Origin of the sequence: Rhizobium sp. Root1212 (genome assembly GCF_001424985.1) — a bacterium.
In the GTDB taxonomy this organism is placed as follows: domain Bacteria; phylum Pseudomonadota; class Alphaproteobacteria; order Rhizobiales; family Rhizobiaceae; genus Pararhizobium.
The window spans coordinates 55131-112053 of sequence record NZ_LMDA01000004.1 but is presented as its reverse complement, the minus strand read 5'-3'; the positions used below and the strand labels follow the sequence as shown (position 1 = coordinate 112053).

At 61.5% G+C, this 56923-nt stretch carries 51 protein-coding genes and 2 pseudogenes (2 of these 53 only partly in view); 23 read left to right on the top strand and 30 right to left on the bottom strand.

The annotated features are described in order from the left end of the window. The 12 genes from ASC86_RS08885 to ASC86_RS08830 form a co-directional block, all read right to left on the bottom strand. A protein-coding gene (locus ASC86_RS08885; protein WP_056319355.1) for an aldo/keto reductase crosses the window boundary here: on the bottom strand, nucleotides 1-947 show its 5' portion. It extends 184 nt beyond the left edge of the window; only the first 947 of its 1131 coding nucleotides appear in the window; the start codon lies at nucleotides 945-947; its stop codon lies beyond the left edge, outside the window. Nucleotides 948-981: 34 nt separating this feature from the next. Continuing rightward, nucleotides 982-1716 (bottom strand): aspartate/glutamate racemase family protein, encoded by a 735-nt coding sequence (locus tag ASC86_RS08880; protein WP_056319352.1) that lies wholly within the window; start codon nucleotides 1714-1716, stop codon nucleotides 982-984. A 65-nt stretch (nucleotides 1717-1781) separates the two neighbouring features. Beyond that, nucleotides 1782-2621, bottom strand: coding sequence for a transporter substrate-binding domain-containing protein (locus tag ASC86_RS08875; protein ID WP_056319350.1), 840 nt, complete (start codon nucleotides 2619-2621; stop codon nucleotides 1782-1784). Nucleotides 2622-2643: 22 nt separating this feature from the next. Continuing rightward, nucleotides 2644-3306: an amino acid ABC transporter permease gene (locus ASC86_RS08870; RefSeq protein WP_056319347.1), complete on the bottom strand. Its 663-nt coding sequence runs from the start codon at nucleotides 3304-3306 to the stop codon at nucleotides 2644-2646. Beyond that, nucleotides 3306-3950 carry an amino acid ABC transporter permease gene (locus tag ASC86_RS08865; protein ID WP_056319345.1) on the bottom strand — a complete coding sequence of 215 codons (645 nt, stop codon included), beginning with the start codon at nucleotides 3948-3950 and terminating at the stop codon, nucleotides 3306-3308. Before ASC86_RS08865 ends, ASC86_RS08870 begins: the two co-directional genes overlap by 1 nt. After that, nucleotides 3947-4711 (bottom strand): amino acid ABC transporter ATP-binding protein, encoded by a 765-nt coding sequence (locus ASC86_RS08860; protein ID WP_056319391.1) that lies wholly within the window; start codon nucleotides 4709-4711, stop codon nucleotides 3947-3949. Before ASC86_RS08860 ends, ASC86_RS08865 begins: the two co-directional genes overlap by 4 nt. A gap of 1226 nt (nucleotides 4712-5937) precedes the next feature. Then, nucleotides 5938-7281, bottom strand: a complete 1344-nt coding sequence (locus ASC86_RS08855; RefSeq protein WP_056319343.1) for an FAD-binding oxidoreductase — start codon at nucleotides 7279-7281, stop codon at nucleotides 5938-5940. 476 nt (nucleotides 7282-7757) lie between these two features. Then, nucleotides 7758-8231: a carbon-nitrogen hydrolase family protein gene (locus ASC86_RS08850; protein WP_082509970.1), complete on the bottom strand. Its 474-nt coding sequence runs from the start codon at nucleotides 8229-8231 to the stop codon at nucleotides 7758-7760. An 84-nt stretch (nucleotides 8232-8315) separates the two neighbouring features. Continuing rightward, the gene (locus ASC86_RS08845; protein ID WP_056319390.1) at nucleotides 8316-9317 is read right to left on the bottom strand and encodes an extracellular solute-binding protein; all 1002 of its coding nucleotides are present in this window, start codon (nucleotides 9315-9317) and stop codon (nucleotides 8316-8318) included. 71 nt (nucleotides 9318-9388) lie between these two features. Next, nucleotides 9389-10225 (bottom strand): ABC transporter permease, encoded by an 837-nt coding sequence (locus ASC86_RS08840; RefSeq protein WP_056319335.1) that lies wholly within the window; start codon nucleotides 10223-10225, stop codon nucleotides 9389-9391. Next, complete coding sequence (locus ASC86_RS08835) at nucleotides 10218-11153, bottom strand: ABC transporter permease (RefSeq protein ID WP_056319333.1); 936 nt, start codon at nucleotides 11151-11153, stop codon at nucleotides 10218-10220. Before ASC86_RS08835 ends, ASC86_RS08840 begins: the two co-directional genes overlap by 8 nt. A gap of 2 nt (nucleotides 11154-11155) precedes the next feature. Further along, the gene (locus ASC86_RS08830) at nucleotides 11156-11785 is read right to left on the bottom strand and encodes an ABC transporter ATP-binding protein (protein WP_056319331.1); all 630 of its coding nucleotides are present in this window, start codon (nucleotides 11783-11785) and stop codon (nucleotides 11156-11158) included. A gap of 371 nt (nucleotides 11786-12156) precedes the next feature. On the opposite strand from ASC86_RS08830, the gene ASC86_RS25035 reads away from it, so the two are divergent. Then, nucleotides 12157-12291: an ATP-binding protein gene (locus ASC86_RS25035; protein ID WP_348270763.1), complete on the top strand. Its 135-nt coding sequence runs from the start codon at nucleotides 12157-12159 to the stop codon at nucleotides 12289-12291. A gap of 15 nt (nucleotides 12292-12306) precedes the next feature. On the opposite strand, the gene ASC86_RS08825 is transcribed toward ASC86_RS25035, so the two are convergent. The 7 genes from ASC86_RS08825 to ASC86_RS08795 all read right to left on the bottom strand — a co-directional run bounded on the left by ASC86_RS08825 (nucleotide 12307) and on the right by ASC86_RS08795 (nucleotide 20427). Continuing rightward, complete coding sequence (locus tag ASC86_RS08825) at nucleotides 12307-12927, bottom strand: dual specificity protein phosphatase (protein ID WP_056319329.1); 621 nt, start codon at nucleotides 12925-12927, stop codon at nucleotides 12307-12309. Nucleotides 12928-12977: 50 nt separating this feature from the next. Further along, nucleotides 12978-13895: an inositol monophosphatase family protein gene (locus ASC86_RS08820; protein WP_056319387.1), complete on the bottom strand. Its 918-nt coding sequence runs from the start codon at nucleotides 13893-13895 to the stop codon at nucleotides 12978-12980. Nucleotides 13896-13957: 62 nt separating this feature from the next. Further along, entirely contained in the window at nucleotides 13958-15073 is a 1116-nt protein-coding gene (locus tag ASC86_RS08815; protein ID WP_056319385.1) for an ABC transporter substrate-binding protein, read from the bottom strand. Between the two features lie 48 nt (nucleotides 15074-15121). After that, entirely contained in the window at nucleotides 15122-16255 is a 1134-nt protein-coding gene (locus tag ASC86_RS08810) for an ABC transporter substrate-binding protein (protein WP_056319326.1), read from the bottom strand. Nucleotides 16256-16277: 22 nt separating this feature from the next. After that, nucleotides 16278-17405 (bottom strand): ABC transporter substrate-binding protein, encoded by a 1128-nt coding sequence (locus ASC86_RS08805; protein WP_056319324.1) that lies wholly within the window; start codon nucleotides 17403-17405, stop codon nucleotides 16278-16280. A 35-nt stretch (nucleotides 17406-17440) separates the two neighbouring features. Beyond that, nucleotides 17441-18574: an ABC transporter ATP-binding protein gene (locus tag ASC86_RS08800; RefSeq protein ID WP_056319321.1), complete on the bottom strand. Its 1134-nt coding sequence runs from the start codon at nucleotides 18572-18574 to the stop codon at nucleotides 17441-17443. After that, on the bottom strand, nucleotides 18574-20427 hold the full coding sequence (locus ASC86_RS08795; RefSeq protein ID WP_056319319.1) for an iron ABC transporter permease: 1854 nt from the start codon (nucleotides 20425-20427) through the stop codon (nucleotides 18574-18576). The genes ASC86_RS08800 and ASC86_RS08795 overlap by 1 nt, the downstream gene beginning before the upstream one ends. A 470-nt stretch (nucleotides 20428-20897) precedes the next feature. Here ASC86_RS08795 and ASC86_RS08790 point away from each other — a divergent pair, with 470 nt between their 5' ends. Next, the gene (locus tag ASC86_RS08790; RefSeq protein WP_056319317.1) at nucleotides 20898-21884 is read left to right on the top strand and encodes a LacI family DNA-binding transcriptional regulator; all 987 of its coding nucleotides are present in this window, start codon (nucleotides 20898-20900) and stop codon (nucleotides 21882-21884) included. Here ASC86_RS08790 and ASC86_RS08785 read toward each other — a convergent pair whose 3' ends face one another. The 5 genes from ASC86_RS08785 to ASC86_RS08765 form a co-directional block, all read right to left on the bottom strand. Further along, the gene (locus ASC86_RS08785; RefSeq protein WP_056319314.1) at nucleotides 21885-23528 is read right to left on the bottom strand and encodes a Na/Pi cotransporter family protein; all 1644 of its coding nucleotides are present in this window, start codon (nucleotides 23526-23528) and stop codon (nucleotides 21885-21887) included. Nucleotides 23529-23645: 117 nt separating this feature from the next. Further along, complete coding sequence (locus ASC86_RS08780) at nucleotides 23646-25316, bottom strand: metallophosphoesterase (RefSeq protein ID WP_056319382.1); 1671 nt, start codon at nucleotides 25314-25316, stop codon at nucleotides 23646-23648. Beyond that, nucleotides 25316-25918, bottom strand: a complete 603-nt coding sequence (locus ASC86_RS08775; protein ID WP_056319312.1) for a dual specificity protein phosphatase — start codon at nucleotides 25916-25918, stop codon at nucleotides 25316-25318. Before ASC86_RS08775 ends, ASC86_RS08780 begins: the two co-directional genes overlap by 1 nt. A 50-nt stretch (nucleotides 25919-25968) precedes the next feature. Beyond that, the gene (locus ASC86_RS08770; RefSeq protein WP_056319310.1) at nucleotides 25969-26805 is read right to left on the bottom strand and encodes an inositol monophosphatase; all 837 of its coding nucleotides are present in this window, start codon (nucleotides 26803-26805) and stop codon (nucleotides 25969-25971) included. A gap of 231 nt (nucleotides 26806-27036) precedes the next feature. Beyond that, nucleotides 27037-27915, bottom strand: a complete 879-nt coding sequence (locus tag ASC86_RS08765) for a LysR substrate-binding domain-containing protein (protein WP_056319307.1) — start codon at nucleotides 27913-27915, stop codon at nucleotides 27037-27039. 108 nt (nucleotides 27916-28023) lie between these two features. On the opposite strand from ASC86_RS08765, the gene ASC86_RS08760 reads away from it, so the two are divergent. From ASC86_RS08760 to ASC86_RS08740, 5 genes are all read left to right on the top strand, one after another. Next, nucleotides 28024-29547: an ABC transporter substrate-binding protein gene (locus ASC86_RS08760; RefSeq protein ID WP_056319305.1), complete on the top strand. Its 1524-nt coding sequence runs from the start codon at nucleotides 28024-28026 to the stop codon at nucleotides 29545-29547. Between the two features lie 70 nt (nucleotides 29548-29617). Continuing rightward, the gene (locus tag ASC86_RS08755) at nucleotides 29618-30289 is read left to right on the top strand and encodes a dimethylsulfonioproprionate lyase family protein (protein ID WP_056319302.1); all 672 of its coding nucleotides are present in this window, start codon (nucleotides 29618-29620) and stop codon (nucleotides 30287-30289) included. After that, nucleotides 30286-31239, top strand: coding sequence for an ABC transporter permease (locus ASC86_RS08750; protein ID WP_056319300.1), 954 nt, complete (start codon nucleotides 30286-30288; stop codon nucleotides 31237-31239). Before ASC86_RS08755 ends, ASC86_RS08750 begins: the two co-directional genes overlap by 4 nt. Then, nucleotides 31236-32114 (top strand): ABC transporter permease, encoded by an 879-nt coding sequence (locus ASC86_RS08745; protein ID WP_056319297.1) that lies wholly within the window; start codon nucleotides 31236-31238, stop codon nucleotides 32112-32114. Before ASC86_RS08750 ends, ASC86_RS08745 begins: the two co-directional genes overlap by 4 nt. A 4-nt stretch (nucleotides 32115-32118) precedes the next feature. Then, nucleotides 32119-34155: an ABC transporter ATP-binding protein gene (locus ASC86_RS08740; RefSeq protein ID WP_056319295.1), complete on the top strand. Its 2037-nt coding sequence runs from the start codon at nucleotides 32119-32121 to the stop codon at nucleotides 34153-34155. 232 nt (nucleotides 34156-34387) lie between these two features. Here ASC86_RS08740 and ASC86_RS25030 read toward each other — a convergent pair whose 3' ends face one another. Both ASC86_RS25030 and ASC86_RS08735 read right to left on the bottom strand, forming a co-directional pair. Continuing rightward, nucleotides 34388-34573 carry a PfkB family carbohydrate kinase gene (locus tag ASC86_RS25030; RefSeq protein ID WP_244477567.1) on the bottom strand — a complete coding sequence of 62 codons (186 nt, stop codon included), beginning with the start codon at nucleotides 34571-34573 and terminating at the stop codon, nucleotides 34388-34390. A gap of 65 nt (nucleotides 34574-34638) precedes the next feature. Next, nucleotides 34639-35136: pseudogene (locus ASC86_RS08735) on the bottom strand (SIS domain-containing protein); the annotation flags it as partial. Nucleotides 35137-35171: 35 nt separating this feature from the next. Here ASC86_RS08735 and ASC86_RS08730 point away from each other — a divergent pair. The 4 genes from ASC86_RS08730 to ASC86_RS08715 all read left to right on the top strand — a co-directional run bounded on the left by ASC86_RS08730 (nucleotide 35172) and on the right by ASC86_RS08715 (nucleotide 39602). Further along, nucleotides 35172-35717 (top strand): Chromate resistance protein ChrB, encoded by a 546-nt coding sequence (locus ASC86_RS08730; protein ID WP_056319293.1) that lies wholly within the window; start codon nucleotides 35172-35174, stop codon nucleotides 35715-35717. 1 nt (nucleotide 35718) lies between these two features. Then, nucleotides 35719-36960: an MFS transporter gene (locus ASC86_RS08725; protein ID WP_056319290.1), complete on the top strand. Its 1242-nt coding sequence runs from the start codon at nucleotides 35719-35721 to the stop codon at nucleotides 36958-36960. Between the two features lie 68 nt (nucleotides 36961-37028). Continuing rightward, nucleotides 37029-37580: a phosphatase PAP2 family protein gene (locus ASC86_RS08720; protein WP_056319288.1), complete on the top strand. Its 552-nt coding sequence runs from the start codon at nucleotides 37029-37031 to the stop codon at nucleotides 37578-37580. 9 nt (nucleotides 37581-37589) lie between these two features. Continuing rightward, a complete protein-coding gene (locus ASC86_RS08715; protein WP_056319286.1) occupies nucleotides 37590-39602 on the top strand; it encodes a bifunctional DedA family/phosphatase PAP2 family protein in 2013 nt (670 codons plus the stop codon). Nucleotides 39603-39667: 65 nt separating this feature from the next. On the opposite strand, the gene ASC86_RS08710 is transcribed toward ASC86_RS08715, so the two are convergent. Both ASC86_RS08710 and ASC86_RS08705 read right to left on the bottom strand, forming a co-directional pair. Beyond that, the gene (locus ASC86_RS08710; protein WP_056319283.1) at nucleotides 39668-39865 is read right to left on the bottom strand and encodes a DUF1289 domain-containing protein; all 198 of its coding nucleotides are present in this window, start codon (nucleotides 39863-39865) and stop codon (nucleotides 39668-39670) included. A gap of 154 nt (nucleotides 39866-40019) precedes the next feature. Beyond that, on the bottom strand, nucleotides 40020-40913 hold the full coding sequence (locus ASC86_RS08705; protein ID WP_056319281.1) for a LysR family transcriptional regulator: 894 nt from the start codon (nucleotides 40911-40913) through the stop codon (nucleotides 40020-40022). A gap of 156 nt (nucleotides 40914-41069) precedes the next feature. On the opposite strand from ASC86_RS08705, the gene ASC86_RS08700 reads away from it, so the two are divergent. The 12 genes and pseudogenes from ASC86_RS08700 to ASC86_RS08645 all read left to right on the top strand — a co-directional run. Then, entirely contained in the window at nucleotides 41070-42260 is a 1191-nt protein-coding gene (locus ASC86_RS08700) for an MFS transporter (RefSeq protein ID WP_056319278.1), read from the top strand. Next, nucleotides 42257-42706 carry a cyclophilin-like fold protein gene (locus ASC86_RS08695; RefSeq protein WP_244477566.1) on the top strand — a complete coding sequence of 150 codons (450 nt, stop codon included), beginning with the start codon at nucleotides 42257-42259 and terminating at the stop codon, nucleotides 42704-42706. Before ASC86_RS08700 ends, ASC86_RS08695 begins: the two co-directional genes overlap by 4 nt. Nucleotides 42707-42822: 116 nt before the next feature. After that, nucleotides 42823-43173, top strand: coding sequence for a cupin domain-containing protein (locus ASC86_RS08690; protein ID WP_056319276.1), 351 nt, complete (start codon nucleotides 42823-42825; stop codon nucleotides 43171-43173). A gap of 305 nt (nucleotides 43174-43478) precedes the next feature. Continuing rightward, nucleotides 43479-44867: a DUF1254 domain-containing protein gene (locus tag ASC86_RS08685; RefSeq protein ID WP_056319379.1), complete on the top strand. Its 1389-nt coding sequence runs from the start codon at nucleotides 43479-43481 to the stop codon at nucleotides 44865-44867. A 319-nt stretch (nucleotides 44868-45186) separates the two neighbouring features. After that, a complete protein-coding gene (locus tag ASC86_RS08680) occupies nucleotides 45187-46800 on the top strand; it encodes an arylsulfatase (RefSeq protein ID WP_056319274.1) in 1614 nt (537 codons plus the stop codon). A gap of 66 nt (nucleotides 46801-46866) precedes the next feature. Then, nucleotides 46867-47841 carry a MoxR family ATPase gene (locus ASC86_RS08675; protein ID WP_056319271.1) on the top strand — a complete coding sequence of 325 codons (975 nt, stop codon included), beginning with the start codon at nucleotides 46867-46869 and terminating at the stop codon, nucleotides 47839-47841. Between the two features lie 9 nt (nucleotides 47842-47850). Beyond that, on the top strand, nucleotides 47851-48801 hold the full coding sequence (locus ASC86_RS08670; protein ID WP_056319269.1) for a DUF58 domain-containing protein: 951 nt from the start codon (nucleotides 47851-47853) through the stop codon (nucleotides 48799-48801). Further along, nucleotides 48801-49319, top strand: coding sequence for a DUF4381 domain-containing protein (locus tag ASC86_RS08665; RefSeq protein WP_056319267.1), 519 nt, complete (start codon nucleotides 48801-48803; stop codon nucleotides 49317-49319). The genes ASC86_RS08670 and ASC86_RS08665 overlap by 1 nt, the downstream gene beginning before the upstream one ends. Next, nucleotides 49306-50295, top strand: a complete 990-nt coding sequence (locus tag ASC86_RS08660; RefSeq protein ID WP_056319265.1) for a VWA domain-containing protein — start codon at nucleotides 49306-49308, stop codon at nucleotides 50293-50295. Before ASC86_RS08665 ends, ASC86_RS08660 begins: the two co-directional genes overlap by 14 nt. After that, the gene (locus ASC86_RS08655) at nucleotides 50292-51848 is read left to right on the top strand and encodes a VWA domain-containing protein (RefSeq protein WP_056319261.1); all 1557 of its coding nucleotides are present in this window, start codon (nucleotides 50292-50294) and stop codon (nucleotides 51846-51848) included. The genes ASC86_RS08660 and ASC86_RS08655 overlap by 4 nt, the downstream gene beginning before the upstream one ends. Further along, the gene (locus ASC86_RS08650) at nucleotides 51845-53170 is read left to right on the top strand and encodes a BatD family protein (protein ID WP_056319257.1); all 1326 of its coding nucleotides are present in this window, start codon (nucleotides 51845-51847) and stop codon (nucleotides 53168-53170) included. The genes ASC86_RS08655 and ASC86_RS08650 overlap by 4 nt, the downstream gene beginning before the upstream one ends. A gap of 138 nt (nucleotides 53171-53308) precedes the next feature. Continuing rightward, nucleotides 53309-54072: pseudogene (locus tag ASC86_RS08645) on the top strand (formylglycine-generating enzyme family protein); the annotation flags it as partial. Nucleotides 54073-54345: 273 nt separating this feature from the next. Here the strand turns inward: ASC86_RS08645 and ASC86_RS08640 are convergent. Together ASC86_RS08640 and ASC86_RS08635 are read right to left on the bottom strand one after the other, a co-directional pair. Continuing rightward, on the bottom strand, nucleotides 54346-55956 hold the full coding sequence (locus ASC86_RS08640) for an arylsulfatase (RefSeq protein WP_056319256.1): 1611 nt from the start codon (nucleotides 55954-55956) through the stop codon (nucleotides 54346-54348). A gap of 393 nt (nucleotides 55957-56349) precedes the next feature. Next, on the bottom strand, nucleotides 56350-56923 hold the 3' portion of the coding sequence (locus tag ASC86_RS08635; RefSeq protein WP_056319253.1) for a hypothetical protein. It continues 218 nt past the right edge of the window; only the last 574 of its 792 coding nucleotides appear in the window; its start codon lies beyond the right edge, outside the window — the gene reads right to left on this strand; it ends in the stop codon at nucleotides 56350-56352.

Sequence of the window (56923 nt, the reverse complement as noted above, 5' to 3'; positions counted from 1 at the left end):
TGGTCGGCGGCCAGCTCGAAATCGAGAGAAGCGAGATTGTCGTCCAGCTGTTCGAGCCGGCTCGCACCGATGATTGCGGCGGCAACGCCTGGTCGGTTGACGACCCAGTTGAGCGCCACCTGCGCCATGCTGCGCCCGACCTGCGCAGCTGCTTCCTCAAGAGCGGCGACGATGCGGGCGTTACGCTCGTTGAAAAGTCCCAGGCCCGTGCCGGAGGCATCGAACGCAAGGCGTCCCGCCTGCGCGCCGGAGCGGTACTTGCCGGACAGCAGCCCCATGGCAAGCGGGCTCCAGGCAGTGATGCCGAGCCCGAGCGTTTCGGCGAGTGGAACGAACTCGTGCTCGATGCTGCGTTCGACCAGCGAATAGGGAAGCTGCAGGCTGATCGGCAGCGACAGCGCATGGGCTTCCGCCCAGGTTTGCGCCCGTGCGGCATACCAGCCGGGCACGTCGGAAAGGCCCGCATGCCGGATCTTTCCCGCACGCACGAGATCATCGAGCGTGCGCATCACCTCCTCCACCGGGGTCATGCGATCCCAGGTGTGCAGGAGATAGAGATCGATATAATCCGTCTTCAGGCGCTTCAGCGAGGCATCGACCGCGCGCAGGATATTCTTGCGCCCGTTGCCGCCGGCATTCGGATTGCCCGGCGAGACATTGTTCGAGAACTTCGTGGCGATGACCAGATGGTCGCGAAGCCCGGCTTCGGCGACGAAGCTGCCGACGAGGCTCTCGCTCATGCCCCCGGCATAGGAATCCGCCGTGTCGATGAAATTGCCGCCGGCCTCGACATAGCGATGGAAGATCGCGCGGGCGGTCGCCTCGTCACTGCCCCAGGAGCCACCGATACCGCGGATGCCCGCATTGCCGAAGGTCATGGTGCCGAGCGCAAGCCGGCTCACCCGCAATCCGGAACGGCCGAGGAGATAGTAGTGATCAAGCGACATCGTCGGTCCTTGCATTCTGCCAGAAGCGCCCGGACTACATGCCACCCGTATAGGGGCGGCGCGCGGTAGTCTGCTGCACGTAATTGATCATGGTGATGAAGTCGAAGACCGGCCGGCCGGTCGCCGCCTGCACGGCATGGGCATAGGGCGGCAGGTCGCTGCACTCAAGCAGGATCGAGCGGACATCGGGATTATCCTCCACGAGACGCCGCGCCACCTCGGTCACTTCCCGCTCGATCGCGGCGGAATCCAGTGTTCCGCGCTCTTCGAGAATGGCCTCGCGAAACTCCGTCTGCCCCTCCATTCCGGCAATGGCCAACGGCACATGGTCCGCGACATTGCAGGCCGCGAAGTGACGCGGGGTCAACCGCGCGGCATTCGCGGTGATGACACCGACCCGCCCGCCGCACAGAGCATGCATGAAGGGTATCTGCATCAGACTGGAAAGGAAGACCGGAACCTCGACCGCTGCCGCAACTTCCTCCTGGAAATAAGCCATGAAGCCGCAGGCACCGGTGATTGCCTTGACGCCGCGGTTCTGGAGTTCGACAGCAGCCTCGATGAAGACTTCTTTCAAAGCAGGATCGCGCTGGTTGAGCAGGCGGTCGATCGACGCGCCCCGCACCTCCTGGAAGCGCACGGGATAATCATAGGTCGTCGCATTGCCGACATTGCCGGGTACGCAGGGATAGGCGGCATCGAGGATCAGGATGCCGATCTGTTCGCCATACCACGACTGCGTCTTTCGCGTGACCGTATAGACAGTCATCGTTATCGTCTCCGATTTCCATGTCTGGGGAATGCGGGAGAGTGCCCTCTCCCGCCTGTTGGTTGTTACTCGACGAGGCGCGGCGCACCCGTATCCGCCGCGGTGCCATCCAGGCCGTAAGACTTGAGGATAGTGACGACCGTGCCGTCCGCATGCATTTCGGCAATCGCGGCATCGAGCGCGACGCCAAGGTCCTTGGCGTTCAGCGAATAGGGGAAGGCCGCCTGCGCTGCTTCCTTGGTCGCCTTCACGCGTTCATCCGGAGCAGCGACGTTGACCTTCACGTCACCAAGTGCCCCTTTCTGGGCGGCCACGACACCGGTCGAGTAGCCATCGACGGCCACATCGATGCGGCCGGAGTTCAGATCCTGTTGCATGTTGACGGAGTTCGGATAGAGCTTCAGCGATCCGCCGAGCAGGTTCTTCAGGTCGGCGACCCAGAGGTAGCCTTGCACCGTACCGACCTGCTTGCCTTCGAGATCGGCGACGGTCTTGAAGCCTTGCTTCGAGTAAATGCCCATCTGGTCGGTGTAGAGCGGCGCGGAAAGGCTCATCACCTTCGCGCGCTCGGCTGTGCGATACCAGTCGCCGGTGGTGATATCCGCCTGCCCGGAGAGCACATACTGGATGGCGGCAGCCGGATCGACGGCGATCGCCTTGACCTTCAGGCATTCGCGCTTGGCGAATTCGGCGGCGATGTCGCCATCGATACCCTTCATGTTGCCGCTGTCGTCGACGAAGGAATGGGGAACATAGGTCGTGACTGCGACCGTCAGCGTACCGGCTTCAACCGTGGAGAACTGATGCTTCGGCGTGCAATCCTGAGCCGAGGCGATCCCCGCCGAGAGTGCGAGACCGGCGATGCCGGCGAGAAGGAACTGCGTCGTGGTCTTCATTCGGGGCATGCGGGCGTCCTTTCAGGTTGGGTCAACGGTGAGCATAGAGGCCCGCACGCTTCTCGACGTGATTGACGAGCAGGGCGGTGGGGATGGAGATGCTGGCGTAGAGCACGCCGGCACAGAGCAGTGCCGGGAAGTAGCGGAAGGTCGTGGAGCCGATCTCATAGGCGCGGCTCACCAGCTCCGGCAGGGCGATGGTGAAGCAGAGCGAGGTGCCCTGGAAGATCAGGATCGAGAAGCCGAGCAGTGCCGGAAGGGCAACACGGAGCCCCTGCGGCAGGAGAACATACCGCAGCTCGTCGAGCCGGTTGAGGCCGAGCGCGACCGCCGCCTCGCGCTGGCCATGGGCGACCGATTGCAGGCTGGCGCGGATGATCTCGCTGGTATAGGCGCCGGTATTCCAGGCAAGCGCGATCACGGCGGCCGTATAGGAACCAAGTGTCAATCCGGTCGTCGGCAGGCCGAAATAGATGAATTGCAGAAGCACCAGCGCCGGTGCGCCGCGGCCGATCTCGACCAGAAACAGGCTGAGGCCTTTCACGACGCGGTTGTTCGCCAGCACACCGAGCGCCAGGAGGAGGCCGAAGGGGATGCCGATGAGAAGGCTGAGGGCCGTCACCTGCAGGCTGATCGACAGTCCGCCGAGAAGGTCCGGCAGCCATGCGGAGATTTCGTCGTAGCTCGGAAACATCAGCGCGCCACCTTAGTTTGGAGATAAGCGTCGGCAACGCGCGAGAGCCATGCGATCGGAAGGCTCAGGAGCACGTAGAACAGCCCCACCAGCGCGAAAACCTCAAGGCCGCGATAGGTCAGCTGCGACAGTTGATTGCCCTGGTAGGCAAGCTCCGCCACGCCGATGGTCGAGGCGACCGCCGTCTCCTTCATGAGGCCGATGAGATAGCTTGCCGCCGAAGGCAGCGCGACGCGGAAGGCCTGCGGTGCGACGATGTCGCGCAAGGTCGACCAGCGGCCGAGATCGAGCGCGGCGGAGGCCTCGAACTGGCCGTGATGGATCGATGCGACCGCGCCACGGTAGATCTCCGCCATGTTCGCGGCCGCGATCAGCCCGAGGCCCACCAGCGCGGCGTTGAACGGGCTGATGGGCATCACGCCCATGCCGAGGCCGAAGAAGATAATGAAGAGCCAGAGGATCGGCGGGATCGCGCGCACGATCTGGATGATGACCATGGCGAGGAAGCGCAACGGCGGCAGCCGGCTCTGGCGGGCTGCAAGCAGCGGTACGCCGAGCACGGCGCCAATGAGGAACGCGCCGGCCGTGAGCGCGACCGTCCAGGTGAGGCCGCGCAGGAGGGGCAACAGGTCCGTCAGGCTCATCGATCGTGCACCGCGCGAAGGAAGCGTTTCGTCCGCTCCTGCTGCGGATTGCGCATAACGTCCTTGGACGGCCCCATCTCGACGATGTGGCCATCGGCCATGATCATGACCGTATCGGAGACGTTCTCGGCAAACCCCATTTCATGGGTGACGACGATCATGGTCATGCCGCTTTCAGCAAGTTCACGCATAACGGCGAGAACCTCAAGACCGAGCTCTGGGTCGAGCGCCGAGGTCGGCTCGTCGAAGAGCATGATATCCGGATCAAGCGCCAGCGAGCGCGCAATGGCGATGCGCTGCTGCTGGCCGCCCGAACACCGCACCGGATATTGCCCGGCCTTGTCATCCAGGCCGACACGTTTGAGGAGCTGCATGGAACGCTCGTCGGCCTCCTTGCGACTGCGGCCGAGAACGCGCTCCTGGGCAAGGCTGACATTGCGCAGCACAGACATATGCGGGAAGAGATTGAACGACTGGAACACCATGCCAACCCGCCGGCGCAAGCCGGAAAGTTCGGCACGCGCAACGGCGCGCGCCGCATCGATCGTCGTCGACCCGATCGAGATCGTCCCGCCGTCCGGCCGCTCGAGACAGTTGATGCAACGCAGGAGCGTGCTCTTGCCGGAACCGCTTGGCCCTATGATGGCGAGCACCTCCCCCGAACGCACCTCGAGGTCGATGCCGTCAAGGACGGTGTGGGTTCCATAGTGCTTGCTCAGGGACTTGAGACGAATGAGCACGTTGTCCGACGTGGCAGTCATCTCGGGTTGCACCTCGCGCGATCCGGCACGAGGTCGATCTTCACCTCCGATGTAGAGGATGGCACCGTCCATATCATCTGATCCCCCATGCAACTGCAGTCCGCGCGCCGCTTTGCGGGCTGGTTATTCGCCTAAACTGCTTCGTGTGAGTTGGCCGTCGGAGTTCCGTTTCCGGCCGCGTTCCCGTTGTTCTTTCGAGGAATGTTAGCATTCTGCCCCGCGTTGAGCAGGGGTAAAAAATTGCCGACACGCCAAACCTGAAGTTATGGTGCCGTCAAAAGGCGGACGGCGAAGACCATCGCTCCGCCGCCTTCAAAGCGACTACATGGCGGCTCTGATCTTGTCGGCTGCCTCCGACGCTATTCGTGCACGGCAGGTCGATTCACGCTTGCGCAGGAACTCAAATGCACCATCGCCGCCTGTACCCTGGTTGTCGGTCATCCAAGACCAAAATTTCGCAGGGTACTTCAGTGTGGATGGCGCGTTTGGGGAAGGGCCAACCTTCTCACCGCAAACCGGCTGCTCGAACACCCCGCGAGGTCATGGGGACAGCACGTGGCTGCCTTTGCGGAGGCATAATGGGACACTCGTTTCAGCCGGTGCTCTTGCAGAGATCTGGATCAATGAGCCAGTAATTCATTGCATGTCTCTGAGGTAGAATATCTCCGCAAAGCAAGTACCTAGCACGGCGAGAGCGCCAGGTTTCTGGAAAGAAGCGGCCGCCCAAATGCGAAACAGGGCTCAGCGTAGACATGCCCGCATTGACCAATGCGTATCGGGCGTAAAGTTCGCAATGGGCGACATGTCAGCCTACGCTTTGTTTGCGCAAAGCAGAGCAGATGCAACTATCGTAACCTGCCACTGAACTTTCATCCGGCAGCGATTAGAGCCTTAGTGCCAAGGAAAACTTCGGAGCCGCCGATCTCCAGAACTACCGCGCCTACAAAGCACGGCAGGGTCCCTAATGGCGAAGTTAGGCAGCTTCAGCCCTGCAACCCAGAACGCCTTTCTGGTCGGCAATGCACTCGCCCAACACATCATCGCTCATTGGAACGCTATGAAGCAGGGCTGAAAAACTGACCCGAAGGTGGCGCGGCCGCAGATGCCCGCGCCTCGGCCTGTGAATCGGCGTGGGGTTTAAGCACCACACCACGACGCGGACTCACACTTGAACAGAGGTGAAACGACGGTGCGTCATGCTGAGCAGTTTTGCTCTAGTCTGCTAGCTATCTTTTGATACGCTCCGAAATTGGAGGCCATCCCCGATCCAACATTCGGCTCAAGTGATCCTGTGCTCTATAAGCGGTTCCGACCACCGGCAGGAACCATGGATTGCCCGCGTAACCGGGAAGGGCCGAAAAACGGATCTGATCGAGACCGTAAACGCTTTTCCCGTCTGCCAGCACCATCCTGGCAATGCGATCACCGAGATAGCTCCCCATAACGACCCCATTTCCATTGTAACCGCAGGCATAATAGACGCCATCGTGGCATCCAATATAGGGTAGCCAGTCAAGCGTGAAGGCCACATTCCCGCGCCACGAATGGGTCAACTTGCATCCCTTGATTTGCGGGAACACCGCTGTCATTAACTTGTAGAGCCCGGCAGCCGATTGATGCTCATCGATAGCTGCAAAGCTTACCCTACCGCCAAACAGCACACGTCTACCGTCGGGCGATTTACGGTAGTAGTTGAGGACTTTCTTTGTATCAGCGACGGCACGATCCTTAGGAATCAACGCACTTACCAGATCTTCATCGAGCTCTTCCGTGGCGATCATGTAGCTTTGTACTGGCACCAACCGCCGTTGCAGCCATGGCTGGGCAGCATCGACATAACCATTCGGGCCGGAAATGATCCGTTGCGCCTGGATAGACCGGTTGCCGGCAAAATGAACTCGGAAATCACGCCTGCCGCGCGTTATTTTCACCATTTCCACACCGGAATGCAGTGACACGCCGAGAGCCCGGGCACGATCGCGCAATCCCTTGTGATAAAGCGCTGGATGGACCAAACCGGCATCGAGGCTGACATATCCGCCGCGGTAAGCACCCGTGGCAATTTCTTCCTGCATTCGGTCGGGCGACACGGGCCATTCGCGTTGTTTCTGTTCATCCGCCAGACTTTGCCAGCGGCGTTCCCCGGCTTTGTAGTGAGCCGTGGTGTGGGCACCCATCAACAAGCCGCTCATATCCACATGACATTCGATACCGAGCGTCCGCACCCGTTCAAGAAAGAACGGTAAACTGGCTCGGAAGTCCTCCGCTACGCGGAGCCCTATTTCTCTCCCGAACCTTTTACACCGTTGCTCATCGCTTGACTTCGACGCACTGCGCAACTGCCCACCATTGCGGGAGCTTGCGCCCTCCCCGAGACGCATTTTATCGACGACGACAATCTTTCCGGCCCCGTATTCCGCCAGGGTAATTGCGGCATTAAGTCCGGTGAAACCAGCGCCGATGATGAGAATATCACAATCCATCAATGCGTCGGCGCCAAGACCGTCTTCAGGCGGAGCCGCCTCCCACCAAAACGGCGTTGTCGAGAGATTGTTAAACTGCTGTTTCATCGGCTGCCTGCCCACACCTGTCTCGATAGTCTCCGTTGCGGCTGCGCCACCATCACGCTCTGGTCGATAGCTTGGGCCGCACTGTTCGGAAGTTACGGGCTATCTCTCAATCCCATTTTTGGAGGTGCGCTGCTCGTCGGTAAAGGCGGCGGGAGTTCCGACAATGGAGCGTCCGCCGAACTGCGGGAACTTTACCGTCGAGCGAGCAAGATTGCGCAGGTCTGGCGACAGGCCAAAGGCACCATCTTCCCGCGCGGTACGGGCCCTCTGAAAGTCGATTGTCACGGGGATGATTTACTGGACGCTGCCAGCCCGATAGATGACGTCGCCGTCCGGACCGATAATATTGGATAGGCCGCGGCCGATCTTGCCGGTGTTGCAGATATCCAGAACATAGCAATGATTGATGAAGGCGTTGGCCTGCGCGATTGATGCTTCGACATAGCGATCGAAGGTGTAGGTTGCGGTGACGTTGATTATGGCCTCGGCGCCAGGCCGCGCGCCACCTCCGGGAACGAATTGTCGTAGCAGATCGACAGGCCGATACGGCCCTGACCGGGAATATCGAAAACAACGAAGTCTTCGCCGGGGGTAGTTTTCGATTCGAAGGGCATCCAGGGAAACATCTTGCGATAAAGCGTGACGCCCCGGCCATCGGGATCGATGACCGAAGCCGCATTGTGGATCAGGTCGCCGGACTTTTCATAGAGTGAGCCTGGAATGAGCCAGATACCGAGTTCACGGGCTAGCTCGTAATACTTTGTTTCCGTCGGGCCTGGAAGCGTCTCCGCCTTGGTGCTGTCCAGGCCCCAGGTGGCCAGTTCCCCAAAGGCAACCATATCCAGCTTAGGGAAAAGCATCTTGGCGTAGCGGACCTCTTTGGCAATGAGGTCGAAATTATCTGCTGTCGTCAACTCCAGTTGAAGACAGCAGATTCGGAAACTACTCATGGTTAGTTCTTTCGAATATGGGAAAATAGATAGTCGTAGATCCCACAGCCGCGGGATCCCACGTTTTCATTTGGTCACGTTCGTTCAGATGCGGTTGTACATTGCAACGACGTCCTGCGGGCAGGGCGGGACAAACTCCGACCTTGCATCGGCGGGAGGGTTCATTTCCAGCGCGTTGGCAAACTCAGGTGCAAGGAACTTCAGGCTACCGATGATGCCGCTGTCATAGCCCGCGAATTCGGAAACCAGCGCTGCATTTTCAGGCGCCATGAGAAAATTCTGGAAGAGCTTCGCGTTGTCGGCGTTCGGCGCCTTCTTGAGCACGACAACGTTGTCGGCCCAGGCTTCCATGATTTCTTTCGTGTAGACGAACTTCACGGCGGGCGATTTCTGACGCAGGCGATAAGTGGCCCCTGTCCAGGATTGCGATACGTCGACGTCACCGGCGATCATCTTATCCATCACCTCGTAGCTCAACGTCCGCCAGAAAGGCTTTGCGCGCAGGAGCAGGTCGTTGATCGCCTTCAATTGCGCCTTGTCCGCCGTGCAGCTGGGAAAACCGAGATAGCGTTCGGCGGTATGCATCACGGTCGTCATGTCGTCGAGCATGTTGATGCGCCCGCGCAGTTCTTCCGGCGGATCGAAGAGCAGGTTGAGGCCGTCGGCAGGCCCCTTGTACTTATCCGTATTTATCGCGATGGCCTTGATGCCCATCTGCCACGGAGTCGAGTAGCGCCGGCCGGGGTCCCAGTAGACGTCGATCAATTTGGGGTCGACGTTCTTGAAGTTCTCCATCGCGTTCGGATCAGTCTCGAGCAGCAGCCCGCCATCGACCAGAACCTTGATGGCATAGTCGCTGCCGACAACGACATCATACCCTGTATTGCCGGCGCGAACCTTCGTCAGCATGTTGTCGTTCGACGCGAACGTGTCGAGTGTCACCGAGACGTCGTATTCCTTCTCGAATTTCTCGATCAGCTTGGGATTCGTATAATTGTTCGAATTGAAAATACGCAACTCGCCGACCGCGTCCGCCGAGCCGATCGACAACGCCGACAGAATGCCCGCGCAAATTGTATGTTTCATCAAGATCATGGTTTCCTCCAGACAAGTCGTTGATTGGATTTATTTTCGGGTGACGCCCCCGGCCTCGTCAGTCAGTTCCGCCTGCGGGAGATAAGGGACGAGGCAAAGATGAAGAGAATGGATATTGCCAGCAGCAGCGAACACATTGCGTTGACTTCTGGCGTGATCGGCTTCCGGATCATTCCCCAGATGTAGAGGGGCAGAGTGGATTGCCCCGGGCCGGCGACAAACTGGCTGATGGTGAAATTGTCGAACGAGATGATAAAGGCGAGGGCTGCTCCGGCAATGATGCCAGGCGCGAGCAGCGGTAGCGTCACTCGCCGGAAAGCATGCCAAGGCGTGGCGTAGAGGTCGGCAGCGGCCTGATCAAGGCTCGTATCCATACCGGCCAGTCGAGCGCGGATCGGCATGTAGGCGACAGGAATACAGAATACGGTGTGGGTAAGGATGAGGTTGCCGAACCCAAACGAGATACCAAGCGACGAAGACAGCACCGAGAAGAAGGCGAGCGTCGCGATGGCCACGACGATTTCAGGCACCATCAGCGGAAGATTGATCACCGTGTAAGCCGCGGTTTGCCCGCGCCAGGCACGCAACGCTCGTGTCATTCCGAGGGCCGCCGCAGTTGCCAGCACAGTCGCAGCCGTCGTGGCCGTAGCGACGATCAGCGTGTTCTTCGCCGCCTCGTAAAAATCGCGATTGGCGAGGGCCAATCGATACCATTGAAGGCTCAAGCCGTCGAACTGCGTCAACAGGTCGGATGTATTGAATGACAGCAGCACCAGCACCACTAAGGGTGCATAGAGAATGCCAATGCAGATGGAAGCGATCGTTCTGAAGCCCGGCTGTCCCGTGACATCAAGGACGCCGCGCCTGCGGCGATGTGCCTGTGAGGGAGCTTCAACCATGATCCACCTTGCCTGCGCCCTTGCGGGGATGAAAAATCAGGGCTGCGATTACACCCGTCATCAGAAGGGCGGCTTGTGCTGCGCCGAGCGGCCAGTTCCGCGAGGACCCGAATTGCAGTGCAATGAGATTACCTGCCATCATCCGCGTTCCGGCGCCGAGAATGAGTGGAATGGAGTAGGCTCCGAGCGCGGGAATGAACACCAGAATACAACCGGCGATGATGCCGGGTTTGGCGAGCGGAATGACAATCCGGGTCAGCACTTTGCGTCGCGTCGCGTATAGATCGAGGCCGGCTTCGACGAGACGGAGATCGAACCTTTCGAGGCTCGAAAACAGCGGCAGGACCATCAATGGGAGGAAGCTGTAGAACAGCCCGAGCACAATGGCGAAATCGGGATAGAGCATCGGAATCGGCTGGTCGATCAGACCGATCTTGATCAGGAAGCCGTTTATCAGCCCCTGATCGCGGATGATCAGCATGATTGCCATGATGCGGATCAGCATGTTGGACCAGAACGGAATCGTGACGAGCAACACCCAGCGATTGCGTTGTGCCGGCAGTCGCGTCGCCATAAAATAGGCAGTCGGGAAGCCGAGGAGCAGACAGATGACGGTGATCAAGAAAGCGTAGACGACGGTTCGCCAGAAGATCAGCAGATAGTCCGGAACGAAGCTCCATGTCTCGTCGAAGAGATCCTTCTGAAAAAGGAGGCTGACATAGGCATCAGTTGAAAATCGCCATTCGACGCCGCCATAGGGCGCCGGTTCCAGAAAGGAATAGGCCAGCGCTATGACGAGCGGCACCACGCCGAATATGCCGATGACGATCAGCGCCGGCATGGTCAGCAAGCGCTGCACGAACACCGCCCGACGTTCATGCCGTGGAAGTCCGTTTGTAGCTGCCGCATCGAAAACCCGATCCGCCATGATCAACTCTTCAAAACCTGAATCAGGCCGTTCGGAACGATCACGCTGACGGCCGCCCCTGTCTCAGGCACTGCCGTCTCGAAGTCCGCATTCTGCCGGCGCACGGCAAATAGCGCTCCGTCGCTCAAGCGAACGCGGTAATGCGTATCCGTTCCGCGGTAGACCGCCGTTTCAATCGTGCCGGCGAGCCCCGCACCCGGCCGGCGGAGTGTCGGTTCGGCATGTTCCGGCCGGATCGCCAGCGTCACGGCCGCGCCGGCAGTGACGTTCCCTGCATCTCGGGTGACGAGGGTCGCACCAGACGGCAAAACGACCGTTGCCCGCCCCGCTTCGACCGAACCCACGGTGCCATCGAAGAAACTGCTCTCGCCGATGAAGTTTGCCACGATGCGGTTCGCGGGACGGCCGTAAATGTCCTTTGGCGTGCCCACCTGCAACACACGTCCCCTGTCCATCACCGCGATCCGATCGGACATGCCGAGCGCCTCGTCTTGATCGTGGGTAACAAAGACGAAGGTGACGCCGGTCTGGTGCTGCAGACACTTCAGTTCCACCTGCATTTCCTTGCGCAACTTGTAGTCCAGCGCTGACAGCGGCTCGTCCAGCAGGAGGAGCTTGGGACGCGGCGCCAAGGCGCGCGCAAGGGAACTTCACCTGTCACACTACCTGAAATCGGGCAGGCTGGTTGCCCATTTCAAGGAAAACATCACGCCGCCTCCAGCTTCTATCTCATTGACCGCAACCATTCGGAACAGCGCAGCGCGGTTGCTTTTACGCGTGACTGGATACTGGATAGCTTCAATGCGATGAATGATTTTGGCAAATGATATTTTGGTCTCAAGTCTTGAAAGGATACGAACCCAAGACCCACCCAGGATTATGAAGTTGTCAGCAAGATCGACACCTCCACCATTGATCGCCTGCCGGATGGTAAGCCAAAATTCCCTGAAAACAGTCCCTCGAGAAGGCCCGGACTTTTTGGATGTGGACCCCGGCCCACTCCATCCTGCGGACATATGGCGGTGCGGGTCTGGGTCTCGCCGTCGTCTACGGTTTCATGCGGCAAAGCGGCGGCGATGCCCGTATCATTTCGTCGCCCGAGAATGGAACGACGGTGGAACTGCTGTTTTCTGCGTAGGGGAACCAAAAAGCCTTATTGCGCCGCGTCGATCATCCTGATCCACCCGGCAGCCCTGCGCGCGGCATCGGCGAGCACGGGCTTGGGCGCCTTGTACCATTCGTTTTCCGGCAGTTCGCGCTTCAGGCGCACGAAGCCGATGGCGTCGTCCAGCGTCGGAAATTCCTGCGGCAGCGTCAGGTGCAGGAAGAGTGCGACCACAGCGACCGAGCGGGAGCGACCGCCGCGGCAGTTGATGAGAATGCTGCCCTGCTCGCGCCGTGGATAGGAGGGTTTGTCGGGCAGGACCTGTTCCAGTGCTGCGCGCAGGATGTAATGGCCCGCGACCATCTGCGTCTCGGGGTTTCCGGCGCCATCGATCAGGCCGATCTTGTAATAGCGGATTTCGCCGGGGCCATAGACACTACCTTCGTGATCGGAAACGACCTGTGGCTGCTCGACGAAATTGAAGTCGAGATTGACGGCGCAGTTGACGACCGTGGTGATACCGTTGCGGCGCAGAAGGTTCAAATCGCTTGCCCCCTCCTTGCCGGAAATGAAGAGATCGACCCCATACAGCGGATGCCGCCTGTAGATGAGGCTGAGTTTCGGCAGTTCGCGGGGCTCCCGCTGGCGATCCTGTTCCAATTGCTGCATGTCATGTCTCCATCGGCGCCGATTGGGCTGCCATTTCAATATTCGAATATTCAGGCCCGCGCGGCCAATCGGGCCTGCTGATCTGCAAGCTTGGCAATGCGGCTTTCCGAGATGGATCGCGCCACCCGCTCTAGCGTCGGATAGTTTGCCCCCTCTCCCGTTGCGATATAGCCGGGGCAGAGAAAATCGGCCGAGCCTTCAGCCGCCTTGCCGAGCGTCAGCGGTTCATAGGTGCCGCCGGCATTCCTGAGGATCAGCGTGGCTGCGGCCACATCCCAAGCATTGACGCCGAAGCCAGCCGCCGCATCCGTCCAGCCGGCCGCAACATGGGCGATGCTGAGGGCAGCACTGCCGGGGCGGCGTAGCGTCGAGAAGGTTTCGACGAGAGCGCCGAAATTGGCAAGCGCCACATCGCGGCCGTCGAGCCGGAAATCGCGGGAGACCGGATAGCCGGTGATCAGGGTGGCGCGGGTCTCCTCGGGAACGCTGCGGGAGCGAAGCGCGCTCCCGTTAAGATATGATGCCTTGAGGTCCGCCGAAAACATCAGATCGGCCACAGGATCGTAGATCGCGCCTGCAACGACCTCGCCATCGATGACGGCGGCGATCGAGACGCACCAGAAGGCGAGCCCGCGTGCGAAATTCGCCGTGCCGTCGATCGGATCGACATACCACTGGATGTCGCCGCTGCCGATCTGGCCGCCCTCCTCGCCCATGACCGCCGAATTGGGCTCCCGTTCGAGAATGACGGCGCGGATGGTGGCTTCGGCGCGCTTGTCGTAGATGGTGACGATGTCGTGGAGATCGACCTTGTAGTCCACGGCCATGTCCGAGCGGAAGGCATCCAGCAGCGGATCGCGCACGGCAAGGGCCGCAGCCATGGCGATCTCCATCAGCCGCGTAGAACGCGACAGCGCCTCCTCGTCTCTGGGTTTCTGTTCGGGCGACGAGGGGCTTTGCATCGGCATATCCAGTCTGTTCGTGCGATAAAAGGGGGCCGGCGCGTTGGAGGTCGCGCCGGCAGACGGGCTCATTTGGTGTAATTGACCCGCCAGAAGTCCTGCCATTCCTCGCGGCGATCGAAATCGTCGAGGCCGGTGGAGGAATCGTAGCCGAACAACTTGTCGGAGACCTTCATCAGGCCCGAGGGTTCGTCGCCCGGCATCTTGATGTCGGTGTTGGTCGGCAGCTTGCCGTCCTTCATCTGCGGGGCGATGCCCTCTTCAGTCAGGATATAGTGGACGAAGAGCTTTGCCGTATTCGGGCTTTGGGTCTTCGACGCGATCAGGCCGAGCTTGATGTAGCTCCAGCCGACCCATGGGGCGAGATCGGCGCAGATGCCGAGCTTGTAGCCCTTGTCGGCATTGTCGCGAAACTTGGCCGAACTGAGCAGGCCGAAGAAAGGCTCTTTCTGGCCTGGTGCGCCGACGGCTTCCGCCACCGGATCGTCACCATCGGTCGCAAGCGGGGCGTTCTGCGCCAGCGCCTTGATCCAGGCGGCTGCGGCGCTCTTCTCGCCGGTTTCGAGGTCCTTGCCGAAATAGGCCTTGTAGGCTGCAGCCACCTTGTCGTTGCCATGCGCCTCGAGCTGGTTGAACCAGTCGGTGTAGTTGCCCTTGGTGAGCGGATCGACCATGGCGATCTTGCCCTTCCACTTCGGCTCGGTCAGTTCCCAGATGTTGGCAACCGGGCATTTGTCATAGGCCTCGGTGTTGTAGGCCCAGACGTTCGCATTGGTGGAGATCGCCAGAGGGCTCTGGAACTGCGCCGGGATCTTCGACGTCATGTCGCCCGGCACGTAGTTCTCGACGAACTCTTCCGGCAGCAGTTGGGCAAGGGCTGCCGGCGCATCGGTGATCAGCACCACGTCGCCCTGCACATTGCCCGCCTGGCTTTCGCGGATGATCATTTCCAGCTGGCTGTTGGCCGAAACCTTCATGCCCGTCGCCTTCAGCCCGTATTTGGCGCTGAAATTCTCGGCCATCTCGACGATCTTGCCGGTGCTGTCATAGATGTTAATCGGCTTTTCCTGCTTTGCCGCAGCAACCAGCGCATCGAGATCGAAAGCATCCTGCGCCATTGCCGGGCTGACGGTCACCAGGACGGCAGCCATGGCCGTCATCGTCAAATATCTGCTTTTCCTCATCATTTCCCCTCCCAGGAGGTGAAGGCAGGCGCGATGCCTGCCCTCGGTTTATTTCTTGTAGTTCACACGCCAGAAATCCTGCCAGCTTTCGCGCTTGTCGAGATCGTCGGCGGCCGTTGCGGCATCGAACGCCATCAGTTCGTTCAGGTGATCGGAAACGTCGGAAGCCTCGTTGGCCGGCAGGCCGATCTTGGAGTTGCCGGAAATCTTGCCGTCGACCGTTTGCGGCGCGATGCCCTCGTCGGTCATCAGGTAGCGGACGAAGAGCTTTGCGGCATTCGGGCTTTTGGTCTGGCCTGCGATCAGGCCGAAGCCGGGATAGAGGAAGCCGGAGAATGGCTGGACGCCGCTGCAAAGGCCGAGTTTCAGCCCCTTGGCTTCGTTGTCGCGGTATTTCGCCGTCGACGTGATAACGAAGAAGGGTTCCGCCTGTCCCGGCGCGCCGGCCGCTTCCGCAACGGTGGTTGAATCAGCCAGCAACGGGGCATTTTCGGCAAAGGCCTTCACCCAGGCTGCCGTCGCGCTTTTTTCACTGCTTTCCAGCTTTTTGCCGTAGAGATCCTCATAGGCCTTGGCAACATCGGCGTCGTGATGGGTTTCGATCTGGTTGAACCAATCGGCGTAAAGCGGCTTGTCGAAGAGATCGAGCATCGCAAGCTTGCCCTTCCATTGGGGCTCCGTCAGCTGCCAGATGTTGGTGACCGGGCACTTGTCGTATTTTTCGGTGTTGTAGGTCCAGACATGCGGATCGGAAACGACGACGAGCGGATTGCGCGACTTTTCCGGGATATCGCTTTCGAGGTCCGGCGGTGTCCAGCTGGTGGCGATGCCTTCCGGCAGAAGCTCGCCCATGGCGGAGGCGACATCGGTTGCGACGCTGACATCACCGACGACATTGCCCGCCTGATGCTCGCGGATCATCAACTCGACCTGGGTCGCTTCGTTCACCTTCTTGCCGCTTGCCTGCACGCCGTATTTGGCAGTGAAGGCTGCGGCGGTATCGACGATCTTGCCGGTAACGGCATAAACGGTGATCGGCGGCTCCTTCTTCGCCGCCTCGATGAGCGCATCGAGATTGAAGGCATCTTCCGCATGGGCGGCAGCGCCGAGTGCCAACGAGAAAATAAGGGACAGTGCCGGGGCGGCCGCCTGCCGCCTCCGGGTCTTGCCGTACTGGGTCATGATCTTGCTCCGAGGTCCACCGTTATTTCTGATAGTTCACGCGCCAAAAATCCTGCCAGGTTTCGCGGGCATCCCAGTCGTCGAGACTGGTCGCCATGGCATATGGCAGAACCTGATCGAGAACGGCGCCGACGCCGGAAGGCTCGTCGGGCGGCATCTTGACTTGCTTGTTGGTCGACATCTTGCCGTCGATCGCCTGCGGGGCGATACCCTCTTCGGTCATGACATAGTGCATGAAGAGCTTGGCGGCGTTCGGGCTGTCGGTGCCCTTGGTGATCAGGCCGACGCCGGGATAGAGCCAGCCGAGCCAGGGCTTCAGGTCCTTGCAGAGACCGAGCTTCATGCCCTTGTCGGCATTGTCGCGGAACTTGGCCGAGCTGATCAGGCCCAGGAAGGCGTCCTTCTGGCCCGGAGTGCCGACGGCTTCGGCGGCCGCAGCATCGGCATCGGTCAGGAGCGGCGCGTTGGCGGCGAGCGCCTTGACCCAGGCTGCGGTGGCGCTCGCCTCCTCGGTTTCGAGGTCCTTGCCGTAGAGTTCCTTATAGGCGGCCTTGACCTGATCGTCGCCGTGCGCGGCCATCTGGTTGAACCAGTCGACATAGGATGCTTTGCCGAGCGGGTCCTGCATCGCCACCTTGCCCTTCCACTTGGCATCGGTCAGCTCCCAGATATTGGAAACAGGGCATTTATCGAAAAGCTCGGTGTTGTAGGCCCAGACATTGGCGCTGGTGACGACCGTCAGCGGGTTCTGGTATTCCGGGGGGATGTTGCTGGCGAGATCCGGCGGCAGCCAGCTTTCGGCAAAACCTTGCGGGATCAGCTGCGCCATCGCGGCCGGTGCATCGCTGATAATCGACACGTCGCCCTGGATGTTGTTGGCGCGGGCCTCGCGGATGATCATTTCCAGCTGGGCCGAGGCCTTGACCTTCGAGCCCTCGGCACCGACGCCGTATTTCTTGGCGAAATTCTCCGCCATCTCGACGATCTTGCCGGTGCTGTCATAGACGGTGATCGGCTTTTCCTTTTTGGCCGCTTCGATCAGAGCATTGAGATCGAAGGGCTCGTCCGCCTTCGCCGCCCCGCCAAGCGTTGCCAGAATGGCCGTTGCACACAGGAGACGGCCCATGCCGCCCGTCATTTTCCGCTTCATACTGTTCCTCCTCAGTCAGCGTCTTGTCGATGGTCTCAGTTGTAGGTGTTGCTGCGCAGCAGCGTGTCGGCTTCCACGATCCTCTGCCCTTCGGCGTCGAAGACATGCAGGGCCTCCGGCGGCACATGGAAAAACACGCGCTCGCCGTTATCGACACGCGGCAAGGCGTGCGTGGTCAGGAACAGTGTGTGATTCTCGCTCCTCAATTCGAGAATCCAGCTGCCCCCGGTCGGCAGTACGCCGGTCACGGTCATTTCGCTGAAGAAGCTGCCCTGCGGCACGTCTTCGAGCTTCGTTGCGTAGCCCATTGCTTCCGGCCGCATGCCGATGGAGCCGATGCCTCGCAGTTTCGGATAGCAGGCTTCGAAATAGGCTTCCGCCTTGTCGGCGATATCGGAGACGCCGGGCTTGCCGAAGCTCAGGATATTAATCGGCGGGCTGCCGACAAACTCGGCGACGAAGCGGTTGGCCGGGCGATCGTAGATGTCGTTGGGCGTGCCCATCTGCTGCAGCGTGCCCTCGTTCATGACCGCGATGGTCGTCGCCAGCGTCATCGCCTCCCACTGATCGTGGGTCACGAAGACGATGGTCGTCTTGAACTCCTTGTGCAGCCGCTTCAGCTCGGCGCGCATTTCCAGCCGCAGCCGGGCATCGAGGTTCGACAGCGGCTCGTCGAGCAAAAGCACGCCGGGATTGACGGCGAGCATGCGGGCGAGCGCCACGCGCTGCTGCTGGCCGCCGGAAAGCTGTGACGGGTAGCGGTCGCGATACTTGGCGATGTCGAGCGCCTGCATGACGCTCTCGACGCGGGCTTCCCGCTCGGCCTTCGGCAGCTTGCGCAGGCGTAGGCCGAAATCGGTGTTGCGCTCGATCGTAAGGTGCGGCCAGAGCGCGTAGCTCTGGAAGACGAGACCCATCTCGCGCTTTTCCGGCGGCACGAAGATGCCTTCGGCGACGGAATCGATCACCCGGTCGCCGACGCGGATTTCACCGCCGGAGAGATTTTCGAGGCCGGCGATCATGCGCAGCGTCGTGGTCTTGCCGCAACCGGAGGGGCCGAGCAGGCACATGAACTCGCCATCGCGGATTTCGAGATCGAGATCGGAAACCGCATTTGCGGAATTCACGCCGTAGTTCTTCTGCGCACCGCGCAGGTTGATGGTAGGCATCAGCTTCCAAGTCCTTCTGCAAGATTTGTGCGGGTCAGCTTCTGGGCCAACAAGGTGCCGAAATAGGCGATACCGGCGATGATCAGCACCACGGCATTGGCTGCCTGCGTGTAGTGGTAGTCGACCAGCCGCAGCGAATAGGTGGTCAGAACGTCGGTGCTCGGCACTGCGAGGATGACGAAGAGGCTGAGGCCCTTGATGCCCGAGATGAAGGGCAGGAGAACCCCCGTTACCAGCGATCCCTTCTGGATCGGGATGACGATCGAGATCATGCGGCGGAACCAGCCGGCGCCGGCGATCTGGGCCGCCTCTTCCGGGTCCTTGCCGAGCTGGGTCATGGCCGAGATGCCGGCGCGCGAGGCATAGGGCATCTGGTCGGCGATGAGAGCGAGGATCAGGATCGTCACCGTGCCGTAGAGCGCCGGCATAGGCCCACGCGGAACCGCAAACAGCGAGAGATAGGCGGCGGCAAAGGCGATGCCCGGCACGAGATAGGGCAGGAACGTCACCTGGCGCAGATAGACCGACAGGGCGCGAACCGGCGTGCGGATGACGACATAACCGACGAGCAAACCGAGGATACCCGATGTGAGCGAGGCAAGGCCGACGATCATCATCGTATTCTTTGCGGCAGCCCAGAGTTCGGGGCTGAGCAGGATACCGGTCTGCAACGCCACCGTATGAAGGTCGGTACCGATCCAGTAATCGAGGGTGAAGTTGTCGAGCGTGAACCGGGCCGGCATTTTCATGACGGTCGACAGCGCAAGGGTGAGCAGCGGCAGGCCGACGCTGAGCACGAAGATCAACGCCGCAAAACCGGTGGCCGGAAGCCGCATGCTGCCGAGGCGGCTCTGGCGGTTCATCGAGCCCTTCGAGCCGATGGTGACGAAGCGGCGGGCCTCGCGGACAAGGCGGGCGTCGATCATCAGCGTGACGATGCCGATGAGCATGATCGATGCTGCGACGACACCGGCGACGCCGGTCTGGCGCGAGGCGATGCTGCGGAACAGCGAGGTCGAGAGAACTTCGAACTTCACCGGCAGGCCGAGAACATAGGGCACGCCGAACTCGCCGAGGCACTTTGCGAAGATCAGCACCATCGAGGACAGCAGCGCCGGGCGCATCAGCGGCAGGATGATCTGCACGGCCACCTGATAACGGCGAGCACCGAGGATGCGGGCGGAATCTTCAAGCTGCGAGTCGAAACGGCGCAGCGCCGAGCCGAACAGCAGGATGACGAAGGGCGTGTAATGCAGCGCCAGGATGATGGTGATCGGAAAGCGGCCATAGGCAACCCAATCCGGTGGTGTCAGGCCGATCGCCTCGAACCAGCCGGGCTGGCCGCCGACGGTGCGGTTCTTGAACAGCGTCGTCCAGGCGAGCGCGAAGGTCCAGGCCGGCAGCATATAGGGTACGATCAGCGCCGTCGCGAACCAGCGGCGGCCGAACATGTCCGTGCGGCTGATGAGCCAGGCAAGCACGGTACCGATTACCAAGGACAGCGAGATGGCCCCGAGCGCAACGGTGAGCGTGTTGAACAGCGGACGCCAGAAGAGATCCGATGCGACGGGCGAGAAGAACGCCCGGTCGAGATAATAGAGGGTGAGATCGCCGACATCCTTGCCGAGACGGCGCTCGTGGCCGAACTGGACGCGGACGGCATCGAGCACGATCGAGATGATCGGCACGACGATCAGATAGGTAAAGAGCAGAGCCGTCAACACGCCGATGAGCGTCGTCGGCTCGCGGAGCGCGACCTTGAGGCGGTATCGCCAGGCCTGCCATGCCGAAGGCGCGGCCGCGGGGTTTCGACCCAGCACCTGCGTCTTCGTCGATTCACTTAGAAGAGCCATCATACCTCCCAGTGGCCACAACATTGCCCTTGCGCTGAAACGGATGCTTCCCTGCGTTCGTCGCCTGCAAGGCAGGTCGGCGGATGCGCTCAGTCGCGGGCAATGCCTTCAATCCTCGAAGGGCGAACCTTTCCGGCCCACCGATCCGGCAACGCCGCAGCCCCACCCTGCAACGCCACCATCTCTCGACAGAATGGAATAAAAATTCCAAATTTCCATCAACCATGGAATACATGATCCATCGTCGGCGACCTTTTGTCAATGAAAAAATGCACACGCGGTCATTAGATTATCCTATTGTTTTATATTGATTATTTAATCTGTGAAATTACAATTTCAACGTTGTTTTCGAACGGATGGCATCGGATCTCGATCCGGAAAGATTGAGAGCGTTAGGATTTCGTGATGAGAAAGACGACGCGTTCCATGGCCTGTGATATCAAGGGCCTGATTGTCGGTGGGGGAAATGAATGGGAAGAGGTTTCGTAACGGCCGAGGAGGTGGCGAGGAAAGCGGGCGTGTCGCGTTCGGCCGTGTCGCGCACTTTCACCCCCGGTGGAAGCGTTTCAAAGGCCGTCCGGCGCAAGGTGCTGAAAGCGGCGCAGGAACTCGGCTATCGGGTCAACCGGCTGGCGCAGGGGCTCAACAACGACCGCTCGAACCTGATCGGCGTCGTCGGCGCAAACCTCAGTTCCCCCTTCATTTCCAAACAGCTCGATCTCCTCAGCATCGGCCTTCTGCGGCGCGGGCTGCAATGTCTGCTGCTCAATGCCGCCGATGCCCGCAAGGACATTGCGCCGCTGATCGAACTGCTCTTCGAATTCCGGGCACAGGCGATTGTCGTCCTCTCCGGCGAGCCGCCGGCCTCGATCATCGACGCGTGCATCGCCAATGGTGTGCGCCTCATCCTGATCAACCAGCGGCTCGATCGTACCGATACCAACATGGTGCTGAGCGACGATTCCCACGGCGCCGATCTTGCCGCCATGCGTCTGGTCGCAGCACAATGCAGGAAGGTCGCCGTCGTCTCCAGCGGCAGCCAGACCCCGGCGCAGCTGCGCCGTGCGAGCGCCTTCACCCAGCGCATGAATATCGAAGGCATCGAGGTGGTTTCCTGGTCGGGTGGGCCGACGAGCTATGACAGCGGCTATCAGGCCGGACGCGAACTCCTGTCCGACAAGACGATCGACGGCGCCTTCTGCGTCACCGATCTCCTGGCCTTGGGTTTCATGGACGCCGCCCGGATGGAGATGGGCCGCCGCGTGCCGGAGGACCTGTCGATCGTCGGCTTCGACGATATTCCGCAAGCCGGCTGGAAAAGCTACCAGTTGACGACCGTTGCCCAGTCTTTCGAAGCATTGACCGAAAACGTGCTGGCGGCGCTGGAAAGCGACGAGCCGAACACGCGGCTTCAGGTGGTACCCGTCACCATGGTCGAGCGCATCACCGCACGCTGATCAACCGGCCTGCTTGATGCGGCTTTCGCTAAGCAATCCGTTCTGGTCGAGGATCGGATGGGCCACGGCGGCGACGTGGGCGTTGATGCGCTTCAAGTCGCGCAGCATGTCGAGATGCAGCGAACTCGTCTGGATACTGTCTGCCCGCCCGTCTCGCAGGCGCTGCAGATGCCGTTCGGACGACTGTTTTTCAAGTCGACGCACATTCTCCTTCACCTCGACCAGACGGCGCGCAAGCGCGGGATTGCGGGTGGCAAAGACGGTCTGTGCCGTGCGCAGGTTGTCGAGGGTGATGGTGAAAAGCCGCTCCAGCTCGATCTTTCCATCCTCGGAGAATTGCAGGCCGCGGCTTATCTTCTTGGCGATTTCCGGACGGATACCCTTTTCGATGATATCGCCGATATGCTCGAGATTGATGGCATACTCGACGATATCCATCGCGCGGCGGCGGTCCGCATCGCTCAAGCCCTCCCGGCCAACCTTGGAGACATAGACCTTGATGGCATGCTGGATGTGATCAACCCGGCCTTCCAGCGTGCTGATATCGGAGAGTTTCGCCAGATCGTTGCGGTCCATCGCGTCGGCGGCCTGCGAGAGCATGCGCTCGATCAGGTCGCCGACCAGCATGACCTCGCGGCTGGCGCCGGCGAGCGCCGCCACCGGCTTATCGAGATCATGGCTATCGAGATAACTGCGATCTTCGTCGCCGCTCTTCGTTTCGGGAAGCAACACCGTCGTCATGCGCAGCAGCAACGGCGAAAGCGGCCAGGCGATGGCGGCAACCACGAGGTTGAAAAGAAGATGGGCATCGACGGCCAGATTGGCGTGGGCGAAGGGCGACATTTCCAGCAGTTCGGCCCCGTATCCGGCGAGCGGCAGCGCTGCAAGACAGCCGATGGCCCGCACGATGAGATTGCCGAGGGTGACGCGGCGTGCGGCAACCGGCGCTTTCAGCGTTGCCAGCACCGGCGGAACGGCGCCGCCGAGATTGGCGCCGAGCACCAGCACGACGGCAAGGCTGGTCTCGATGCCGCCATTGGCGGCAAGCGACAGGATGAGAACGACGATCGCAAGGCTCGATGAAGCCAGAACAGCAAGAACGGCCGAGAAGATCAGCGCGACCGGCCAGGCATTGCCGAGCATGGCGATGAAAAGACCAAGCGCCGGCGACTGGCGGATCGGATCGGTTGCCGCGGAAAGAAGGTGCAGCGACAGCAGCATCAGCCCGACGCCGACCAATGCCGCGCCCGCGCCCTGCCGCGATGTCGATCCGGTTCGCGAGAGGATGACACCGGCAAGGATCAGCAACGGCGACAGCCAGCCGAGCCCGAGCGCGACGATCCATGCGGTCGTCGCCGTGCCGACATTGGCCCCGAGCAGCACGACCTGCGCCATGGCCGGCACGATCAGGTCCTTTTCGACGAAGGAGGCGACCATCAGGGCGGTGGCGGTCGAGCTTTGCAGGGCGACTGTTGCGACGAACCCGGCGATGAAAGACCGAAAACCGCCGCGCGTGCCGGCGGCAAGGCCGATGCACAGATTGGCGCCGAAGGCGCGCGTCATGCCCTCTTTGACCTGGCCAAGCCCGAAGAGCAGCAGCGCCACCGCGCCGAACAGATTGATGCTGACAATGGCCGATTCCATGAGATCACCTCGCTTGCCACTTCATCGGCGCTTGCGCATCGTCCTTCCCGAATGGGTCCGGCCGTGGAAATTGACGGACTATCACGGCTGACTTGCCTCGGGCGTGAGTGCGTCACATCACACCGAAACCTTTTCCCTGATTGGGGAGAGCGGAATCGTCAGCCTTCGTGTTCCCGCCTCCGCCCGGTCGAGGAAGAGCCCCATCGCGCCAAAGAAAATACCGAGGAAACTTTCAACCGAACCGTCGTGGTTTTCCGGCGCGCCGCCGAACCGTTCCGCCAGCGCCCGGTAAAGGGCAAGGCGTTCGGGCTCGATATGCGGCAGGGCGAGCGTCGCGCCCTGGCGCAGGCAGTACCAGTCGGCGATCAGCTCGAACATCGGCAGGGTGGTTGCCTGTGGATGCCCGCTCCTTTCCCCGAGAAGACCGACGACATCCGCCACGGTCTTGTCCGCAATCACCGCAACGATATCGGCCGGCCATTCCTTGGCGAAATAACGATAGCGGACCAGCGCCCGCTTGTGGCCGCGCAGGAAAACGCCGTAACTCTCCGCAGCAAAAGCCGGGTCCTGCTCTTCCCCGGCAAGCACGGTTTCCTGCCGATACCCCTGGCAGAGACGGCGGCTGACGGGCAGACCACTCATTTCGACCGTTTCGACGGCGATTTCCTGCCCTGCCGGGTGCACGACCTTAAATGCCGGCGGAAAAGCGACGAGCGAAGGCACCGCGACATTGGTCAGCGTGCGCTCCCCCTCACCCCTCCGCGTGACGCCTTCGACATGCAGGTGGCCGCTAAAGTGATTGGAAAGCCCCGCCCGCAACAACGCATCTTCGACCGCCTTGCGCGGCGTGCGCCGCACGACGTTGGTTTCGCCAAACAGGGTGCGTTCCGCACCCGTCGCGCCATCGAAGGGATCGAGAGCCGGATAGTGGGAAAAGGCGAGCAGCGTCTTGCCCTGTGCCCTCGCCCTGCGGTTCACATCGGCGATCCAGTTGATCAGGAAGGGCTTGGCGCGCAAGAGTGCGTTCCAGCCGCCGGCGGTGCTGTCGGTGAAAGCCGCCTCCTCGCCGGCCTCGAACGCGCCGTCGAGCGGTTCGAAGATATTGGCGTCGATCATCAACAGCCAGAGCCCGGTTTCCGCCTCGACGAGATAGGAGGCATCCATCAGTTGATAGACGTTGCAGCCATCCGGCGAATGGACTTCGTAGACGCGGTCCTCCGGCGCATCGGACAGGCCGAACGGCGTTTCCCAATGCAGATATTCGGAACGGCGGAAATAGCCGAAGGCGGCCATGGGATCGAGCCCGGCAGGATAGCCCTCGCAATACATGCGGTCGCTGAAGACGACGCGCTCGTTCGCGAACCGCGCATCGCTGGAAACGGAAAGGCTTCTGCCGTTTTCCGTCAGGAATGCCTTGGTGTGATGGCGACCGCGCGGGCCGAAGATGTCGTGGTTTCCGGGCAGTGCGTAAAAAGCGGTACCATGGGCATCGCTATGGCGCTGGAGGATAGCCCTCAGCGTTTCCGTTGTGGTGCGCTGGCCGTCGTCGGTATAGTCGCCGAGCAGCACGACATGGCGGATGCGACGCTGGCGGACCTCCTCAAGCGCCGCATGCAGGGCCTCGGCGCTCTCGTTGAAGACGCGGGTGGATTCGCGCGTATCGGACCAGCTGCGCATCGTCATACGCCGGCCATCGATCTCGATGCCGGGAAAACCGAAATCGGCCGCCGTGTCATGAAAATGCGCGTCGGCGATAACGGCGACGGACGGGAGCGTTCTTATCGGCATCATCCCACTTGCTTTCCGCCGTCGATCATGTCGATCCAATCGCTAGCGCGGCGGGCCGCGGCATAGAGCATCGGCTTCGGCGTCTCGAACCATTCGTCCGGCCGCAAATCCCTCTTTTCGCGGATTACGGCCAGCGCGTCGTCGAGCGTGGGGTAAAGATGTGGCTGCTGCTTATGCAGGAAGAGCGCGACCAGCGAAACCGAGCGGCTGCGGCCGCTGCGGCAATTGACCAGCACATTGCCGCCATCGGCAAAGGGATAGGTTTCGCGTTTCGGCATCGTCTGCCTGAGGGCGCCGTCGAGAATGTAGTAAGCGCCGAGCATCATCGTATCCGGGCTACCTTCGCCATCGATCAGGCCGAGCTTGTAGTAACGGATGTCGCCGTAGCCGCTGGCCCGCAGATCGCCCTCGCCTGCCGCGTCCGGCACGAGGTTGATATCCAGATTGACCGCACAATTGACCACGGTGGTAATGCCGTGCCGGCGCAGCAACTCGATATCGCATGCGCCATCGCTGCCGCCGATATAGATTGCCGACTGGTGTGGGCCGAGACCCTCAGCGATCAGGCTGATTGCAGGCCGGGCATAAACGGGGCCATCCATTTCCACTTCTCCACACAGGCGCTTTCTTCGCGAAGCGCGCTTCTCAAACCTTAGACCGATACCGCCTGCAGCTGGCTAGATACATCCTGCACGGCAAGCGGTACGTTCGACGCCTGGCTGATCCCCTTCGCCACGCCAGCCGCGGCGGCGAGCACCGGCCCACCCTCCTTCAAACTGCCGATCTGGAGGAATGGGCAGACATCGCCACCGGCTTCGCTGACAAGCAAGAGACCGGCCAGGCAATCCCAGGAGTTCATGTGCAGCTCGATGTAACCATCCGAGCGGCCGTCGGCGACATAGGCAAGCGCCAGTGCGCCGGAACCGGCGCGGCGGACATTAGTGCCCATGTCGAGCAGGTTCTTGACGACATCGAGATAGGTCGCGTTCGGCACGCGGGTCGACCATCCCATTTCGATAGAGGCGGCATCGAAGCGTTCGGTGCTTGCAACCCGGATCGGCACGCCATTGCGCGTCGCGCCTTCGCCGCGGCGGGCGAAATAGAGTTCGTCGAGCGCGGGATTGTAGATGGCACCAATCTCGGTGCGCCCGTTGTCGACATAGGCGATGGAGATGCAGAAATGGGGAATGCCGCGGGCAAAATTCGCCGTGCCATCCACGGGATCGACGACCCAGACACGCTCACCGATCACACCGCCGCCCTCTTCGCCGAAAAAACTGTCGTCCGGGAAATGTGCCGCAATCAGGGTTCGAATATGCGCCTCCGAGGCCGCGTCCGTCGCGGTTAGGAAATCCTGCGGACCTTTCATCGAATAGCTTTGCGTGCCTTCGCGAAACCCTTTGAGGACAAGCTCTCCCGCGGAGCGGATGATGTGGCGGCAGAGATCAGCGCGCGCTGACAGCGTATCAGGGTAAAGCATCGAAGCCATGCGAGAATACCATCATAAATTTTGAACACGCGCTCATATTGCACACGTGTTCAAAACATTCAAGCATGGCCTGCAGCTATGAATGAGATGTGATTATGGGATTGCCCGCCCCTCTCCCGGGCAATCCGTTGCGCTGACGAACTGATTTCGCCCGGCAAGGCTTCGAGCTTTCGGCCCGCAACGCGACCGTTGCGGGCCGTTTTCGCGTTTGGAGTTTCGATCTGGTGGAAGTTATTTCAACTCCTGGATCCACTGCAGGAATTTGCGCATGGCCTTCTCGTTACCCCTCCGCTCCTGGTGGACGAGATACCATCCGCCTGACTGCATGGCATCGGAGGCAAGCGGGGTAACGAGGGTACCGGCAGCGAGATCCGCCTCGACCAGGAAATGTGGCACGACCACCATTCCCTGTCCGCTGACCGCCGCCTCGATAGCGAGCAGGTTGCTGTCGAAGAGTGGCGAGGATTTTTGAGAAATGCCGGTCGCACCAACGCTGGCGACCCATGTTGCGGCGTCCTCGCTGGTACCGCTGACAGCCAGGAAGGAGAAATGCCGCAGGTCCTCCGGCGATTTGATGGCTCGGGCGATAGCAGGCGAACAGACGCCGACAAGCCGTTCCCGGCGCAGTAGCGTATAGGTCAGGTTCGGCCGGTTCGGCGTGCGCGTATAGATGAAGCCGATATCGGCGCGGTCCGGATTGAATTCCCAGTCGAGGAGGCTCGCATCGAGGTTCACGGCGACCTCGGGAAACGCCCCCTTGAACGTCTGGAGCCTTGGGATCAACCATCGCACGGCGACCGTGACGTAAACCTGTACCGTCAGCGATGTTGGCGTGTTCGTCTGGCGGATAAGATCCGTGGTCAGCGCGATCCGGTCGAGCGCGTCCTGCACAACGGGAAAATAGACCGTTCCCGCCTCACTCAACTCCACGCGGCCGGGCAGCCGCAGGAACAGCGGCGTGCCGAGATTGCGCTCCAGCGAGGCGACTTGATGACTGATGGCGGATTGCGTGACGCGGAGCTCCTCGGCCGCCGCCTTGAAGCTTAAAAGCCGCGCCGCTGCCTCGAAGGCCCTCAACGTCGTCAGGGGAGGCAATGTGCGGCGGACCATGCTCACGAACCCACATGAATTTTACTCATGTAGACGTTAATTCTAATCGTTTGCAAGGCAGCAGGCGTCTTTTCATACTCGGGCATAATCCAAAAATGGGGAACCGAAATGAAGAGACATCTTCTGAAGGGCACGGCGCTCGCCGTGGCCATGAGCGCCTCTGCGCTTTCGACGCCGGCGCTTGCGCAGCAGGGCTGCGTTCGCGTGCTCGGCTATGAATCCGACGGCGAGAAACAGACCATGGACCCGGCCGCGCTGATCGGCACGGACAGCGTCTATCATATCCGCTCTGTCTACGAGCCGCTGGTCGACCGAAGCAACACGATGCAGCCTGTGCCGGTGCTTGCCGAATCCTGGGAATCCAACGCCGATGCGACAGAATGGACCTTTCACCTGCGAAAGGGCGTGAAATTCCACGACGGTTCGGATTTCGACGCCAGGGACGTCGTTTACTCCTATCGCCGTCTGCTCGATCCCGCCGTCTCTCCGGGCGGTTTTTCGACACTCGCCTTCCTCGATGCCGATGGCATTACGGCCGTCGACGACCATACGGTGCGCTTCAAGGTGAGGCAGCCCGTCGTGGAATTGCCGATGCTGATCGCGACCAAATATGCGCTGATGGTGCCTGACAGCGCCAAGGCCGAAGACCTGCGCATGAAGGGCAATGGTACCGGGCCGTTCCTGCAGGAGACCTTTACCATCAACGGCGCCGTGCGCGTGATGCGGCGCAATCCCTCCTATTGGCGCGCCGGCCTGCCGAAGGCCGAATGCCTAGAGATCACCACCAGCCTGGAGCCGACCTCACGCCTTTCCGCGCTGCTCTCGGGTACGGTCGATCTGTCGCTGACCGTCGATCCGGCAAGCCTCATTACGCTGAAGGACAATCCCGCCGTCGAGCTTGTCGCGACGCCCGGCGCAACCTCGCTCTACCTTGCCGTCTGGACCGACACGCCGCCCTTCGACAACGTCAAGGTCCGCGAGGCGATGAAGCTGGTGATGGACCGCCAGAAGATCCTCGACACGGTGCTGCTCGGTTATGGCGAGGTCGGGGCCGATACACCGATCCCGCTCTCCTCGCCGCTCGGCCTCGGCACACCGGCAAAGACGGCCGATATCGAGAAGGCGAAGGCGCTGCTGGCGGAAGCCGGCCATGCCGACGGCATCGATTTCGACCTCTACACCTCGGATTCCTATCCGGGCATGATGTTGCTCGCGCAAGTCTACGCCCAGATGGGCGCGCCCGCCGGCATCCGCGTCAACGTCATCACCTCGCCGGCCGAGGGCTATTGGGACACGATCTGGCTGAAGAAACCGGCCGTCATCTCCTATACCAGCGCGCGCCCGCCGGCCGAAGCCCTGACGCTGTCGCTGAACAGCAAATCGGAATGGAACGAAACGCACTGGAAACGCGATGATTTCGACGCGCTCGTCGTCAAGGCCGGCCAGACGGCCGACGAGACCCAGCGCAATGACCTTTACCGCCAGGCCCAGCGCGTCGTCGCCGATGAAGGCGGCATGATCCTGCCGGTCTTCACCTCCGTCGTCGCGGGCCTGCGCAAGGGGTGCACCGGCTACACGCCGAATGTCGACGTCAACCGCATCGACTACGCCGAACTGGCCTGCGGCGAATAAACCACCCCTTCCTCCTCCCGAGACCACCCGCATCCACGGGGCGCACCGCCCCGTGGAAGAGGACATCTGCATGAACAACACCGCTCTCGAAACCTTTCTCGGCTGTTTCGCCGATGCGCTCGACCGCGATACGCGCACCGTATCCCGATCCCACGCCGTCCGCCTGCGCCGGCTGGCAAAGCAAATGCCGCCGATGATCGATGCGGCGTCCGCCCGCGTGCCGATCCAGGCGGCCTGCGAGGCTGAGCTTGCCGAACACACGGCGCATGCGCCGCTCGCCCAGGCGCTCGCCGATCTGCTGCCCGCCCTTCACATCACCCGCAGCAAGAGTTACCTCGCCAGTCCGCCGAGCCGCGACTTCGGAGAGAACTACGGCTACGGCGTCATCTGCGGCCCGGAGGGGGGCCCGCCGGCGCTGATCCGCGACCCTCATATCGCCTTCGGCCTGATGTTTCTGGGACCGAAGACCTACTATCCGCTTCATCACCATCCCGCCGACGAACTCTACTACACCCTCACCGGCCCGTCTTTCTGGCGAGCGGGCGAGGCGGACTGGGTCGGCCACGGCACGGAAGCCATCATCCACCATCCGCCATGGTTGCCGCATGCGACGCTCTCGGCGGACCGGCCGCTCGTGCTGCTCTACATCTGGGAGGGCGATCTCGACACCGACGCCGCCTTCATTCCCGATGCCGTGACGGCGGAGGCCGCCCTCTCCTCCCTGGGGCTCGATGCGCTATGAGCATTTTCCGTCTTCTCGCCAGCCGAATCCTGTTGTCGGCCCTGACGCTCCTCCTCGTCTCGATCCTGATCTTCCTGATTCTGGAAGCCCTGCCGGGTGATGTCGCCACCCGAATCCTCGGCCGCGAGGCCACCGCCAAGGCGCTGGAGGTGCTGCGCAGCCAGCTCCATCTCGACCAGCCCGCCCTCGTGCGTTACTTCCAGTGGCTCGGCGATTTCCTGCGCGGCGATCTCGGCACCTCCATCGCCACCGGCCGGCCGATCGCCGACGTGCTCGGCCCGCGCATCGTCAACACCCTGCTGCTCTCGTTTTTCGCCTTCATCCTCTATCTCGTGCTGGCGCTCGTTCCGGCGATCATCCAGGCCGTGAACCGCGGCAAGGCGATCGACAACGTCATCTCCGTCATCACGCTGCTCCTGCTCTCGCTGCCGGATTTCCTTCTGGCGACGATGCTGCTCTTCCTCTTCGCCGTCGCCGTGCCGATCCTGCCGGCGCTCGCGACCATATCGGAAAACAGCACCTGGCCGGAGATGCTGCGCGTCATGGTGCTACCGGCCGTGACGCTCGCCATCATGATGGCCGTCTATGCCATCCGCGTGTTGCGCGACAGCCTGATCGAGGTGCTGCGCTCCGACTATGTGCGCCTGGCGGAACTGAAGGGACTGCGCCCGCGCGCCGTTCTCTTCCGCCATGCTTTGCCGAACGCCATCGTGCCCGCGCTGAACGTCACCGCGCTCAATCTCGGTTTCCTCATCGGTGGGGTCGTCATCGTGGAACGGGTCTTCTCCTATCCCGGCTTCGGCACGCTGCTGATTGACGCGCTGCAATTGCGCGACATTCCGCTCATCAAGGCGACCGTGATGATCAGCGCCGCCGTCTATGTCGCAGCCAATCTCGTGGCGGATGTGCTTGCCGTCCTGCTCCAACCGCGCCTGAGGACCAGCCGATGACATCAGGCACCTCCACCCCGTCCCGGCGTTTCAACACCGACCGCTGGCGCGCGACGCCCGGCCCGTTCAAGGTCGGCGCGGTCATCCTCGCCGCCCATGCGCTCTTCGCCATCATCGGCGCCGTCTGGACCCCCTATGGCTTTGCCGAAATGGGGGCGGGCTTGCCGCTGTCAGGCATCTCCTGGGACCATCCCATGGGCCTCGACCAGATCGGCCGCGACGTCTTCAGCCGCTTCATGCACGGCGCGCATATCGTGCTGCTGCTCTCCTTTGCCGGCACGATCCTCGGCATGGTCGCCGGCACGGCGCTCGGCCTCCTTTCCGGCTATGTCGGTGGCTGGTTCGACGCGGTCACCCAGCGCGTTGTCGAGGCGATGATCAGCATTCCTTTCCTGGCGCTGGCTTTGGTGATGATCATCGCCGCCGGCCCGGCACTTGCCGGCGCGCCCGTGCTCATCGTCTTCGTCGTCGGCCTCGTCTATGCGCCGCGCATCACCCGCATCGCGCGGGCCGCCGCCATGGAGATCGCAACGCGCGAATATGTCGCCGTCGCCGAACTGCGCGGCGAAGGCACCTGGTCGATCGTCTTCCGGGAAATCCTGCCGAACGCCGCCAACGTGCTGCTCGTCGAATTCTCGCTGCGCCTCAGCTATGCGCCGATCCTCATCGGGGCACTCGGCTTCCTCGGTTTCGGCATCCGCCCGCCGACACCGGAATGGGGCCTGATGATCAGCGAGAACCGCAACCTCTTGATCGCCTCCCCCGTGACGGTCTTCGGGCCGGGCCTCGGCCTTGCCTCCCTCGTCATCGGATTCAACCTTTTCACCGACGGCCTGTCGCGCATGCTCGGCCAGCGGCCTGTCGCGGGAGCGTAAAACCATGAAGAAACTCATCGAAGTCCGCAATCTCAACATCGCTTATGGCGGCACGGCCGGGTGGACCAACGTCGTGCAGGGCGTCTCCTTCGAGATCGCCCGCGGCGAAGCCTTCGGCCTCGTCGGGGAATCCGGCTGCGGCAAGTCCACCGTCGCCTACCGGCTGCTCGGCTACGGCACGATCAACAGCCTGGTGCAGACCGGCGAGGTCCTCTTCGACGGTACCGACCTCCTGAAACTCGACGCCGCCGCGCTGACGCGCCTGCGCGGCAAGCGCATCGCCCTCGTCCCGCAGAACCCGACGACATCGCTCAGCCCCGGCATGCGCGTCGGCGCGCAAATCCGCGAGATGATTGCCACGCACAAGGCGCTGCCGGAGGACATGGCCATGGAGACCCGCATCGTCGAGCTTTTCGCTCTGGTCGGCCTACCCGATGTCGGCCACCGCTACCCGCACGAACTTTCTGGCGGCCAGCAGCAGCGCGTGACGATCGCCATGGCCGTCGCCTGCAATCCCGACCTGCTGGTGCTGGACGAACCCACAACGGGCCTCGACGTCACCACCCAGCGCCAGATCGTCCAGCTCCTCGCCGACCTGCGCGTCCGTATCGGCATGGCCATGCTCTATGTCACCCACGACCTCGCCTTGCTCGCCCAGATCGCCGACCGCGTCGGCGTCATGTATGCCGGCCAGCTCGTGGAGGTCGCGCCCTGCGAAAAGCTGCTTTCAGCCCCGGCGCACCCCTATTCGCGCGGCCTGATCGCTTCCATCCCCACCATCGACGGCGCGGCTCGGCCCGGCCGAGGCCTGCGCGGCGTGCTGCGTCGCGACCAGATATCGACGGGCTGCAAGTTCGAGCCGCGCTGCGATTTCGCCACCACCGCCTGTCGTACCACGCCGCAGACGCTCGAACCGGTCGCGGAGGCCCGTGCCGTCGCCTGCATGCGCTGGCGCGAGGCCGTGGCACCGCATTTCCCCGTCCTGGTGAAGCGCGGGGAGGAAAAGACCGCCGAAGCGCCGGCGCGCCTGCTCTCGGTCGCCAACCTCTCCCTCTCCTATACACGCCCCGGCCTGTTCGACCGGCTGCTCGACCGCGCGAGCCCCGCCGTGGTGCGCGATATCGATCTCGACCTGCGGACCGGCGAGGTGTTGGCACTGGTCGGCGAATCCGGCAGCGGCAAGTCGACGATCGCCCGCGCCATCAGCGGCCGCCTGCCGCCCGGCGCCGGCATCATCAGACTCGATGGCACCGCCCTTGCGCCGGCTCTGAAGGACCGTTCCGTCGAGGAACTGCGACAGATCCAGTACATCTTCCAGAACCCGGACGCCTCGCTCAATCCGCGCCGCCGCATCCGCGCGATCCTGGCGCGCCCGATCGATCATTTTGGCATAGAGGTCGATGAGAAGGCGCTGGAAACCGTGCTCGACAATGTCGGCCTGCATGCCGGTTATCTCGATCGTTTTCCCGAACAACTCTCCGGCGGCGAGCGCCAGCGTATCGCAATCGCCCGCGCACTGCTGGTCAATCCAAAACTCCTGATCTGCGACGAGATCCTCTCGGCCCTCGACGTCTCCGTGCAGGCGCGTATCGTCGAGCTGCTGCGCGCCCTCAAGGAAAAGCATGCCGTTGCCATGCTGTTCATCTCGCATGACCTCGCCGTGGTGCAGGAATTCGCCGACCGCGTCGCCGTGCTCTATCATGGCGAACTCATGCAGCTCGCCGACACCGCCACGCTGCTTTCCAAACCGCTGCACCCCTATACGGAAATGCTGCTGGAAGCCGCACCGGGCCTTCGAAAAGACCATTACGTCTCCCGCCCGCCATCCGCCCCGAATTCGATGGCAGCACCGGGCGTCGGCTGTCCTCTTGCCGGCCGTTGTCCGCGCCAGATCGGTAGCCTCTGCGCCGACACCAGGCCGCCCATCCAGACAACGGTTAACGGGTTCATCCGCTGCCATCTGACCACGGGCAACTTGGCAACCGGTGCTTCTCCGGCAAATCGCAATGACCACCCGAGACAGAGCAGGTCAGTTTCCTGAGCCGCGAATATGTATCCGACGCTAAAATGCGCGAGTAGGATGGGGAACAAATCCGCCCCGAGCCCATATAAGCAAGCTTTTGAATGGGTTCTAACCAATAAGGCGACGATCCAAAGGCCGTTCCCGGCGGCCTCCCGAGCAGCCTGGACAGGAAGGTGTGTCCGATGAGCGCTTAGCTCAACGTCGAAAGTCGAAAGTAAGCGTTGGTTGCTATTAGTCGTCTCGCGGCCGATTACGCTTCAGGTGAGCTGACCAAACGGGCAGCAGCTTCGTTACCACTGTTTACCGCGCGCTCAAGCGTCGCGCCACGTGCGAGCTCAGCTGCCAGCGCGCCGATGAACTCGTCGCCGGCGCCATGAGTGCTGACGAGCTTGACCTTGATCGCAGGAATCTTCGCCTCGTAGCCGTCGGACTGCACGAAAGCCACACCCTCACCGCCCGCGGTAACGACGGCCGCAGGATAGTGGCCGGCCAGGATTCGGGGGAAAATCCGATGGCAACGTCGTCAGGGCCTAGCAGCGCCGCCGACATCAGCATCATGTGTGAATCGTCGTAGACGCTGGAGCGCACGCCGATCCGCAAGAACTTGTGCGCCACGTCGCGGGCAATCTGCGCCGAGCCGCCGACACCGTAGAAATCGCGCTGGCGTGCGCCGTAGATGAGATCGGCCGCCCGCTCGAAGGCTTCGATGTCCATAATGGCCAACGTTTCCTCCAGCGCCTGGATCGACGTGCGAAACACCTTCTGGACGATCTTCCGAGACGTATCCTCCAGCGAGAGTTCCTGATGCATTTCCGCCGTCGGCAACCGATTGTACTGGGCAACGGCATTGCGGAATTCACGGTAACCGGCGAAGCCGAGCTTCTTGGTGATCTTCACGACCATGGCCTCGGAAACACCCGCCTCACCGGCGATCTCCTTCAGCGACGTCTCGTCGTCGAAGGTCCGGAGCGCGAAGCAACCGCTCCAGTCTCGTTTCACTTGCAATGTTACGGTCGTTACATTATACAAACTCCATGACAACGCCGCCCTCCTGGCTTTTGCTGACCTACAAGGTCCCGCCCGAACCCGCTGCCAAACGCATCGCACTCTGGCGACGCCTGAAGGGCATGGGCGCGGTCTACCTGCAAAACGGCGTTTGCCTGCTGCCGAAGACCGACGACCATGTGCGCCGCTTGAAGATGCTGGAAAACGACGTCGCCGGGATGGGCGGCGAGGCGGTCATCCTGGAGACCGTGGCACTCGATCGTGCCCAGGAGGAGAAAGTCGTCTCACGTTTCAAGGCCGATCGGGATGAGCAGTATCGCGAGTTTCTAGGGCGCTGCGCCGACTTCGAGGCGGAGATCGCCAAGGAGGTCGCCATCAACAAGTTCACCTATGCGGAGCTTGAAGAGGAAGACACCGACCTCAAGAAACTGCAGGGCTGGCTGGAAAAGATCCGCAAGCTCGATTTCTACGGCGGAACGCTGGCCGAGGAGGCGGCAGACCGTCTGCGCGCCTGCGAGGTTCTGCTCGACGGCTATGCCCAACGCGTCTTCGACGCCCATGACGAGAACCGATGAGATGGCCGAACAAGACCCGGCAGGCGCAGTAGCGAACGACGCGGCATCCACGTCGGTTCGCCGGCGCATTCCCGCTGGCATATGGGCGCTCGGTTTCGTCTCGATGCTGATGGACATCTCCTCCGAGATGATCCATGCGTTGCTGCCCGTCTACATGGTGACGGTACTCGGCACCTCGGCCCTTGCCGTGGGTTTCATCGAAGGCATCGCCGAGGCGACCGCCTCGATCACCAAGGTCTTTTCCGGCGCGCTCAGCGACTGGCTCGGTAAACGCAAGCTGCTGGCCGCCATCGGCTACGGGCTGGCCGCCATCACCAAGCCGATCTTTCCGCTCGCTTTCTCGCTCGACTGGCTCGTCGCCGCCCGCTTCATCGATCGTATCGGCAAAGGTATCCGGGGCGCGCCGCGCGATGCCCTCGTCGCCGACATCGCGCCGCCGGAACTGCGTGGCGCAAGCTTCGGCCTGCGCCAGTCGCTCGACACCATCGGCGCCTTTCTGGGGCCGCTTCTTGCAATCGGATTGATGTGGCTGACGGCGGATCATTTCCAGACCGTGTTCTGGGTCGCCGTCATTCCGGCATTCCTGTCGGTCGGCGTCATTCTTTTCGCTGTCAAGGAACCGGAGCGGCCGAGAACACTGCGCAAAGTCCGTATGCCGTTGCATCGCGACGAATTGCGATGCCTGGGCTCTGCCTATTGGTGGGTGGTGGCGATCGCGGCGGTGTTCACGCTTGCCCGCTTCAGCGAAGCCTTTCTCATCCTGCGCGCCCAGTCGATCGGGCTGCCGCTGGCGCTGGTCCCGATCGTGCTGGTGCTCATGAGCCTGGCCTACTCGCTATCGGCCTATCCGATCGGCATCCTGTCCGACCGGATGGACCGAGTGACGATCCTGATCGTCGGCATGGTGCTGCTCATCCTTGCCGATCTGGTTCTCGCCTTCGCGCCGAGCCTTGTGGGGGTCGGCATAGGTGTCGTGCTCTGGGGGCTGCATATGGGCTTTACACAGGGGCTCATTGCGACCCTGATCGCCGAGAGTGCGCCGGCAGAACTGCGCGGGACGGCCTTCGGCATGTTCAACCTCGTCACCGGGCTGACACTGTTGGCTGCAAGCGTGATTGCCGGAGTTTTGTGGGACGTCTTCGGTCCGCAGGGGACTTTTGTCGCCGGCGCCGCGTTCGCCGTGCTGACTGTGGCCGGTCTGGTTTTTATGGGCGGCTGGCTGAAGGCGCCGGACCGTGCCTGACGTGACGAAACATTTGCCGAACGACAATCGCGCCGAGCGCGCACCAACATCCGGGTCTGGATATCGTGATGTACGAGCTTGATGCAGCACTGACCAGGGCAATCAACAGCCCCGCCGGAACGAGCCCCGTGCTCGATATCCCGATGATCTGGATCTCGGCGATCGGCGTTCCGCTTCTTGTCCTGGCCGTCGCCGGACAATGGTGGCGACGCGGGGACCGCCACCATATCCGGCACGGGCTGGTCGCCGCGGGCCTGACGTTCCTGCTCGGCCTCATGCTCAATCAACTGATCCTGCTTGCCGTAAATCGGATACGACCCTACGACGCCGGCGTCACGCATCTGCTGATTGACCGAAGCGCCGATCCCTCGTTTCCCTCCGATCACGCGACGGCTGCGATCGCCATCGCCGCAGCGTTCCTGCTGCAGGGGATGCGGCGGCTCGGGCTCTGGTTCCTGGCGGCGGCGTTGCTGGTGATGGTTTCGCGCGTCTATATCGGCACGCATTATGTCAGCGATGTCCTCGGCGGTGCTTTGACGACGACCGTCGCCGCGGTGCTGGTGCGTTGCCTGTATCGGAAGGGAACGCGCGTCGACCGAATGATCACCGGCATCCTGTAGGCCAAGAGAATGGTGGTCTCCTTTCTTTCCTCCGTCACTGCCTTTATCGCGGCGCACCCGCACCTCGCCTATGCGGCGGTGCTCCTGCTCGCGCTGTCGGAATCGATCCCGTTGATTGGCGTCTTCGTGCCCGGAACGGCCGTCATCATCGCGATCAGCGCCCTCGTGCCGAGCGGAGTCGTCACGCTCTGGCCGCTGCTTGCGGCGGCGACGGCCGGGGCTATCATCGGCGACGGCCTCTCCTTTTGGATCGGCCATCGCTACCACAGCCAGATCCTCCAGAACTGGCCGCTGAACCGCTATCCGGAACTGATTTCCCGCAGCCAGGCCTTTTTCACCCGCCATGGCGACAAGAGCGTGTTTATCGCCCGCTTTGCCCCCGGCGTGCGGGCCTTCATCCCGCTCATCGCCGGCATCCTGAAGATGTCGTCGCGCCGGTTCTATGTCGCCAACATCCTCTCCGCATTGGTCTGGGCGCCGTCGCACATTCTGCCGGGCGTGCTGGTCGGCGCTTCGTTCGGCCTGTTAGGGCCGGCCGCCAAGCCGCTGGCGATCATCGCCGTCCTGGTCGCCGTGGTGATCTGGGCGATGGTCCGCATCGTGCGCTTCGGGCTGCGGCGCGGCGTACCGGCTGCCGTCGCGGCCGGGCAACGCCTCCGCATCCGCCTTGACCGTATCGATTCCGCGTGGGCGAAAGCCATCGCCAGCCTGCTTGACCCGTCGCTGCCCGAGGCGAGGGGATTGGCGCTGCTGGCCGCGCTTCTTCTCGGCGGCGCGTGGTTGTTCTTCGGCATTCTCGAGGATGTCGTCAGCGGCGATCCGCTCATCCGCGCCGATGCCTCGATCTATCAGGCGCTCCAGGCACTGCGCACCGCCCCCGGCGATGCGGTGATGATCGCCATTACCGAGCTTGGCGATACGGTCGTCGTGGCCGCGGTGACGGTCGTCGTGTTCCTGTGGCTCGCCTGGAAGCGCGCCTGGCGCACGGCGGCATACTGGCTGGCCGCCGTCGCAGGCGGCTCGGCGCTCAACACGGTCATCAAGGTCGCGCTCCACCGCGCCCGGCCCGGCGAACTGTTTTACACCGGCTGGAGCGCGTTTTCCTTCCCGAGCGGCCATAGCACCGTCAACCTCATTCTCTACGGCTTTCTCGCGTTCCTGATCGCGCGGGATCTGCGTCCCGCATGGCAATTCGCCATCGCAACCAGCGCCGCATCCTTCACGTTCCTGATCGCGTTTTCCCGCCTCTATCTCGGCGCCCATTGGTTCTCCGACGTAATCGGCGGGCTGGCGTTCGGAACGGGCTGGCTTGCCCTGTTGGGCTTTTTCTATCTTCGCAAGACCTCGGAACCGATCGGCGCAAAAGCACTGGCCCTTGCCGGGTGCAGCGCGCTCGCCCTGGCCGGCGGCCTCAATGTCTATCGGCATCATGCGCTGGATGTCGAGCGCTACGCCGTAAAGACGTCGATGCCGACGATGCCCGCCGAGACCTGGTGGACGACCGGCTGGCGGCAATTGCCGGCATACCGCATCGATCTGACCGGCGAAATCGAAGAACCGCTGACCGTTCAATGGGCCGGGAGCCTGGGCGGCATTCATGAGGCCTTGGCGAGCAAAGGATGGCGCGACCCGGCATCCTGGGCTCCTCGCAATGCCTTGGCCTGGCTGACACCGGACGCCGATCCGGCCACACTGCCCGTCGTTGCCCGGCTTGCCAGCGGCAGGCTTCCGAATCTGACCGTCGTGCATGAGGGTACGTCGACCGACACGCGGCTAGTGCTTCGGCTATGGTCCGCCGATCTGGACATTGCCGGCGAAACCTCGTCGCCGGTGTGGATAGGCTCGGTCGTCGAGGAGCGGATCGTTCGATCCGTCTCGCTGTTCAGTTGGGCGCAGGTCGGGACGGAGGCGCACGGACCGCGTGATGGGCTGGCCGGTCAGTTTCCGATGGGACGCCTTGCCGTGCGCGACGACATGACAGCCGCAGACTGGGATGGGCGAGTGCTTTTGCTTCGCCAATAAATCCGGCCGCCGACCCAAAAGCGTGACCGGGTGCTGTCACCCAGAAAACCTTCGGGGCTTGATTTCTAGCGGATGAGCTTCGCCGCGTCGTTCTTCTCGATCCATTTCATCCGATGCTTGAGATCGTTCGACAAGGCCTGGCGCCGAAAGGGTGTGAGCTTCTTCCATGACTTGATCTCCTCGAGCGTGCGGCCGCATCCGACGCACCATTTCTTGCGGGGATCGAAAGCGCAGACGTCGATGCAGGGGGATTCGATTTTCATGGCGATTGTTATTTCACATAGGCGTGGACGACGTCGATGAGTTCGAGTGCACCATCACGGTGGCGATATCGTTTTTTCCCACGGTGATCCCGGCTTCAGGGTGACGCTCAGACTGCCGAGAAAATTGCAGGCCCATGAGCGTACAGCGATGTCGTTACGCCGCGCTTGACCGGAGTGCATCCAGGATGGCCTTGAAGGCAGGCGCGTTCTGCCGGCGGCTCGGATAATAGAGGTAATAGCCCGCAAAGGGCGGAGACCACGCCGCGAGCACAACCTGCAGGCGGCCGACGGCAATGTGGTTCGCGACGGTATCTTCCGGCACATAAGCGATGCCGTAACCCGCAAGCGCGGCTTCGACCATCGGCAGCGTGGAATTGAAGGTGAGCTGGCCGTCGACACGCATGCGGATGTCCCGTCCATCTTGCTGGAACTCCCAGGCATAGAGGCCGCCGGCGGTCGCCAGGCGCAAACAGATGCAGTTGTGGCCCATCAGATCCTGAGGGGTTTGCGGAATCCCGCGAGCCTCGAAATACCCCGGCGCTCCCACGGCGACCAACCGCCAGTCGGGACCGATGCGCACCGCGACCATGTCCTTCTCGACCGTTTCCCCAAGCCGGACGCCGGCATCGAACCCATCCTCGACGATGTTGCGGAAGCCGTTGTCCCGGCTGAACTCGAGCTTGATATCGGGATAGTCAGCGAGAACCGGCTTTAACTTCGGCCAGACGAGGTAGTCAAGCGCGTGATCCGACACGGTGATGCGCACCGTCCCTGACGGCTTGTCGCGATAGGCGGTGAGCGCCGCGATGTCGGTTTCGATCTCAGCGATGCGGGGGCCAAGCGACTGACGCAGGCGTTCGCCGGCCTCCGTCGTGGAGACGCTGCGTGTCGTGCGCGCCAGGAGCCGGAGCCCCATCCGCGTTTCCAGCCGCTTGATCGTGTGGCTCAAGGTCGATTGGGTGATGCCGATCTTGGCGGCCGCCTTCGTGAAGCTGCTCTCCTCGGCGACGACCAGAAACCAAAGCAGATCGTTGAAGTTTTCGCGCATGGTCGATGCCTTCGTTGAAGCGTGCGCGATTATTTATGGCTTGCATCGATAAGTTCAAACGAAATTCTACGGCTAATCACTGCAATCCATCGCTGCTATCCAGCATTCCATAAGCTGCCGGGCCAATCGCCGGCAACCTTTCCCACGGGGGCGACGATGGATACGACCTACGATCATGGTTTGGAAAAGCCGCAGGCGGCCTGGGGTGCAGTGTTTTCGATGGCGCTCTGCGTCGCCGTCCTCATCGCGTCCGAGTTCATGCCCGTCAGCCTGCTGACGCCGATCGCCGGGGACCTCGGCATCAGCGAGGGCCGGGCCGGCCAGGCGATCTCGGTCTCCGGCATCTTTGCGGTGGTCACCAGCCTCGTCATCGCCGGCCTCGTGCGGCATATCGACCGGAAGCGCGTGCTGCTCTCGTTCTCGCTGCTGCTCTTCCTCTCCAGCCTGATCGTGACGTTCGCACCAACTTATACGGTGCTGATGATCGGCCGCGCCCTGCTCGGCGTGGCAATCGGCGGCTTCTGGTCGATGTCGACGGCCATCGTCATGCGCCTGGTGCCGGAAGAGGCGGTGCCAAAGGGGTTGGCGATGATCAATGCCGGCAACGCCATCGCCGCGACCGTTTCCGCGCCACTCGCCAGCCTGCTCGGCGACCATGTCGGCTGGCGCGGCGCCTTCCTCCTCGTCGTGCCGCTGGCGCTGCTGGCGCTCGTCTGGCAATGGATCGGCATGCCGTCGCTGCCGCCGCGCGGGCGAAAGGGGCCGGGCAATGTGTTTCGGCTGCTCAAGCGCCGGCAGGTCGCGCTCGGCATGGCGGCGATCTTCCTGCTCTTCATGGGACAGTTCGCGCTGTTCACCTATCTACGGCCCTTTCTCGAAACCGTGACCGGCGTCAGCGTCTCGACCCTCTCGGCAATCCTCCTCCTGATGGGCCTTGCCGGCGTCGCCGGCACCTGGACCATCGGCCGGCTGCTGCAGACGCAGCTTTACAGCATCGTCATTGCCATTCCGCTTGTGATGGCGCTGCTGGCGGGCATCCTGATCCTTTTCGGCTCGGTGCCGTGGGCCGTCGCCGTTCTGTTGATCGGCTGGGGCTTCTTCGGCACGGCCGCGCCGGTCGGCTGGGGAACCTGGCTCAGCCGCGCGCTGCGCGACGATGCCGAGGCTGGCGGCGGGCTACAGGCCGCAATCATCCAGTTGGCCATCACATTGGGCGCCGCCGTGGGTGGCCTGCTGTTCGACGCGTTCGGATGGTGGAGCCCCTTCGCACTCGGCGCCGCCCTTCTGCTCGGCTCGGCGCTCCTGGCAGCGGCGGCCGCCATCGACCACGCAAAGGCTACGGCATGAGATCGTCCTTCATCACCCGCCGGGCAGCGCTGCAGGCCGCCCTCCTCACCCTCGGCCTCGCCCGCTCAACCCATGCACAGGGAGCCGCGTCCATGAAAATCCGCATCTCGTTCAACGGCCAGACGATGACGGCAGCGCTGGAGGACAATCCATCGGCCCGCGACTTCGCATCGATGCTGCCGCTCCGCCATCTCACCATCGACAACTACGCGAACAACGAGAAGATCAGCTATTTGCCGCGCAAGCTCACCGAGGAGGGCAGTGGCCCGTTCGGCAACGAACAGCCGGGCGATCTCTGCTACTATGCGCCCTGGGGCAACCTCGCCTTCTTCCACGCGGGATACCGCTGGTCACGCGGGTTGATCCGGCTTGGCCGCATCGACGGCAGCTTCGACCTCTTACAGACGCGCGGGCAGTTTCCGCTACAAATCGACCTCATCGGCTAACAGACAGGAGAACCACCATGGACATTCTACGCGCCGGATCGCGCCCATCCGCAAAAGGGCCTGATGCCTGGTTCACAGGGACGGTTCGACATCGGCTAACAGACAGGAGAACCACCATGGACATTCTACGCGCCGGATCGCGCCCATCCGCAAAAGGGCCTGATGCCTGGTTCACAGGGACGGTTCGCATCGATCCGCTCTGCAATCCCTTCGATGCCGAACGGGTGCAGGGCGCGCAGGTCACCTTCGAGCCGGGCGCCCGCACCGCCTGGCATACGCACCCGCTCGGCCAGACGCTGATCGTCGTCTCGGGCCTCGGCCGGGTGCAACGCGAGGGCGGCCCTATCGAGGACATCCGCCCCGGCGACACGGATGTCGCCATGACCCATATCGCGCTTCAGGAGGTCAAGGACGGCAGGGTCGTCGACTGGATGGAGCATGTCACGGATGCCGACTACGGCGTTTGAGGCAACCGGAAACAGCGAGCAAAGGAACATTCCATGCTTGGTTCAGTGCTTTGCAGCCCGGCGACATCCATTGCGATGAGGTGGCGGAGCCGGAAATCCTCCATCCCACCGACGCTATCCTGAAACTTTCGGCCACCTGTATCTGCGGTTCGGACCTCTGGCCCTATCGCGGCCTCCAGCCGCTGAGCGAGCCCATATGGGCCATGAGTATTGCGGCGTGGTGGTTGTACGTCTTCTTTTACCGTAACGTACTTCCTCTTGCCCCCGACCTTTGCCAGTGTGCGTCGAAATACAGGAGGCTACAGATGCAATTCCGCTCTGCGATACAAATTTTCTCGATATCAGCTCTTCTTGCGTTTCCCGCGAGCGCAGCCGAACTCGACCGGAAGGAGGCCACGGAGATCGCCAGGGAGGCCTACGTCTATGGCGTACCCATGGTGAGCGACTACGCGACGATTTATGCGTTCTCGATCGACACGAAGAGCCCGGAATACAAGGGCCCCTTCAACTCCGTCCTTAACATTGCCCGCGTATTCACCCCAGAGGACAAGGGCTTTGTAACGCCGAATTCCGACACCCCATACACATTCATGGGCCTGGATCTCCGAGCCGAGCCGATGGTAATCACGGTCCCGAAGATGGAGAAGAACCGCTATTTCGTCTTCCAGCTCATGGATCTCTATACATTCAACTTCGATTACATCGGCACCAGAACGACGGGTAACGACGGCGGGACCTACATGATCGCAGGGCCGAATTGGAAGGGTGACGATCCAAAGGGCGTCACCAAGGTCATCCGATCCGAGACCGACTTCGTCAACGTGATCGGGCGCACGCAGCTCTTCAATCCGGACGACCTGGAAAACGTCAAGAAAATCCAAGCGGGCTACAAGCTCCAGTCGCTCTCCGAATTCCAGGGCAAGGAGCGCATTCCGGAGCCCTCAACGGAGTGGGTGCAGCCGATCCGCCCTGCGGAGCAGAAAACCAACCCGGAATTCTTCAATGTCTTGGCTTTTCTCCTGCAGTTCACACCCACTCACCCGTCCGAGACCGAATTGCGCGCACGTTTCGAAAAGCTTGGGCTAAAACCCGGCGAACATTTCGATGTTGCGGCCCAGTCTGCTGAGATCAAGGCGGCGCTGGCCGACGGCATGACAGAGGGGCAGAAGCAGATCGACGATCTCCGGACAAGTCTTCAAGGGGATAGCTCCACCTTGTTTGGCACGCGCGAGTTTCTGAAGAACGATTTCGTCGCGCGAGCGGCAGGAACGCAGGTCGGCATCGGAGCAAACTCCAGGGAGGAGGCGCTCTATCCGATCTACGAGAAGGACGCCCAGGGTAGCGCTCTGGATGGCGCGAAGGGCAAGTACACGCTGAAGTTCGAGGGTGGAAATTTTCCTCCCGTAAACGCCTTCTGGTCGCTGACGATGTACGATCTGCCTGGACAACTCCTCGTCGCCAACCCGATCAAACGTTACCTGATCAACGCGCCTATGCTTCCCGATCTGAAAAAGGATGTGGATGGTGGACTGACCATCTACATCCAACATGACAGCCCCGGCAAGGACAAGGAAACCAATTGGCTGCCGGCACCTGATGGCCCGTTCATGATGGCAATGCGATACTATCTGCCGAAGCCGGAGCTTCTTGACGGGACGTGGAAGTCTCCAGTCGTGGAGAAGGTTGGGGAATGAGCTTGTTTCACGAGTGAATTCGCGTCGTGTCTGGCTTCCCCGCCCAAGTCTTCATCGAACCGGACACGCGTGTTCCTCGTGGCGAGTTCTGATAAATTGCTATCAGGTGAAACTGATCCTTGACGCTACGGAGCCCGGATCTACGTTCTGTTACGTCAACGCGAATAGCTTTTTTACTGTAACGTACTTCCATCCGTGACTTTTCTATCGAGAGTGGTCCCGTCGAACACGCGACCTGCCAGGGCAGCCTTGACTGTCCCACCAAGAGGAGATCGTAAATGTCCAAACATGTTCAACGAAACAGGATGGGGATGCCCTCATGAACAGTTTTTCGCGCAGGCTATTGAGCGCCACCGCTGCGGTTGCGATGACTTTAACGGCCATTCCCGTCGCGGCGACGGTTGCCAGTGCGCAGGATGCCACGGCCGCCAAGCCGAACATTCTGGTGATCTTCGGTGACGACATTGGTCAGACGAACATCTCCGCCTATTCGATGGGTGTGGTTGGCTACAAGACACCCAACATCGACCGGATCGCCAAAGACGGTATGATATTCACGGACTACTACGCCGAGAACAGTTGCACCGCAGGGCGCTCGACGTTCATCACGGGTCAGGCTTGCCTGCGCACAGGTCTCTGCAAGGTCGGCGCCCCCGGCGCCCCGGTCGGCTTGCAGGATGGCGACATCACCATCGCCCAGGCTCTCAAGCCGCTGGGTTATGCGACAGGCCAGTTCGGCAAGAACCATCTTGGCGACAAGGACGAATACCTGCCGACCAAACATGGTTTCGACGAGTTCTTCGGCAACCTCTATCACCTCAATGCCGAGGAAGAGCCGGAAGCGCCCTATTGGCCGAAGGACGACCAGGAATTTCTGAAAGCCTATTCCCCGCGCGGCGTCATCAAGGCTTCAGCCGATGGCAAGATCGAGGACACCGGTCCGCTGACCAAGAAGCGCATGGAAACGATCGACGACGAGACGACGGCCGCCGCCATCGACTTCATCGATCGTCAGGCCAAAGCGAAGAAACCGTTCTTCACCTGGATGAACACGACACGCATGCATGTGTTCACTCATGTTCGAGAATCCATGCGCGGCCAGAGTGGCATGCCTGGAAACGAATACGGCGACGGAATGATCGAGCATGACGGCGACGTCGGCAAACTGCTCGACAAGCTCGACGAATTGGGCATCGCCGACAACACTATCGTCGTCTACACGACGGATAACGGCCCCAACCAGTTTTCCTGGCCGGATGCGGCCACAACGCCTTTCCGAAGCGAGAAGGACACCAACTGGGAAGGCGCCTTCCGCGTGCCGGCCATGGTGCGGTGGCCAGGCCATATCAAGCCAGGGCAGGTCTCCAACCAAATGTTCTCGGGCCTCGACTGGTTCCCGACCCTATTGGCGGCGGCCGGCGATGCTGATGTGAAAGGCCGTCTGTTGAGCGGATGGAAGCCTGAAGGCAGCGCCACGAGTTTCCGCAACCATCTCGATGGCTACAATCAACTCGACTACATCACCGGAAAATCAGACGAGAGCGCTCGCAAAGAGTTCAACTACTTTGATGACGACGGCAATCTTGTCGCCATTCGCTATGACGACTGGAAGGTCGTGTTCCATGAACAACCGGCACCTGGTGGGTTTTCTGTGTGGCAGACCCCCCTCGTCACATGGCGAATTCCCAAGCTTTTCAACTTGCGGATGGATCCTTACGAGCGTGCTGACACGGTTTCCGACCAATACAACGATTGGCTGGTCAGAAACGACTACATGCTGGTCAAAGGACAGCTAAAGGCGGCTGCCTTCCTGGAAACCTTCATAAAGTATCCGCCGAGCCAGCGGGGTGCCAGCTTCAACATCGAAGGCGTCCGCGAACAGGTCAACAAAGCGATCGACCAGTCCTTCAAGGACCGCGGCATCGAAAAGTAAGTCTCGATATGAAGGCGCGCCAGCTATCGGCGCGCCTTTTCTTTCCCGAACCTTGATAGGCTCCGCATGACCGCTCGTGACGACATCCTCGCCCTCGGGACCCGCATCGGCCAATCCATCATCGGTCAGGAAGACATGGTCCAGCGACTGTTGCTTGGCCTGCTCGCCAACGGCCACCTCCTTGTCGAGGGCCTTCCGGGGCTCGCAAAGACCCGAGCCATCAAGAGCCTGGCGAAAAACCTCAATTCCGAACTCTCCCGCGTCCAGTTCACACCGGACCTTCTGCCCGCCGACATCACCGGATCGGAAATCTATTTCAGCGAGGGCGGCAAGGGCGAGTTCAAGTTCCAGCAGGGACCGATCTTCGCCAACCTGATCCTCGCCGACGAGATCAACCGCGCACCGGCCAAGGTGCAGTCGGCTCTGCTTGAAGCGATGGAAGAACGGCAGGTTACCGTCGGTGGCAAGAGCTACCCGCTACCGGAACTGTTCATGGTGATGGCCACACAGAACCCGATCGAGCAGGAAGGCACCTACCCGCTGCCGGAAGCGCAGCTCGACCGGTTCCTCATGCATATCGAGGTCGGCTATCCCGACGAGGCATCCGAGGCTGCGATCATGCGGTTGGTGAGGGAGGAGGAGAATGCCGCGGAACATTCGACGTCAGCCGCTCCCGATCGCCTTGACCCCAAGGCCGTTTTCGATGCCCGCAAGGAAATCGGCATCGTCACGGTGTCCGATCCCGTTGAGAAATACATCGTCGCCCTCGTCTTCGCCACGCGCTATCCGGAGCGCTACGACAAGGATCTCGCCAAGCTGCTGCAGGTCGGCGTCAGCCCTCGCGGCGTCATTGGCCTCGACAAGGTCTCGCGCGCCTACGCCTGGATGAAGGGGCGCGACTACGTCACCCCCGATGACGTCAAGGCGATCGTCCACGATGTCTTCCGGCACAGACTCATCCTGTCCTACGAGGCGCATGCCTCAAACACCACGCCGGACAAAGTTATCGACCGGATCGTCGAGCTCGTGGCGGTTTCGTGAGGAGAGGAGATGCCCACCGTTGAAAGCACGCAAGGCGTCCATGTTTCCACCGAGCAACTGGTGGCGCTGGAAGCGTATGCGCGCGACCTGAGCTTCGTCCAGAAATCCCGCAGTCACCAGCAGCTTGCGGGACGCATGCAATCCTCGATGCGCGGACGGGGGCTGACCTTCGAGGAACTGCGCGACTACCTGCCCGGCGACGACATCCGCTCGATCGACTGGCGCGTCACCGCCCGCACCAACAAACCCGTCGTGCGCGTCTACAGCGAGGAGAAGGAACGCCCTGCCCTCATCGTCGTCGACCAGCGGATCAATATGTTCTTCGGCAGCCGGCGTGCGATGAAATCGGTGACGGCGGCAGAAGCGGCGATGCTTTGCGCCTGGCGCATCTTGGGCTCTGGCGATCGCGTCGGCGGTTTCGTCTTCAACGACAGTGATATCGACGAGGTACGGCCGCATCGCAGCCGTGAAGCCGTGATCACGCTGGCCGGCAAGATCGCGGCGCAGAACGGCAGCCTCGAGGCCGGATTTGCCGGCACCCAATCGCCCGCATCGCTGGATGCCGTTCTGCACCGCGTCGCCGCCATCGCCCACCACGATCATCTCATCGTCGTGATCAGCGACTTCAACGGCCACAGTGCCGCGACACGAGATCTCCTGCTGCGCCTGTCCGACCGAAACGATGTCATCTGCATCCTCGTCTACGACCCCTTCCTGCTCGATCTCCCCACGTCCGGCGACATCGTCGTCAGCGGCGGTGGCCTGCAGGCGGAACTGCCGCTGCGCCGCGCCGATGTCAAGCAAGCCGTGGATACGTTCGCGCGCGAGCGGGGTCGTGAGCTTCGTAACTGGCAAAAGGAGCTTGGCCTGCCGATGCTCCCCGTTTCGGCGGCGGAGGAAACCGCTCCACAGCTCCGGCGGCTTCTCGAACAGGCCGCCTGGCGGCAGCGGAGGCGCTGATGGAACCGGGCAACGCGACACCGCTTGACCCATTGACCAAAGTGGCTCTCGAGTCGCTGAAGGACATTGCGGTTCCGAAGCCCGTGTCGTGGTTGCCGCAGACCTGGGGCTGGGCATTGATCGCGGTCCTTCTGATCGCCGTCGTCGGGGCAATCCTTGTTCGAAGCATCCTGATGTACCACGCGAACGCGTATCGCCGCGAGGCGCTCACCCTCCTCGACGCGATAGAGGAAAGACTGAAAGACCCTGCCCAACATGACAGAGCCCTTCGGGATCTCGCGGAGGTTCTCAAACGGACTGCGTTGGGGGCATGGGGCAGAGCCGAGGTCGCCACACTCTCAGGGGCCGCTTGGGTGTCATTTCTGAAGACCCATGGCAGCGGCCAGGAAGGTCATGCGCTCGACGCCCTCCTCGATGACCGCGAGTATCAGTCGGGCGCAAGCGCGGGGGTGCTTGTGACGGATGACATCCTGGCGGCGGCAAGACGATGGATCAGGGGGCATCGTGTATCAGCTTGACCATCCTTGGCTGCTTCTCCTGATCCCGGCACCCTTGCTTGTGTGGTGGCTTCTGCCTGCGCATCGCGAAACGTCGGCGTCCATCAGACTTCCCTTCTTTGCCCAGGTTACCGAGGCCGCAGGGATCAAGCCAACCGAGGGATCCGTCATTCCGCGTCGGAGTGGAATCCAGCTTGCGTGCGAAACGCTGGCCTGGTTCCTGATCGTCCTCGCGCTCGCACGCCCGCAATTTGTCGAGCCGCCCATCGAGAAGGTAGAGCCTCAAAGAGACCTGCTGCTGGCGCTCGATCTGTCGCAGTCGATGGATACGAAAGATTTCTCTTCGCCCGACGGAAGCATGGAGGCGCGCGTCGATGCCGTCCGCAAGGTGGTTGAGGATTTCGTCACCAAGCGTCCGGGAGATCGCATCGGCCTGATCGCCTTCGGCGACGCGCCCTACCCGCTGGTGCCATTCACCATGGACCACAAGACCGTTCAGGTGGTGATCGCGGACACGCTGCCCGGCATCGCAGGCCCACGCACATCGCTCGGAGACGCCATCGGCCTTGCCATCAAGATGTTTGAAAAGACCACCGTGCCGGAAAAAGTGCTGATCGTGCTCACCGACGGCAACGATACGGCAAGCAGGATGCCTCCCGCCAAAGCCGCGCAGATCGCCAGGCAGAACAAGGTCGTCATCCATACGGTCGGCATCGGCGACCCGAAAGCCACTGGAGAAGACAAGCTCGACACGTCCACCCTCCAGAAGATCGCGTCCGATACCGGTGGGCGTTACTTCTTCGGGGGAGACCAGACCCAGCTCGCCGCCATCTACGACACGCTCGACAAGATAACGCCGCACAATCAGAAGAACCTCTCCTGGCGGCCGCGCATCGAACTGTTCCACTGGCCGCTCGGTGCATCGATCACGATGCTTGCCCTGTTCTACGGGATGAGCGGATTGGCCGGCCTTTTTAAAGGGAGAGCTTCCGCATGATCGAAGCTTTCCATTTCCTGAGGCCGTGGTGGCTTCTGTCGCTCGCAGTGCCCGCGCTAATCCTCTGGATGGCGTCACGCTCCACGGATGTTCGCAGCCAATGGAAGGGCCTGATCGAGGCACATCTTTTGGACAACTTGCTGGTGGCGGGTTCAAAGGGGTCGCGCGTGCGACCCTCCTGGTTGCTTGCCACGGCGCTGACTTTGGCCGGTCTCGGCGCTTCGGGCCCGACATGGCAGCGCGAGATACCGCCCTTCGTCGAAGACACCGCTCCGCTGGTGATTGCCGTCGACCTGTCGCCGACCATGGATGCGATCGATGTCACGCCGTCCCGGCTCGAACGGGCAAAGTTGAAGATCAAGGACATCGTCAAGGGACGCTCCGGCGCGCGCACGGCGGTCGTCGCCTATGCGGGATCGGCGCATCTTGTCCTGCCCCTCACCGAAGACGGCTCCCTGATCGAGACCTATACCGACGCGCTGGCGACGCGCATCATGCCCGTTGAGGGCAAGGACACTGCCAAGGCTCTCGAACTTGCCGAAACCTCCATGGCCGCCGAAGACGCGTCAGGCACGATCCTCTTCCTGACCGACGGTATCGAGCCAAAGGCTTTCGATGCGTTCAAACGAAAGTCGAAACACGGTATCGTCGTGCTCGGGATCGGCACGGAAGCCGGCGGCCCGGTGAAGACGCCGGACGGCGGCTTTCTGACCGGCGCTTCTGGTGAGCGAGTCTTTGCAAAGCTTGATCTCGAAGGTTTGAAAAACCTGCACGCGCTGACCGGCGTCGACGTCGCGACGATGACGGAGGATGATACCGATATCCGGTGGATCTTGCAGAAGATCCGCACGAACTTCGCCCAGAAGCAGGCGTCGCAGGGCGATCGCTGGCTCGATCTGGGCTGGTGGCTGGTCCTTCCATTGACGATATTGTTCGCGCTTTCGTTCCGCAAGGGCTGGGTGGTGCGTGTGGGCGCCATTGTCCTCGCAGCCCGCCTCCTCATGCCCGGCGCGGTTCAAGCTGCCGAGTTCACCGACATGTGGCTGACACCGGACCAACAGGGGCGTATCGCATTCGAAAAGGGCGACTTCGCCGCCGCGGCGGCACACTTCGCCGATCCGATGTGGAAGGGTACGGCACTCTACCGGGCAGGCAAGTTCGCTGAAGCACTCGATGCTTTCGCCGCCGTCGATAGCGCTGAGAGTTGGTACGATCAGGGAAACGCGCTGCTTCATATCGGCAAGCTCGACGGGGCTGTCGCCGCCTACAAGAAGGCGCTCGACAAGCGCAAGGGATGGCCGGACGCCTCCGCCAACCTCGCGATCGCACAAACATTGATCCAGCAGAAAAAGGACGACGAGCAGGAGCAACAGGACGAACCGAACCTTCCGCCAGACAGCGTCCAGTTCGACGACAAGGGCAAGCAGGGCAAGGCGGGCAAGATGGATATCGCCGAACAGACGTCGGAACTGTGGATGAAGAACATCGTCGTCAGTCCGGCCGATCTGATGGCGCGCAAGTTCGCGATCGAAGCGCAGCAGGTGAAGCGATGAGGCTTGTGGGCATCACGATCACCCTCTGGCTGCTGTATGGACCGATGGTTCTTGCGGCGGAACCATTCGCGCGCGCCAAACTCGAAGACACGGGCCGGATCGTTCCTGGCCAGCAGGTGCTGGTCGATGTCGAAGTCCTGGTGCCCGACTTCTTCACGTCGCCGCCGCAATTTCCCCTGTTCGATCTTCCGAACGCAATCGTCACGCTACCCGATGACCGCGCCCAGAACATGGTCGAGACGATCGACGGCGTGCAATATGCAGGGATACGACGAACGTATGCCGTGGTTCCAGAGACGTCGGGTACCTTTACCTTGCCGCCGGCAGTCATCACTCTCGGCTATTCGCAGGACGGCAAGCCGATCGCCGGGCAGACGACGCTGCCTTCGACCAGCTTCACGGTGGAAGCGACGCCCGGCGGCACGACGGCATCTCTCACCTTTGCGGCGCGCGGCCTGACGATCGAGCAGTCGTTCGACCGAGATCCCTCCACCTTGAGGACAGGAGACGCCCTGGTCCGAACGATCACGGTGTTTGCGGAAAATACCCAGGCGATGATGATCCCTGAGGTCCCCGCGGCAACCGCGACAGGTCTGAAGCAGTACTCGAAGCCTCCGAAAATTGCCGACGGTGTTCAGGCAGAGGATCGAACCATGGGCAGCTCGCGGACGGAGACGATCACCTATATAGCCGAGGCCGAGGGCACGTTCGAGATTCCAGCCGTGTCGTATCCGTGGTGCGACCTCGATACGCAGGCAACCGAGCATGCCGAACTTCCGGCAATGCAGGTCACGGTCAGCAAGTCCGCCCCGGCGCCGACAGGTCTTGTTCCGAAGGTTGAAGAAGCGGACACGCAGCTAGATCGAAAACGGGTTTGGAGACAGTATTCGTTGATCGCCGCTGCTCTATTTGCTCTAGCCGTAGTAGGCTACCTGACCGTACGGGCATTTCCATGGGCGAGACGGAGATGGTTTGCGCTGAGGAATGCGCGCCAGCATTCCTCGAAGCGAAAGTTGAAGTACCTTCTCGCTTCCGTTCTCAGCGACGATCCCATGACTGTCTACCGAAGTCTCGATGATTGGACGAAAAGCGCGGGATATGGGTCTATCGGGCAATGGGTCGCCGCCACGGGAGACAAGAACATCGCCCGCGAAACGGAGAAGCTTGAGCGTGAGCTTTTTGGCTCCTCCGCAGATCACCCCAGCTTGAACCGCACGGCGTTGGCGGCCGCCATTCGAAGCGCTAGGGCAGACCGCTCATTACACGTTGTCCGGCGTGCGAGCAGCTTGCCTGCCCTAAACGTCTCGGCCGCCGACGCATGACAGAATTGCCGTAGCAAACGAGAATTTACGCCACTTTTACAGGACGTACACTTCATTGTTATCGTAACGTACTTCCGCAGACCGTCCCTCCCCGCGATGCTTCGCTTCGAAATCCGGAAACGCACCTGGGATGGTACCGCGACTGGCCATATCACGGTAGCCGAGAAGGCGCCCGACCCGAAAGACTACCCGCGAGCGCTTCCTAAGATGTTGCGAGCCGGATCGCTGGTGTTCACGCAACCGAAATCCGTAAGCGGGCCAGATATCTCGCAGTGGTGGACATTCAAGTTCGGGGCAACCTGGAGGAGACCCCTGAGCGGTTTGAGCGATCTGCGCGGCAAGCTCGATCATCCTGTCGTCCACGTCGCATGGTCCGACGCCAACGCCTACGCTGACTGGGCGGGAATGGACTTGCCGACCGAAGCCGAATGGGAGCTGGCCGCACGGGGCGGTTCGGAGGACACGGAATATGCCTGGGGCAACGAGTTCATGCCCGAAGGTCTCGCCATGGCAAATACATGGCAAGGCACCTTCCGACATTGACGACAAAGGCTAAGGGCAGCGAACGTACCTCCCCCGTCGGCTCATTCCCGCCGAACGGCTATGGCCTTCACGACATGATCGGCAATGTCTGGGAATGGACAAGCGACTATTGGTCCACGAGACATCCGGAGCCTGTGAAGCATTCGTGCTGCATCCCGAGCAATCCACGTGGTGGAGATGCCGACGCGAGTCTTGATCCCCGGCAACCGTCAATCAGGATTTACCGTCGTGTTTTGAAAGGCGGATCGCATCTGTGCGCTCCGAATTATTGTCGCCGTTACCGGCCCGCAGCACGCCATGCCGAGCCTGAAGATACGTCCACCAGCCACGTGGGATTCCGCTGCGTCAAGAGGGCTTGATCCCCATTTGACAATGGGGGCCTCGAGACGCTGAAAGCAGATTACAGCGACGGACGCGGGCGTAGATGCCTGTACCGGTTCGGTGAGATCGGACCCACCAGTCCTGCGATACTGCCTGTTTACGACCATCTGCATGAGGACGAATGTGAACCGGCGCGGGTGGGGGTCATGACACGATGCCAATTCACAGCGTAGGGATACTGACCGCAGTCAGCGGACAAGGGACGCTGTGCAAGGCGGCTCTCTCGAGCCGCCCTTCGAAAATCAAACGATCTATTGGCCTTGTTTCTTCATGGCCTCGGCAATCTGTGCTTTGACAGCACTCAGCCCGAAGCTCGCGCCCCTTTGCATGGGCGGGAATGCAATGGCGGTTTCCGCCAGTTCCTCCACCCTCTGCTGAACGAGAACGAAGCGCCAGAACTCGAACTTGTACCATTCGAAATATTCGAGCGAACCGGTGTTTCCCTTGTAGAACGCCGTCCGTTCGAACGGGTCCAAACGCAGATTGACGACGGTTGGCGCACCCAGTGTCACTGTGTCGCCGAGCCAGCCTTCAGGCTGTTCCTTGAAGGTATATTTGTAATCGTCGATACGGGCAGCGCCGAGCGTGCTTTCGGCGAAATACCAGATTTCATGGCGGTTCGACGGCCCTGACCCGGTGATCATGCTGGTTTGGTCATAACCATCGAGATGCACTTTGTACTTTTGCCCGTTCAAGTCCTTGCCGGCCTTTAGCTCCACGGAGATATTGGGATTGCCCGCTGCTGCCGTGAATGTCGGGAACCAGTCGAGGCCGGAAATCAAGCCGTTACCGACCGTGCCGGCCGGGACGTGTCCGGGCCAACGGATCATCGCCGGCGCGCGGAAGCCACCCTCGAAGGTCGTTCCCTTGCCACCATAGAACGGCGTCTGTCCGCCATCGGGCCAAGTAAAGTTCTCGGTTCCGTTGTCCGTGGTAAACATGACGATGGTGTTGTCGTCTACCCCCATATCCTTGAGCTTTTGCATGGTCGCGCCGACGATATCATCAAGTTGCGCCATGCCAGCCTCGTGAATAGTCCATCCGTTCTCCGAATTGCGCATATGTTCATACTTGTCCGAGAGATGCGTTACGATGTGCATGCGGGTCGGATTGAGCCACAGGAAGAACGGCTTTCCATCCGCCTTGGCCTTCTCGATGAACTTGAAGGAAAGCGACTGGATTTCATCGTCCACGGTCTTCATGCGCTCAGGATAGAGCGTGCCGGCATCCTCGATCCGTTGTTTGCCCACCTTGCCCCAGCGCGGCATCACTGTGGGATCATCCACCTCCGTCGCCCAGGAATGGACCATGTTACGTGGCCCCACGACGTTCAACTGGTCTTGCGGATAACCGGGATGAGAGGGGTCTTCCATCGCATCGAGGTGATAGAGATAACCGAAGAACTCATCGAAACCGTGAACGGTCGGCAGGAATTCGTTCAGATCGCCGAGGTGGTTCTTGCCGAATTGTCCCGTGGCGTAGCCCATGGACTTGAGCACGGTGGCAAGGGTGGGTGCGGCGGCCGGTAGACCGATCGGCGAACCCGCCTGGCCCACGGTGGTCATGCCGGTACGGACCGGAAGTTCGCCGGTGATGAAGTTCGCACGGCCGGCGGTGCAACTCGCCTCTGCATAATAGTCCGTGAAGAGCATGCCGTCTGCCGCAAGCTTGTCGAGATTTGGCGTGCGGCCAGCCATCATGCCACGATTGTAGGCGCCGATATTCCAGATGCCGATGTCGTCGCCCATGATGACAACGATGTTTGGCTTCGGCGTTTGATCTTGAGCAATTGCCGGTGCACTGAACGTGCAAGCAAGTGCCGAAGCGCAGAGCCCGAAACAGAGGCTTTTTGTATAGCTCATGACTTTCTCCTCCTCCTAAGTTTTTGCGCACTCGTTAAGGCACCGTTCCAAACGGTGCTACGGTGTGCGTAGATGCGGCGGACTGACAGAGAGTTGTAGAGTTGTTTGCAGCTATGTGTTGCGCGCCCAATGGGGCGATATGCGCCTGCTAGTGCGGATGGGATCAGCGTCGGGGGCCGGTATGCTTGCTGATCTGTATGTTGCCTTCAAAGGCCGGACACATTCAATGCCCAAGGCAATATCGCACAACTTACACTTGGTGCCTAGCTTAAGATTTTTGGTATGTATGGGACGCTGGCCAGCGGGGGCCAACGTCGGCTTTTTGGCGCAAAGACATGGGTGAAAACAATGTCTTATAGCGTAAGGAGCGAATCTGGAAGATCGCGACGCGCTTTAGAATTTGATGGCGAGGCTCAGTATCGGGCCTTGCTGCACGGCGTCGAAGACGAAGCCGTCGTTGCTGTAGTCCACGCCCAACGCCCGATATCCCGCGATCGCCGATATCCGATCGTTGAAATCGTATCCCACGCCCAGCGCGACGTCCCAGTCGATATCTGCTCCGCCACCGCCAACCAGGCCCCATCCCGTCAGATAGACCTCGGGGGTGAGCGAATACTTGCCGCGCAATCCGACCATGCCGTCCACCCACGTGGCACTGTCGCTTCTCTCGACCCCACCAAGGATACCGCCGTTGAAACTGATCGTTGTATCGACCGACCACACCCTCATGCCTCCGACGACATCAAGGTGCCCCTGCGGGCTTTCGAGGACGGCATAGCCGAGACCCAGCAGGCCGGAGAATGTCTCCGACGTCACCTCAACGTTATCAGCAAGAATGCCGCGACGCGTCTCACCATCCACCCCGAGTTTCGAGTAGATAATGTCGCCGATGACGCTGAAGCGTCCGTTGCGGGCTTCACCGGCGGCCATGAAGGCGAAGTCCAGATTGCTGAGGATGTCGCCGAAA

Excerpts from the sequence above, each read along its gene's own strand:
- ASC86_RS08880 (WP_056319352.1), bottom strand. The coding sequence starts at position 1,716 with ATGACTGTCTATACGGTCACGCGAAAGACGCAGTCGTGGTATGGCGAA.
- ASC86_RS08875 (WP_056319350.1), bottom strand. The coding sequence starts at position 2,621 with ATGCCCCGAATGAAGACCACGACGCAGTTCCTTCTCGCCGGCATCGCC.
- ASC86_RS08870 (WP_056319347.1), bottom strand. The coding sequence starts at position 3,306 with ATGTTTCCGAGCTACGACGAAATCTCCGCATGGCTGCCGGACCTTCTC.
- ASC86_RS08865 (WP_056319345.1), bottom strand. The coding sequence starts at position 3,950 with ATGAGCCTGACGGACCTGTTGCCCCTCCTGCGCGGCCTCACCTGGACG.
- ASC86_RS08860 (WP_056319391.1), bottom strand. The coding sequence starts at position 4,711 with ATGACTGCCACGTCGGACAACGTGCTCATTCGTCTCAAGTCCCTGAGC.
- ASC86_RS08855 (WP_056319343.1), bottom strand. The coding sequence starts at position 7,281 with ATGAAACAGCAGTTTAACAATCTCTCGACAACGCCGTTTTGGTGGGAG.
- ASC86_RS08850 (WP_082509970.1), bottom strand. The coding sequence starts at position 8,231 with ATGAGTAGTTTCCGAATCTGCTGTCTTCAACTGGAGTTGACGACAGCA.
- ASC86_RS08845 (WP_056319390.1), bottom strand. The coding sequence starts at position 9,317 with ATGAAACATACAATTTGCGCGGGCATTCTGTCGGCGTTGTCGATCGGC.
- ASC86_RS08840 (WP_056319335.1), bottom strand. The coding sequence starts at position 10,225 with ATGGTTGAAGCTCCCTCACAGGCACATCGCCGCAGGCGCGGCGTCCTT.
- ASC86_RS08835 (WP_056319333.1), bottom strand. The coding sequence starts at position 11,153 with ATGGCGGATCGGGTTTTCGATGCGGCAGCTACAAACGGACTTCCACGG.
- ASC86_RS08825 (WP_056319329.1), bottom strand. The coding sequence starts at position 12,927 with ATGCAGCAATTGGAACAGGATCGCCAGCGGGAGCCCCGCGAACTGCCG.
- ASC86_RS08820 (WP_056319387.1), bottom strand. The coding sequence starts at position 13,895 with ATGCCGATGCAAAGCCCCTCGTCGCCCGAACAGAAACCCAGAGACGAG.
- ASC86_RS08815 (WP_056319385.1), bottom strand. The coding sequence starts at position 15,073 with ATGAGGAAAAGCAGATATTTGACGATGACGGCCATGGCTGCCGTCCTG.
- ASC86_RS08810 (WP_056319326.1), bottom strand. The coding sequence starts at position 16,255 with ATGACCCAGTACGGCAAGACCCGGAGGCGGCAGGCGGCCGCCCCGGCA.
- ASC86_RS08805 (WP_056319324.1), bottom strand. The coding sequence starts at position 17,405 with ATGAAGCGGAAAATGACGGGCGGCATGGGCCGTCTCCTGTGTGCAACG.
- ASC86_RS08800 (WP_056319321.1), bottom strand. The coding sequence starts at position 18,574 with ATGCCTACCATCAACCTGCGCGGTGCGCAGAAGAACTACGGCGTGAAT.
- ASC86_RS08795 (WP_056319319.1), bottom strand. The coding sequence starts at position 20,427 with ATGGCTCTTCTAAGTGAATCGACGAAGACGCAGGTGCTGGGTCGAAAC.
- ASC86_RS08790 (WP_056319317.1), top strand. The coding sequence starts at position 20,898 with ATGGGAAGAGGTTTCGTAACGGCCGAGGAGGTGGCGAGGAAAGCGGGC.
- ASC86_RS08785 (WP_056319314.1), bottom strand. The coding sequence starts at position 23,528 with ATGGAATCGGCCATTGTCAGCATCAATCTGTTCGGCGCGGTGGCGCTG.
- ASC86_RS08780 (WP_056319382.1), bottom strand. The coding sequence starts at position 25,316 with ATGCCGATAAGAACGCTCCCGTCCGTCGCCGTTATCGCCGACGCGCAT.
- ASC86_RS08775 (WP_056319312.1), bottom strand. The coding sequence starts at position 25,918 with ATGGATGGCCCCGTTTATGCCCGGCCTGCAATCAGCCTGATCGCTGAG.
- ASC86_RS08770 (WP_056319310.1), bottom strand. The coding sequence starts at position 26,805 with ATGGCTTCGATGCTTTACCCTGATACGCTGTCAGCGCGCGCTGATCTC.
- ASC86_RS08765 (WP_056319307.1), bottom strand. The coding sequence starts at position 27,915 with ATGGTCCGCCGCACATTGCCTCCCCTGACGACGTTGAGGGCCTTCGAG.
- ASC86_RS08760 (WP_056319305.1), top strand. The coding sequence starts at position 28,024 with ATGAAGAGACATCTTCTGAAGGGCACGGCGCTCGCCGTGGCCATGAGC.
- ASC86_RS08755 (WP_056319302.1), top strand. The coding sequence starts at position 29,618 with ATGAACAACACCGCTCTCGAAACCTTTCTCGGCTGTTTCGCCGATGCG.
- ASC86_RS08750 (WP_056319300.1), top strand. The coding sequence starts at position 30,286 with ATGAGCATTTTCCGTCTTCTCGCCAGCCGAATCCTGTTGTCGGCCCTG.
- ASC86_RS08745 (WP_056319297.1), top strand. The coding sequence starts at position 31,236 with ATGACATCAGGCACCTCCACCCCGTCCCGGCGTTTCAACACCGACCGC.
- ASC86_RS08740 (WP_056319295.1), top strand. The coding sequence starts at position 32,119 with ATGAAGAAACTCATCGAAGTCCGCAATCTCAACATCGCTTATGGCGGC.
- ASC86_RS08730 (WP_056319293.1), top strand. The coding sequence starts at position 35,172 with ATGACAACGCCGCCCTCCTGGCTTTTGCTGACCTACAAGGTCCCGCCC.
- ASC86_RS08725 (WP_056319290.1), top strand. The coding sequence starts at position 35,719 with ATGGCCGAACAAGACCCGGCAGGCGCAGTAGCGAACGACGCGGCATCC.
- ASC86_RS08720 (WP_056319288.1), top strand. The coding sequence starts at position 37,029 with ATGTACGAGCTTGATGCAGCACTGACCAGGGCAATCAACAGCCCCGCC.
- ASC86_RS08715 (WP_056319286.1), top strand. The coding sequence starts at position 37,590 with ATGGTGGTCTCCTTTCTTTCCTCCGTCACTGCCTTTATCGCGGCGCAC.
- ASC86_RS08710 (WP_056319283.1), bottom strand. The coding sequence starts at position 39,865 with ATGAAAATCGAATCCCCCTGCATCGACGTCTGCGCTTTCGATCCCCGC.
- ASC86_RS08705 (WP_056319281.1), bottom strand. The coding sequence starts at position 40,913 with ATGCGCGAAAACTTCAACGATCTGCTTTGGTTTCTGGTCGTCGCCGAG.
- ASC86_RS08700 (WP_056319278.1), top strand. The coding sequence starts at position 41,070 with ATGGATACGACCTACGATCATGGTTTGGAAAAGCCGCAGGCGGCCTGG.
- ASC86_RS08695 (WP_244477566.1), top strand. The coding sequence starts at position 42,257 with ATGAGATCGTCCTTCATCACCCGCCGGGCAGCGCTGCAGGCCGCCCTC.
- ASC86_RS08690 (WP_056319276.1), top strand. The coding sequence starts at position 42,823 with ATGGACATTCTACGCGCCGGATCGCGCCCATCCGCAAAAGGGCCTGAT.
- ASC86_RS08685 (WP_056319379.1), top strand. The coding sequence starts at position 43,479 with ATGCAATTCCGCTCTGCGATACAAATTTTCTCGATATCAGCTCTTCTT.
- ASC86_RS08680 (WP_056319274.1), top strand. The coding sequence starts at position 45,187 with ATGAACAGTTTTTCGCGCAGGCTATTGAGCGCCACCGCTGCGGTTGCG.
- ASC86_RS08675 (WP_056319271.1), top strand. The coding sequence starts at position 46,867 with ATGACCGCTCGTGACGACATCCTCGCCCTCGGGACCCGCATCGGCCAA.
- ASC86_RS08670 (WP_056319269.1), top strand. The coding sequence starts at position 47,851 with ATGCCCACCGTTGAAAGCACGCAAGGCGTCCATGTTTCCACCGAGCAA.
- ASC86_RS08665 (WP_056319267.1), top strand. The coding sequence starts at position 48,801 with ATGGAACCGGGCAACGCGACACCGCTTGACCCATTGACCAAAGTGGCT.
- ASC86_RS08655 (WP_056319261.1), top strand. The coding sequence starts at position 50,292 with ATGATCGAAGCTTTCCATTTCCTGAGGCCGTGGTGGCTTCTGTCGCTC.
- ASC86_RS08650 (WP_056319257.1), top strand. The coding sequence starts at position 51,845 with ATGAGGCTTGTGGGCATCACGATCACCCTCTGGCTGCTGTATGGACCG.
- ASC86_RS08640 (WP_056319256.1), bottom strand. The coding sequence starts at position 55,956 with ATGAGCTATACAAAAAGCCTCTGTTTCGGGCTCTGCGCTTCGGCACTT.